At 65.3% G+C, this 57,671-nt stretch carries 37 protein-coding genes (1 of these 37 running past the window's edge); 25 read left to right on the plus strand and 12 right to left on the minus strand.

The annotated features are described in order from the left end of the window. Positions 1-363 precede the first annotated feature (363 nt). The 5 genes from FDY95_RS19260 (at position 364) to FDY95_RS19280 (ending at position 6,044) form a co-directional block, all read left to right on the plus strand. Entirely contained in the window at positions 364-1,644 is a 1,281-nt protein-coding gene (locus FDY95_RS19260) for a TIM barrel protein (protein ID WP_138080163.1), read from the plus strand. An 11-nt stretch (positions 1,645-1,655) separates the two neighbouring features. Beyond that, on the plus strand, positions 1,656-2,984 hold the full coding sequence (locus tag FDY95_RS19265) for an FGGY-family carbohydrate kinase (RefSeq protein WP_138080164.1): 1,329 nt from the start codon (positions 1,656-1,658) through the stop codon (positions 2,982-2,984). Positions 2,985-3,082: 98 nt separating this feature from the next. Then, positions 3,083-3,874 (plus strand): (Fe-S)-binding protein, encoded by a 792-nt coding sequence (locus FDY95_RS19270; protein ID WP_138080165.1) that lies wholly within the window; start codon positions 3,083-3,085, stop codon positions 3,872-3,874. A gap of 136 nt (positions 3,875-4,010) precedes the next feature. Beyond that, a complete protein-coding gene (locus FDY95_RS19275) occupies positions 4,011-5,378 on the plus strand; it encodes a lactate utilization protein B (RefSeq protein WP_138080166.1) in 1,368 nt (455 codons plus the stop codon). A gap of 102 nt (positions 5,379-5,480) precedes the next feature. Then, a complete protein-coding gene (locus tag FDY95_RS19280; RefSeq protein ID WP_138080167.1) occupies positions 5,481-6,044 on the plus strand; it encodes a LutC/YkgG family protein in 564 nt (187 codons plus the stop codon). 213 nt (positions 6,045-6,257) lie between these two features. Here FDY95_RS19280 and FDY95_RS19285 read toward each other — a convergent pair whose 3' ends face one another. From FDY95_RS19285 to FDY95_RS19340, 12 genes are all read right to left on the minus strand, one after another. Then, positions 6,258-7,046: an L-fucose dehydrogenase gene (locus FDY95_RS19285; protein WP_138080168.1), complete on the minus strand. Its 789-nt coding sequence runs from the start codon at positions 7,044-7,046 to the stop codon at positions 6,258-6,260. A gap of 106 nt (positions 7,047-7,152) precedes the next feature. Beyond that, entirely contained in the window at positions 7,153-7,983 is an 831-nt protein-coding gene (locus FDY95_RS19290) for an amidohydrolase family protein (RefSeq protein ID WP_138080169.1), read from the minus strand. Then, entirely contained in the window at positions 7,970-8,830 is an 861-nt protein-coding gene (locus FDY95_RS19295; protein WP_138080170.1) for a fumarylacetoacetate hydrolase family protein, read from the minus strand. Before FDY95_RS19295 ends, FDY95_RS19290 begins: the two co-directional genes overlap by 14 nt. A 202-nt stretch (positions 8,831-9,032) precedes the next feature. Then, a complete protein-coding gene (locus FDY95_RS19300; RefSeq protein WP_138080171.1) occupies positions 9,033-9,797 on the minus strand; it encodes an SDR family NAD(P)-dependent oxidoreductase in 765 nt (254 codons plus the stop codon). 180 nt (positions 9,798-9,977) lie between these two features. Further along, positions 9,978-11,408, minus strand: coding sequence for a glycoside hydrolase family 28 protein (locus tag FDY95_RS19305; protein ID WP_138080172.1), 1,431 nt, complete (start codon positions 11,406-11,408; stop codon positions 9,978-9,980). 397 nt (positions 11,409-11,805) lie between these two features. Further along, entirely contained in the window at positions 11,806-13,332 is a 1,527-nt protein-coding gene (locus FDY95_RS19310) for a sialate O-acetylesterase (protein WP_138080173.1), read from the minus strand. Positions 13,333-13,353: 21 nt separating this feature from the next. Next, positions 13,354-14,448: a glycoside hydrolase family protein gene (locus FDY95_RS19315; protein WP_138080174.1), complete on the minus strand. Its 1,095-nt coding sequence runs from the start codon at positions 14,446-14,448 to the stop codon at positions 13,354-13,356. Positions 14,449-14,622: 174 nt separating this feature from the next. Continuing rightward, entirely contained in the window at positions 14,623-17,517 is a 2,895-nt protein-coding gene (locus FDY95_RS19320) for a glycosyl hydrolase (RefSeq protein WP_138080175.1), read from the minus strand. A 299-nt stretch (positions 17,518-17,816) separates the two neighbouring features. Beyond that, positions 17,817-19,016, minus strand: coding sequence for a glycoside hydrolase family 88/105 protein (locus FDY95_RS19325; protein WP_138080176.1), 1,200 nt, complete (start codon positions 19,014-19,016; stop codon positions 17,817-17,819). Between the two features lie 140 nt (positions 19,017-19,156). After that, a complete protein-coding gene (locus FDY95_RS19330; protein WP_212744931.1) occupies positions 19,157-20,398 on the minus strand; it encodes an oligogalacturonate lyase family protein in 1,242 nt (413 codons plus the stop codon). Between the two features lie 40 nt (positions 20,399-20,438). Continuing rightward, the gene (locus FDY95_RS19335; RefSeq protein ID WP_138080177.1) at positions 20,439-21,233 is read right to left on the minus strand and encodes a polysaccharide deacetylase family protein; all 795 of its coding nucleotides are present in this window, start codon (positions 21,231-21,233) and stop codon (positions 20,439-20,441) included. A 230-nt stretch (positions 21,234-21,463) separates the two neighbouring features. After that, the gene (locus tag FDY95_RS19340) at positions 21,464-22,018 is read right to left on the minus strand and encodes an NUDIX hydrolase (RefSeq protein WP_138080178.1); all 555 of its coding nucleotides are present in this window, start codon (positions 22,016-22,018) and stop codon (positions 21,464-21,466) included. Positions 22,019-22,185: 167 nt separating this feature from the next. Here FDY95_RS19340 and FDY95_RS19345 point away from each other — a divergent pair, with 167 nt between their 5' ends. The 20 genes from FDY95_RS19345 to FDY95_RS19440 form a co-directional block, all read left to right on the plus strand. Next, a complete protein-coding gene (locus tag FDY95_RS19345; RefSeq protein ID WP_171025754.1) occupies positions 22,186-24,036 on the plus strand; it encodes a site-specific DNA-methyltransferase in 1,851 nt (616 codons plus the stop codon). 178 nt (positions 24,037-24,214) lie between these two features. Beyond that, on the plus strand, positions 24,215-25,852 hold the full coding sequence (locus FDY95_RS19350; RefSeq protein ID WP_138080180.1) for a pectate lyase family protein: 1,638 nt from the start codon (positions 24,215-24,217) through the stop codon (positions 25,850-25,852). A gap of 236 nt (positions 25,853-26,088) precedes the next feature. Further along, positions 26,089-27,543 carry a sialate O-acetylesterase gene (locus FDY95_RS19355; RefSeq protein ID WP_212744932.1) on the plus strand — a complete coding sequence of 485 codons (1,455 nt, stop codon included), beginning with the start codon at positions 26,089-26,091 and terminating at the stop codon, positions 27,541-27,543. A 186-nt stretch (positions 27,544-27,729) separates the two neighbouring features. Next, positions 27,730-28,623, plus strand: a complete 894-nt coding sequence (locus FDY95_RS19360; RefSeq protein WP_138080181.1) for a sugar phosphate isomerase/epimerase family protein — start codon at positions 27,730-27,732, stop codon at positions 28,621-28,623. 410 nt (positions 28,624-29,033) lie between these two features. Then, positions 29,034-29,726, plus strand: a complete 693-nt coding sequence (locus FDY95_RS19365) for a DUF3826 domain-containing protein (RefSeq protein ID WP_138080182.1) — start codon at positions 29,034-29,036, stop codon at positions 29,724-29,726. A gap of 52 nt (positions 29,727-29,778) precedes the next feature. Next, positions 29,779-32,997 carry a SusC/RagA family TonB-linked outer membrane protein gene (locus tag FDY95_RS19370; RefSeq protein WP_171025755.1) on the plus strand — a complete coding sequence of 1,073 codons (3,219 nt, stop codon included), beginning with the start codon at positions 29,779-29,781 and terminating at the stop codon, positions 32,995-32,997. 14 nt (positions 32,998-33,011) lie between these two features. Beyond that, a complete protein-coding gene (locus FDY95_RS19375; RefSeq protein ID WP_138080184.1) occupies positions 33,012-34,817 on the plus strand; it encodes a RagB/SusD family nutrient uptake outer membrane protein in 1,806 nt (601 codons plus the stop codon). A 167-nt stretch (positions 34,818-34,984) separates the two neighbouring features. Beyond that, on the plus strand, positions 34,985-36,001 hold the full coding sequence (locus FDY95_RS19380) for a zinc-binding alcohol dehydrogenase family protein (RefSeq protein WP_138080185.1): 1,017 nt from the start codon (positions 34,985-34,987) through the stop codon (positions 35,999-36,001). Between the two features lie 371 nt (positions 36,002-36,372). Further along, entirely contained in the window at positions 36,373-39,183 is a 2,811-nt protein-coding gene (locus tag FDY95_RS19385; protein WP_138080186.1) for a family 78 glycoside hydrolase catalytic domain, read from the plus strand. 144 nt (positions 39,184-39,327) lie between these two features. Continuing rightward, on the plus strand, positions 39,328-40,485 hold the full coding sequence (locus FDY95_RS19390) for a glycosylase (protein WP_138080187.1): 1,158 nt from the start codon (positions 39,328-39,330) through the stop codon (positions 40,483-40,485). Positions 40,486-40,666: 181 nt separating this feature from the next. Next, entirely contained in the window at positions 40,667-43,147 is a 2,481-nt protein-coding gene (gene galB, locus FDY95_RS19395; RefSeq protein WP_138080188.1) for a beta-galactosidase GalB, read from the plus strand. A 194-nt stretch (positions 43,148-43,341) separates the two neighbouring features. Further along, entirely contained in the window at positions 43,342-46,608 is a 3,267-nt protein-coding gene (locus FDY95_RS19400) for a glycoside hydrolase family 2 TIM barrel-domain containing protein (RefSeq protein ID WP_246074083.1), read from the plus strand. A 119-nt stretch (positions 46,609-46,727) separates the two neighbouring features. Further along, the gene (locus tag FDY95_RS19405; protein ID WP_138080190.1) at positions 46,728-47,924 is read left to right on the plus strand and encodes an ABC transporter substrate-binding protein; all 1,197 of its coding nucleotides are present in this window, start codon (positions 46,728-46,730) and stop codon (positions 47,922-47,924) included. 169 nt (positions 47,925-48,093) lie between these two features. Next, positions 48,094-49,251, plus strand: a complete 1,158-nt coding sequence (locus FDY95_RS19410) for a CaiB/BaiF CoA transferase family protein (protein ID WP_138080191.1) — start codon at positions 48,094-48,096, stop codon at positions 49,249-49,251. A 196-nt stretch (positions 49,252-49,447) separates the two neighbouring features. Continuing rightward, positions 49,448-50,611, plus strand: a complete 1,164-nt coding sequence (locus tag FDY95_RS19415) for a CaiB/BaiF CoA transferase family protein (RefSeq protein WP_138080192.1) — start codon at positions 49,448-49,450, stop codon at positions 50,609-50,611. Beyond that, positions 50,604-51,860 (plus strand): extracellular solute-binding protein, encoded by a 1,257-nt coding sequence (locus tag FDY95_RS19420; protein WP_138080193.1) that lies wholly within the window; start codon positions 50,604-50,606, stop codon positions 51,858-51,860. The genes FDY95_RS19415 and FDY95_RS19420 overlap by 8 nt, the downstream gene beginning before the upstream one ends. Further along, positions 51,853-52,971 (plus strand): Gfo/Idh/MocA family protein, encoded by a 1,119-nt coding sequence (locus FDY95_RS19425; protein ID WP_138080194.1) that lies wholly within the window; start codon positions 51,853-51,855, stop codon positions 52,969-52,971. Before FDY95_RS19420 ends, FDY95_RS19425 begins: the two co-directional genes overlap by 8 nt. A gap of 229 nt (positions 52,972-53,200) precedes the next feature. After that, a complete protein-coding gene (locus FDY95_RS19430) occupies positions 53,201-53,653 on the plus strand; it encodes a MaoC family dehydratase (protein ID WP_138080195.1) in 453 nt (150 codons plus the stop codon). 185 nt (positions 53,654-53,838) lie between these two features. Further along, positions 53,839-55,143, plus strand: a complete 1,305-nt coding sequence (fucP, locus tag FDY95_RS19435) for an L-fucose:H+ symporter permease (protein WP_138080196.1) — start codon at positions 53,839-53,841, stop codon at positions 55,141-55,143. Positions 55,144-55,326: 183 nt separating this feature from the next. Further along, a protein-coding gene (locus tag FDY95_RS19440; protein ID WP_171025756.1) for a glycosyl hydrolase crosses the window boundary here: on the plus strand, positions 55,327-57,671 show its 5' portion. Its footprint extends 1,171 nt past the window's final position; the window shows 2,345 of its 3,516 coding nt (coding positions 1-2,345); its start codon is at positions 55,327-55,329; its stop codon lies beyond the right edge, outside the window.

A 57,671-nucleotide genomic window follows, 5' to 3' on the forward strand; every position in this document is an offset into this window, starting at 1 on the left:
GGAGTATTTGTCCCATAGGGCCGTGCGGTAAGTAGCGTCAAAAGGTACACCACGACACCCTGGGACTATACAGCTAGACGGTCGCCGCAACGAGCAGGCGACTATTCCGCAGGAGGTTTCGGCTCAGCCGGTCCTGCTGACGACCTCGTTTAACGTCAGCAACGACGCAACCACCCCAGCGGCAAGTAAACTTGCCGCGTCCCCTCCTTCAAAAAGGAGGGGAGCTTCCGTTCTGACAAGGGCAGGAGAGTTCAGAACAGTTTCGGGCGAGGTCGAAACTACTTTGCTACTTCTAAGCCATGTCCCACCCGACGGAGCGGTGACTACTCACTCAGCCCCGCCCGCTAATCCCGCTGCGCGACGATGATTGACGCCCAACGCCTACACGATTTCAACCAGAGCAAGCAGGCTGAGCACGGCCTGCGCCTGGGCTACCTCACGGACCTGCTCAGCCGCCGCGGCATCGACGCCCAGGAGGTGATTCGGAAGCTGGTGCAGTTTCAGGTGGCCATTCCGAGCTGGGCGCTGGGCACGGGCGGCACGCGCTTCGGGCGCTTTCCGCTGGGCGGCGAGCCGCGCAATCTGGAGGAGAAAATCCAGGATATCGGCCTGCTTAACCAGCTCAACGGCTCCTCCAACTCGCTTTCCCTGCACATTCCCTGGGATATTCCCTCCGACGTGGCCGCCATCGAGCAGCGGCTGCGGGAGCAGCAACTGGTCATCGACTCGGTCAACTCCAACACCTTCCAGGACCAGAAGGAGCAGGCGTATTCGTACAAGTTCGGCTCGCTCTGCCACACCGAGCAGGGCGTGCGGGAGCAGGCCATTCAGCACAACATAGAGTGCGTGCGCTACGGCGAGCAGCTGGGCGCCAAAACCCACACCGTGTGGCTGGCCGACGGCTCGAACTTCCCCGGGCAGCAGCACTTCCGCCGGGCCTACCAACGGACGCAGGAGTCCTTGGCTGCCATCTACGAGGCCCTACCGTCGGACTGGACGATGCTCATCGAGTACAAGCCCTACGAGCCGAATTTCTACTCGATGATTATCCCCGACTGGGGTACCTCCTACTCCCTGTGCCAGCAGCTCGGTAAGCAGGCGCAGGTACTGGTCGATTTGGGTCACCACTTGCCCAATACCAACATCGAGCAGATCGTGGGCCGCCTGCTGCACTTCGGGCGGCTGGGCGGCTTCCACTTCAACGGCTCCATGTACGGCGACGACGACCTGACCACCGGCAGCATGAAGCCCTTCCAGCTGTTCCTCATCTTCAACGAGCTGGTGGACGGCGCCCAGGATTCGGCGGTGAACAACCCCGCCGTGGCCTACATGATTGATGCCAGCCACAACACCAAGGACCCGCTGGAAGACCTGCTGCAGTCCGTCGACAACATCTTGGGCGCCTACGCCAAGGCCCTGCTGGTAGACCGCACGGCGCTGGCCGAGCTGCAGCAGAACAACGACGTAGTGCGGGCCGAGGAGCTGCTACGCGACGCCTTCCTCACGGACGTGCGGCCGCTGGTGCAGGAAGCCTACCGGCAGGCCGGCGGCGCCCTCAACCCCGTTGCGGCCTACCGCACGGCGGCGGTGCGCGAGCAACTCATTCAGCAACGCGGCAAGCTCAGCCTCTCGACCGGCCTGTAACGCCAACTCGTATGAAAAAGACCATCTACGCCGTGTTCGACGTGGGCAAGACCAACAAGAAGGTCATCCTCTTCGACGAAGACCGGCAGATTATCGAGGAAAAGCAGCACGTGTGCGTGGACACCGTTGATGACGACGGGTTTCCGTGCGAGAGCCTGGCCCGGCTGACGCAGTGGGTGCAGGACCACTGGCACGCCCTGCTCACCAATTCGCGCTACTCCGTGAAGGGCGTGAACTTCACCTCCTACGGAGCCAGCTTCGTGCATTTGGGCGCCAACGGGCAGCCGGTGCTGCCGCTCTACAACTACCTCAAGCCCATGCCCGAGCAGTGGCTGGAGCGGTTCTACCAGGAGCTGGGCCAGTCGAAGGAGGACTTTGCGGCCGCCACCTGCTCGCCGCAGCTGGGCATGCTCAACTCGGGCCTGCAGCTGTACTGGCTGAAGTACGCCAAGCCCCAGCAGTTTTCGCGCATCCGCACCTCCCTGCATTTGCCGCAGTACCTCTCCTACCTCATCACCGGCGAGGCCTTCAGCGACTACACCTCCGTGGGCTGCCACACCGGCCTCTGGGACTACGGCAAGGGCCAGTACCACGACTGGGTGTACCGCGAAGGCATCGACGACAAGCTGGCCCCGCTGACCCAGGACTCGGTGGCCGGCGTGGTCGACGGCGTGCTGGTGGGCGTGGGGCTGCACGACTCGTCGGCGGCGGTGCTGCCCTACCTGCTGGAGTGCCAGGAGCCGTTTTTGCTCGTCTCGACGGGCACCTGGGCGGTGGTGCTGAACCCGTTCAACGACCAGCCGCTCACGCCCGAGCTGCTGCGCCGGGACTGCCTGAGCTTCCTCTCGCCCAAGGGCCGCATGACCAAAGCGGCCCGCTCGTTTTTCGGCCGGGAGCACGACTACCAGGTGCAGCGCATTGCCAACCACTTCCAGGTCCAGCCCGATTTCTACCACAGCTTCGTGCTGGCCCGCCCCTACGACCCGCAGGCCGCGCCGTTCCATCCGTGGTGCATGGCCGGCACCGGCCCGTTCCCCGACGAGCCGGTAACTGAGTGGGATTTGTCGGGCTTCAAGACGGCCGGCGAGGCCTACCACCAGCTCATTCACGGGCTGATGGACATTCTCACCGAGTCGATCAAGCTGGTGTATCAGGACGAGCGGATCATCTACGTCGACGGCGGTTTCGCCCGCAACCCGCTGTTTATGCAGGTGCTGGGCTGGAACTTCCCCCAGGCCGATATCCGCACGCTGGAAGTGCCCCAGGCCACCGCGCTGGGCGCCCTCACGCACCTGGAGCAGGGCGAAGCCTGGACCAAAACGCAGCTGTTGTTTACTTAATGAGTTGTCAGTTGCGGGTTGCCTGTTGTCAGTTCGTTCTGCCGAAACCGATAGAACGAACTGACAACTGACCACCCGCAACTAGCAACTGACCGCCCATGAAAGTAGGCTTGTTTATTCCGTGCTACATCGACCAGTTTTACCCGCAGGTGGGCATTGCGACCTACCAACTGCTGGAAAAGCTGGGCGTGAAAGCCGATTTTCCGCGGCAGCAGACCTGCTGCGGCCAGCCGATGGCCAACACCGGCTGCGAGCAGGACGCCAAGCCGGTGTACCGCCACTTCGTCGATACCTTCGCCGGGTACGACTACGTGGTGGCGCCCTCGGGCAGCTGCGTGTACCACGTGCGCAAGCACTACGACGTGGTGGAGCAGACCGGCGCGGTGCAGCACGTGCGCCAGGCCACGTACGACCTGTTTGACTTCATCACCTCGGTAATGGGCGTGACGGAGCTGCCGGGCCGCTTTCCGCACCAGGTAGGGCTGCACCTGAGCTGCCACGGGCAGCGCGGGTTGCATCAGGCCAACGAGTCGGAAATGACGCCGGTGCGCGAGGGGCAGCTCAGCCGCCTGCTGCGCTCGGTCGACGGACTGACCTTGACCGAGCTGAACCGCAACGACGAGTGCTGCGGCTTCGGCGGCACCTTCTGCATCACCGAGGAAGCCGTGTCGGCGCGCATGGGCCAGGACCGGGTGCAGGACCACGTGCTGAACGGCACCGAAGTGCTGACCGGCGGCGATATGTCCTGCCTGATGCACTTGGAAGGCATCGTGCGCCGCCGGCAGCTGCCGCTGCGGGTGATGCACGCGGCCGAAATCTTCAACGCGGCGCTGCAGCAGCCCAGCAAGCCGGTTTCGACTTACGTGCCCGGCGCGGTAGCCGCATTGTAGCACGTAGTGGTACTACGACTTTTGGAGTCGTAGTACCACTATCGTTGAACAACCACGGCATCTCCGCTTCGTCCCAACATCAGCAACGATAGTGGTACTACGACTTTGAGTCGTAGTACCACTGCGCCCCAAATCCATGAGTCACCCCCAACGAGCGGCCGCCTTTACCAGCGACGCGGAGCGCACCACCTGGCACGACGAAACGCTCTGGTTTGTACGCCAGAAGCGCGACAAGGCCGTGTATGGCATCCCCGAGTTTCAGCAGCTGCGGCAGCTGGCTTCCGACATCAAGGAGCACACCCTGAGCCGGCTCGATGAGTACCTGGAGCAGTTTGAGCAGAACGCCCGCGCCAACGGCGTGACGGTGCACTGGGCCGCCGACGCCGAAGAGCACAACCGCATCGTGCTCGACCTGATCCGCAAGGCCGGCGCCACCAGCCTCGTGAAGAGCAAATCCATGCTCACCGAGGAGTGCCACCTGAACCCGTACCTGGTCAAAAACGGTATTGCGGTGGTGGATACCGATTTGGGGGAGCGAATCGTGCAGCTGCGCGAGGAGGCGCCGAGCCATTTGGTGCTGCCGGCCATTCACCTGAAGAAGGAGGACGTGGGCGAGACGTTTCACCTGCACCTAGGCACGCCCAAGGGCGAGAAAGACCCGCAGGCCCTCACCGAGGCGGCCCGGCTGCACCTGCGCGAGAAGTTTCTGATCGGCGAGGTGGCCATTACGGGCGTCAACTTCGCCGTGGCCGAAACCGGGGCCGTGGTGGTGTGCACCAACGAGGGTAACGCCGACCTGGGCGTGAACCTGGCCCGCGTCCACATTGCCTGCATGGGCATGGAAAAGCTGATTCCGCGCACCGCCGATCTGGGCGTATTTACCCGCCTGCTGGCCCGCAGCGCCACCGGGCAGCCCGTCACCACCTACACCTCGCATTTCGCCCGGCCGGCCGAGGGGCGCGAGATGCACATTGTCATCGTCGACAACGGGCGCACCCGGCAGCTGGGCCGCCCCGACTTCCGCGCCTCGCTGAAGTGCATCCGCTGCGGGGCCTGCATGAACACCTGCCCGGTGTACCGGCGCAGCGGCGGCCACAGCTACGACTTCACCGTGCCCGGCCCCATCGGCGCCATTCTCTCGCCCAACATCGATATGCGCCAGCACAGCTCGCTGCCCTTCGCCAGCACGCTCTGCGGCTCCTGCACCGACGTGTGCCCGGTCAAAATCGATATCCACGCCCAGCTCTACAAGTGGCGGCAGATCATTGCCCAGGAAGGCGAGCTGCCGGCCGCCAAAAAGTTGGGCATGAAGCTCCTGAGCAGCGTGCTGGCCCGCCCCGGCATCTACCGCTTCGGCGGCAAAGTGGCCCGCGAAGGTCTGCGCTTCCTCCCCCACGGCCTCACCCACGCCGCCGCCTTCAACCCCTGGGCCAAAGCCCGCGAGCTGCCCGAACCGCCCAAGCAAAGCTTCCGCGACTGGTACGCACAGCAAGTGGTGAAATAGTGAGATGGTGATTGGTGAGTGACGTTCCGCTTGCGCCCCCTGCGCGGTTCGCACCACCACAACATCAAACTCACCATTTCACCATCTCACCATCTCACCGATATGTCCTCCCGCGAATCCATCCTGGCGGCCGTGCGCCGCAACCGTCCCGAGCCCACTCCCCTGCCCCCGGTGGCCGATTTCGGCGGCGAAGCGACGGTGGAGCAGTTCACCCACTGGCTGCACTTCATCGGCGGGCAGGTCATCCACATCGACCCCGCGCAGCCGCTCGAAGAGGTGGTGCGCCATCTTTACCCCGAGGCCGTGCGCGTGGCTTCCGACCTGCTGCCGGCCACCGTGCCCGTCGATGCACACACGCCCACCGCCGTGCTGGAGGCCGTGGACGTGGCCGTGCTGCGCGGGGAGCTGGGCGTAGCCGAAAACGGGGCCGTGTGGGTGCCCGAAGCCAATATGCTGCACCGCGCCCTGCCCATGATAGCCCAGCACCTGGCCCTGGTACTCGACCACGCAAGCATCGTGGCCACCATGCACCAGGCCTACGCCGCCGTGCAGCACACCGGCCATTACGGCGTGTTCATTGCCGGCCCCTCCAAGACGGCCGACATCGAGCAGTCGTTGGTTATCGGGGCGCACGGGGCGCGCAGCCTAGTGGTGCTGCTGCGGTAGCGGCGCCTGCCGATAAAGCACTTCATCCTGAGCCCAGCGAAGGACCTTGCTCAAACCTCGCACCGCCACTATCTACAAAGTGCTGATGTCCTATTAACGAAGGAGGCGCATCCAACAACGTAAAGTCGTTGGTGGATGCGCTTTTCAGTTGGTGCAGGGTCAGAGGAAGGTCCTTCGCTGGGCTCCGGATGACAGCCGATTTAACTCATTGTGTTAGGCGTTGGCCAGGGCCCTATCAAGGTGCACGTAGCCGCCGTCGACGTGGATGATCTGGCCGGTGGTGTGCGAGCTGCGGGCCGAGAGCAGGAAAGCTACCGCGTTGGCAATTTCCTCGGGCGTGGTCATGCGGTTTTCCAGCGGAATCTTGCTGGTGATTTCGCGCAGCTTTTCCTCGGGGTTGGGCAGGGTCTGAATCCAGGTTTCGTAGGCCGGCGTCCAGCTTTCGGCCACCACCACGGCATTGACGCGGATACCGTATTTCAGCAGCTCCACGGCCCACTCGCGGGTGAGGGCGTTGCGGGCGCCGTTGGCGGCGGCGTAGGCCGAAGTGTTGCCCTGCCCGGTTTCGGCCGTCTTGCTGGTGATGTTGACGATGCTGCCCTGGGCCTTTTTCAGCTCCGGCAGCGCGTGGTGGGCCAGCAGGTAGTAATGCACCACGTTGCGGTGCAGGGAGGCCATGAAGCCCGCGTAGTCGCCATGCTCCAGCCCCACCCCGTCGTTGACGCCGGCGTTGTTCACCAGCCCGTCGATGCGCCCGAACTGCTCGACGACCTGCCGCACGGCCCGGGCGCAAGCCTCGGGGTCAGCCAGCTCGGCGGCTACCTGCCCGGCCCGGCCGCCGGCCGCTTCCACGGCCGCTACGGCCTGGCGGTTATCGGCCTCATTGCGGCCGATGATGACGGGCACGGCGCCCTCGGCGGCCAGCACCCGCACGATACCCTCGCCGATGCCCTTGGCCCCGCCGCTGACGATAATGACTTTGTCCTGAAGCTCCAGATTCATGGTTGGTGGGTTGTAGAGACGCGACCCATCGCGTCTCGTCGTTGCTGATGTTGTTTGGGCTGCCCGACGCGGGTCGTTCAACGACGAGACGCGATGGGTCGCGTCTCTACAGCCGGTAGAACGCGGCCGCGTTTTCGCCCCAGAACCGGCGCTGCTCGTCGGCGGAGAAGCCGGCCAGGTACTGCTGAACCAGCTCTACCACCTGCCCGTACCGGCCGGCCACCAGGCACACCGGCCAGTCGGAGCCGAACATGACGCGCTGCGGGCCGAAGGCTTCGAACACCACGTCGAGGTAGGGCCGGAAGTCGGCGGGCTGCCAGCGGTGCCATTCGGCTTCGGTGATGAGGCCGGAGACTTTGCACCACACGTTGTCGTGGGCGGCCAGGGCCTGCAGGTCGCGCTGCCAGCCGTCGATGTCGCCGCGCTTAATGTAGGGCTTGGCAATGTGGTCGAGCACGAAGGGCTGCTGGGGGTGCGCGGCGGCCAGCGCGGCGGCGTGGCCCAGCTGGTCGGGGAAGATGAGCACGTCGTAGGTGAAACCGTGGGCACTCAGCGCCTTGATGCCGCGCTGAAACGGGGGCGTGAGCATCAGGGCGCGGTCGGCTTCGCCCTGCAGCACGTGGCGGAAGCCTTTCAGCTTCGCGAACTGGCTGTAGTAGGCCAGCCGCTCGGCCACGTCGGCGGCCCGCAGATCCACCCAGCCGACCACGCCGCGGATGAAGTCGTTGTCCGCCGCGTTGGTCAGCTGGAATGCGTTTTCGGCCTCCGTCTGGCCCGACTGCACCACCACGCAGCCGTCGAAGCCGTACTGCTCCAGCAGCGGCGCCAGATCGGCGGGCCCGAAGTCGCGCTGGATGACGGCCATGTCGTCGGTTATCCAGGCGTCGCGCTCGGGCTGGTACTGCCAGAAGTGCTGGTGGGCGTCAATCCTGGCCATACGCCTTCACGGTTTGGCGCGAAGTGCCCAGCCCGTCGATGCCCAGCTCCACCACGTCGTCGGGCTGCAGGTACACGGGCGGCTTCAGGCCCAGGCCCACGCCCGCCGGGGTGCCGGTGGAAATCACGTCGCCGGGCAGCAGGGTCATGAATTGCGAGATGTAGCTGATCAGGCGCGGGATGCGAAAGATGAACTCGGCGGTGGTGCCGTCCTGCATCTGCTGCCCGTTCACCGTCAGCCACAGGCGAAGGTTGTCCACGTCCCGGATTTCGTCGGGGGTGGCCAGCCAGGGGCCGATGGGCGCGAAGGTGTCGCAGCCCTTGCCCTTGTCCCAGGTGCCGCCGCGCTCAATCTGAAATTCGCGCTCCGACACGTCGTTGTGCAGGGCGTAGCCGGCCACGTAGCTGAGCGCGTCGGCCTCCTCCACGTACGAAGCCTTGCGGCCGATAACCACGGCCAGCTCCACTTCCCAGTCGGTTTTCACCGAGTTCCGCGGAATGACGATGTGGTCGTTCGGGCCGACCAGGGCGGTGGTCGACTTCATGAACAGAATCGGCTCGGCGGGCGTGGCGGCGCCGGTTTCGCGGGCGTGGTCGGCGTAGTTCAGCCCCACGCACACGATTTTGGAGGGCCGGGCCACGGGGGAGCCGAGGCGCACCGCGTCGGGCACGACGGGCAGGTGGCCGGGCTCCACGTTCCGGAGCAGCTCGGCCAGCTGCTCCAGGCCGCCGTGGGCGAAGAACTTCTCGTCGTAGTCGACAAAGTGAGCCGACACGTCGTAGCGCGTGCCGTCGATAATGACGCCGGGTTTTTCCTGGTCGGGCTGGCCGAAGCGGATGAGTTTCATGCAGTAGAGGATGTTTCAGGCCGTCATCCTGAGCAAGGCGAAGGACCTTCCTCCCACCCTGCACCAGCGGCTAAGTCCCAGGCAAGTTACCTGAGAAGTGAAAATGCGTTGTGGCCGCGTTCCAGCGGCGGTGCGGGGGATGAGGAAGGTCCTTCGCTTTGCTCAGGATGACGTTCTTTTCCTTCCACCACCGCGCTCAGAATCAATTATTCAGCTTGATGAAGCCCCCGTCGAGCGGGTAGTCGCAGCCGGTGACGAAGCCGGCTTCGTCGGAGCAGAGGTACAGGGCCAGGGCGGCTACTTCCTCGGGCTTGGCCATGCGGCCGATGGGCTGGCTTTTCGAGAGTTTCTCGAACATTTCCGCCTCCTGGCCGGGGTAGTTCTTGGCAATGAAGCCGTCGACGAAGGGCGTGTGCACGCGGGCCGGCGAGACGCTGTTGCAGCGGATGCTGTGGGCCATGTAGTCGCGGGCCACCGACATGGTCATGGCGAAGATGGCGCCCTTGCTCATGCTGTACGCCAAGCGGTCCGACAGGCCGACGTGGGAGGCAATGCTGGCCAGGTTCAGGATGACCCCGGCGCCCTGCTGCTTCATCAGCGGCACGGCCGCGTGCAGGCAGTTGTAGGCGCCCTTCACGTTCACCTGGTACACCCGGTCGAGGTCGGCTTCCGAGGTATTTTCCACGTTGCCGACGTGGGCAATGCCGGCGTTGTTGACCAGGATATCCACCCGGCCGATGGCATCGAACACGGCTTTCACCGGCGCCTGCTGGCTCACGTCGGCGGCATGGACCTGGGCCGTGCCGCCGGCCTGGCTGATTTCGTCGGCGGTGGCTTGGCCGGCGTCGGCGCTCAGCTCCAGGATGTGGACGGTGGCGCCCTGCCGGGCAAACAGCAGGCTGATGGCGCGGCCGATGCCCGAGCCACCGCCGGTAATGACGGCCGTCTTGCCGCTTAGGTTGAACATGGGAGGTGGTTTGTTGGGGGTTTGTTGGGGGCTTGTTAGAACGTCATGTCGAGCTTGTCGAGACATCTCGCTCGGGTGCTATTCTTCTCGTTGAACATGAGTTTACTATCTGGCATCAGCACGCGAGATGTCTCGACAAGCTCGACATGACGTTCTGGTTTGGTTGTGTAATAGCCCAGCTTAGTACTTCATATCCGCGCTGTTGGTCACGGCTACGGGTTCCTGGTCGTCGGCTTTGATGTCGAGTTTCTTGATGCTCCAGCCCTTGGCGTGGTCGATTTTGCCGGCCGTGGCACCCGTGATGGTGATGTTCTCCATCGTGAAGTTGTCGAGCACGGAGGTGGGCAGGCCCTCGGCCGAAATGGCTTCCTTGGCGCCGGTGGCGCGCAGGTTGCGGATGGTCACGTTGCGGAAGTGCGGGGTGCCCTGCTCGGGCGTCACCTTGGCCAGCATCTTCTTCCAGTGCTCGGGCAGGGTGGCCTCGGTGTAGCCTGCCGGCAAGGTGGAGTAGCTGTACGAGGGGTTCCAGTTCATCGTCATGATGATGGGCACGCGCACGGACTCCATTTCGATGTCCTCGACCAGGATATCCTCCACCGTGCCCCCGCGGTTGGTGGCCGACTTCAGACGGATGCCGTACTTGGTGCCCTTGGCCTTCAGGCCGCGGGCAATGACGTGGCGGATGCCGCCGGACGTCTCGGAGCCGCAGGTGAAGAGCCCGTCGCCGGCGCCGGCCACGCAGTTCTGGATCAGGATGTACTCGGCGGGGCGGTTGACGCGCAGACCGTCCCAGTCGCGGCCGGCTTTCAGGCAGAAGTTGTCGTCGTTGCAGTCGATGTCGCAGTTCTGCACCAGCACGTAGCTGCTGGAGTCGATGTCGATGCCGTCGGTGCTCGGGCCGTGGCCGCCCACGTTGTTGCGGATGACGAGGCCGTCGGCCGTCACGTTTTTGGAGTAGAGGATGTGCACCGTCCAGAAGCCGGCGCGCTGCAGGGTAATGCCCTTGAGCGTGACGTTCGAGGAGTTGGCCACGATGAGCGTGCGGGGGCGCTTGGCGTCGTAGTCGACAATCCAGCGCAGGCCCTTGGCATCGTACTCCTTGCGCATGGCCCAGTACTTGTCCCAGAACGGTTTGCCCTGCCCGTCGACGGTGCCTTCGCCGGTAATGGCTACGTTGTCCTGGTTGAGAACATTAATCAGCGCGGCGGGCCACACCATCTCGATGCCGGCCACGCGGGAGGGCATGTCGGGGTAATCCTTGAGGTCCTGGCTGCCGAGCAGGGTCACCCCCTTCGGCAGGTTCAGGGTCACGCCCTTTTTCAGGAAAATCGAGCCGGTGAGGTATTCACCGGGCGCGAAGGTGACCACGCCGCCCTTCTTGGCCGCCGCGTCGATGGCCTTCTGGATAGCCATGGTATTGAGCGTTTTGCCATCGGCCACGGCGCCGTACTTGGTCACCTGGAAGACGGCTTTGCCCGCGGGCTGGGTTTTGGCGCCGGTTTGCTTGACCCAGTCGGGGTCGGCAGCCGTCTTGGAAACCGGCGTGGCGGCGGGGGCAAAGCTACCGAGCCAGGCCAGCAGGGGCAGCAGAAGGTTCAGGAAGGAATGCATGGTCGGGAAGGAATTAGGACGGCGCACTGCGGGGGAGTTCTGGCCAGCGCCCCGAGAGCAGCAGGTGACGCTGCTGCTCCTGCTGCGGCTTAGGGCCGCGGGCAGCCAGCCAGAACGATTCCCTCGCCGGCAATTTGGGTGGAGGCCGGGCTGCCACCTTCCCGCACCCTCCTGCTATCGACGATTTACCGTTGCCCACCGGAGGGCAATGGTATGAATTTTCAGGGACGGCTGAAATCTATATCCTCACCCGGGCCCAGACGGGCGTGGTATCAATTTTAGCCCTCCCTGAAAATTCATACCATGCGTACGCCAAAGCAGTTATCCCGTCCTCAAAAGCCGACCGGAAAGCGGTCATGACAACGTCAGCAACGATTGCCCGCGCCGTAGCGCGGGCCTACAGCCGGCGCCATTGGTCGGTGCGAAAGGGCGAAGCGGGCAGGCCAGCGGCGTTGTAGAGGTTGGGGAAGGGCGTGGGCTTCCAAGCGAAGCGCACGGCCACGGGCTGCTTGACGTCGGGGCTCCACACCACCAGCTCCCGGCCTTCGATGCGGGCCTGGGCGGGACGGAAGACGCTGTCGGGGCCGGCAATGGTGAATTCGCGCAGGGGGCCGTTTTGGGCGACCAGGCCACCTTCGGCGTACTGGAAGCGCAGCCGGATCTGGCCGTTTTCCGGCTGCATGCTCGCGTAAATTGGGCCGGAGTACGGACGCTTTTTCTCGCCGTACTCGTGCGCCAAGGCCCACTGCGCGAGGCGGTGGCCGACGACCTGCTTGTTGCGCGGGTGAATGTCGAGGGAGTCGCCCGCGTCGGTGATGACGGCCATGCCGGTGTGCGGCACCGTTTGCATGGTCAGCAGCTGAGCCTCGCGCAGCTCGGGGCGGGCCGAGCGGTGCGGGGCAATCTGCACGAAGTAGAACGGCAGCTCGGGCCGGCCCCACTCCTGCCGCCAGCTGCTGATCAGCGCCGGAAACAGGCGGCGGTACTGGTAGCCACGCTCGGCGTTCGACTCGCCCTGGTACCAGATGACGCCGCGCAGCGTGAACGGCGCCAGCGGGTGAATCATGGCGTTGTAGTTCTTGTAGGGCGACTTGTTGCTCGTAGGTCCGACAGGCTCTTTCGGGGCGGTCAGGCGCAGCTGCGGGTTAGCGGCTTTCTGCTCCTTGTAGAGCTGCTGGGCGGCTTTGTAAGCGGCGTAGTCCTGGGGGTAGGTTTCGAGGCCATGCTGGTACCGCTCCACGATGGGGCGCAGGTCGGGGTCGGCGTCCAGCACTTCGCGGCGCGTCCAGGCTTCGGCGGGGGTGCCGCCCCAGGTGGCGTTAATCAGCCCGATGGGCACTTTGATCTGCTCGTACACCTCCTGGGCGAAGAAATAGGCCACGGCCGAAAACTCGCCCACCGTCGCGGGGCTGCACGGGGTCCACTGGCCGCCGGGCACGTCGCGCTGGGGCGTATCGGCCGTCTGGGTCGTCACCGTGAACATGCGGATCTGCGGGTAGCTGGCCCGGGGCTTCACCTCCGCTTCGTTGACGACGCCCGAGTACGAGCCGCTGCCCGGCCGCCTGCTGATCGGAAACACCATGTTGGACTGCCCGCCGCAAAGCCAGACTTCGCCCAGCAGCACGTCCTGCAGAGTCAGCGTGTTCTGGCCCTGAAACGTGAGCGTGTAGGGCCCGCCGGCCTTGGCGGTGGACACGCGCACCAGCCAGTTGCCCTGGGCGTCGGCCGTCACGCGCACCGGCTTCTTCGCCCAGCCGGCCGTTACGGTGACTTGCTCGCCGGGGTCGGCCCAACCCCAGAGGGCCACGGTGGTTTTCTGCTGGAGCACGAGGTGGTCGGCCAGCAGCCTAGGCAGGGTGATGGTGGCGCGGGCGGTGAGGCTCAGCAGCAGGGCGGCGGGCAGCAGGAAAAGGCGGTGGAGCATGGTAGACGCGGCGCGGATGGCTTAGGTAATCTTGAATACGAAGCTCGACGCGGTCATGAAACGGCCGCCCTGAGAGGCGCAGAACATATATTCCGGCTTCCCGTCGCGTAGCAGCAGCTGCGGGCGTTCCAGGCGGCCGTAGCGCTTGAGGTTTTTGGGCGCGGGCGGCTCCTGCACCCCGTACGCGCGGATAGGCAGGAAGGCCACTTTCGGGTAGCTCCACTGCCGGCCGTCATGCGAGTCGAGGTAGAGGCCGACTTCGTGGCTGTACACGCCCATGTCGCGGGCCAGCAGGTTGAATTTACCGTGCTGATGCCACACGAAGGCGTCCTCGAACTGCTTGTTCTGCTCGTTGTTGCCCAGGCGCGAAAAGTCGATGACCGGGTTGCCGGCAAACTTGACGTAGGGCCCTTCGAGCCGCTCGGCCACGGCCAGGCCGTACTTGCGGTTGCCGCGCACCACGGGGTCCTTGGAGGTCTGGTACTCGTTGGTATTCCACGATTTGTAGTACAACCAGCACTGCCCGTTGGGGTGCTTCACGAAGGCCGGGTTGGTGGTGCAGTGGTCGTCCCAGGCGCCCTCAGGGCCGGGCAGCAGCAGCGGGGCGTCGGGGCGCGTCCAGGGGCCTTCCAGCTTATCCGCCAGGGCCAGGCCGATGCGCTTGGTGTCGGTCTTGCCATTCGATGTGCCCATGAAAAACAGCGCGTACCGGCCGTCGACGTGCTGAATGTGGGGGTTGTGGCAGGTGGTGGCGTCCCAGAAGCCGGGGCCGCGCGGGGCCAGCACAACTTCTTGAAAAGCGAAGGGGCCTTCGGGGCGGTCGGCCACGGCCCGGCAGATTTCGCAGCTGTTGAGCCAGCCGCCCATGCCCTTGCTCTTCGGCCAGCGCGAAAAGAACAGGTGGACGCGCCCGTCGGGCCCGTAGATGGGGCTGTTGCACCACACGAAGTAGTCCTCCATTTCCAGCTGCCGCCCGACCGGTTTCAGGTGCTTGCTGAATTTGGCAAAGCTGCGTTTGGGCAGCAGCAGGGAGGGTTTTTCATCCCGGATGAAGACGGCCCAGGCCCGCGCAAACGGCGCCAGGGCCAGACCGGTGAGGAAGGTGCGGCGGTTCATGGTGGTGGACCTCCCCCCCTAACCCCCTCTCCTTGGGGAGAGGGGGAACTAGCTTTTAGCTTTAGCTAAAAACCACTGGTTTGGAAGTGAAGAAATTAGAGTTTAACAACTAAACTCCCCCCCTTTCCCGCTTGGTGCGCGGCATCTACGGAGAGGGGGCTAGGGGGTGAGGTTTCACTGCACCTTCTCCGCCCGCGTGCTGATGGGCGTCAGCGTCACCGGGCCGAGCAGGCCGGACTCCTTCGGCTCCCACTTGAGGGCCGTGAACAGGCCCTGCTCGTTGCGGTTTTCCTTGAGCTTAGCGGCCAGGTTCACGTTGTAGAAGTGGCGGTATTCGATGCCGCGCTTATCCAGGTCGATGATGCGGTTGGCCATGCCGTTGCTGACGAGCACGGTGAGCGTGTTGGAGGCTTTGAGCTGCTCCTTGGGAATGAACACCTGGTAGGTCGGGCCGATGAGCGTGCCCAGGTCCTGGCCGTTGAGCTGCACCCGGGCGCTCTGGGCCACCCGGCCCAGGTCGAGCAGCCAGCCGTCGGCGGCCGAGCCGGTGGGCGGGGCGAAAGTGGTCGTGTAGGAGGCCGTGCCCGAAAATGCTTTGGCCGCGTCGCTGAAGGTAGTCCAGGAAGTCAGCTCGCGGGTTTCGGCTTTGGCCGGCAGTGTGGGGCCGCCCGTCACGAAGCTCACGCTCCAGGGCCCCGCCAGCGGCTGCGCGGCGCCGGCGGGCTTGAGGTAGGCATAGCTCGGGGCACTGACCGGCGCTTCGTTGGTTTCCAGAATGCACGACTCGCCCGGGGCCAGCTGCAGGTACACTTCGGGCGTGCCCTGAGTGGAAGTGCGCAGGCCGGCCATGCCCAGCTTTTCGGTGAGCGGGTTGTAGAGGGCCACGGCTTTGGCGGCCGTGTGCAAGGGCACCCAGCCGTCCACGGCCTTGCCGCTCCAGTTGGTCACGAAGTAGTAGTGCCCCTTGGCGTGGCGGCGGCGGATAAACTCCAACCCGCTATCCACCATTGTTTCGCGGCGCACCCCGGCGGCGGCCAGCAACGGCTCCACCTCCGCCCCGACGAGCACCATGCCCTTGCCTACCACGGCCTTCTGCACGCCGTTAGTGGCCGGGCCGGGCTTGATCTGCCCGAGCAGCTTGCGGAAGGCGGCCCGGCGCGCGTCGAGGTTGCCCAGGCCATTGACATCAACTGGCAGCGCGCCCTGAAATACCACCGTGGCCCCGCCCTGGGCCAGCTTCACCAGCTGCTCCAGCGTGGGCAGGGGCATGATGCGGGCCGCCGGCACCACGATGGTGCGGTAGCTCGTGCCGCCGGTTTGCAAAGTGGCGCCGCTGCCTTTCAGCTGCTGCACCTGCCGGTCCGATATGAAGTCGAAGCCGTAGCCGCGCTTGAGCAATTCCTCGCCGGTCTGGCCCACGGGCATGCCCTTGAAGCCGTGCTCGATGCCGTCGTAGTGCTGCAGCAGGAGCTTGGCGCGGTCCACGTCGGCGGGGGCGGGCTGCTTGCCCCGCTGGGCGAAGGAGTCGTAGGTGGGCAGGTAGAGCAGCACGTCGTTGGCGGGCTGCCCGGCCTGCAAAAAAGACTGGCAGTGGGCGGCGTAGCGGTTGAGCTGCCCGAAGTCGGGCCAGAACGAGTTGTTCGGGTTGAAGTGCACCGCGGCGTAGAACAGCCAGCCCGGCCAGGCGGCGGCCTGCGGCGAGTAGTTGGTACCGTGGTAGAAGATGTGGTTCACGCCGCCGAGCAACATGCGGTCCACGGCCTTTTTCACGTCGCTCAGGGAAGAGAGGAAATGGTCGTTTTCCCAGGTGGCGGTTTCGGCCGAGGTCAGCGGTTTGCCCGTCACGTGGGCGGCTGAGGAGGCAAACTTGATGCGCAACAGGTCCTCCCCTTCCGTCTCGGGAATGTCCGTCACGGCGTAGAGGTCCAGGATGTTGGCCGGGGAGCCGTGGGCCTGGTTGCGGATGAGCGCGTCGTGGGTGCGGGCCCAGTCGCGCCAGGTGCGGGTGTAGTTTTCCAGCAGCAGCTCCGATACGGTTTCGCGGTAGTCGCTGAGCACGCGGCGGTTCTGCTCGTCGTCCGCGGCCTTGCCCAGCAGGGCGGGCAGGTGCTGGCGCAAATCGTAGCCGCGGCGCCGCTGAAACTCGGTGAGCAGCTGCGGGGTCCAGTTGGCCTCGCCCTGGGCGTCATCGACCTCGTAGGAGTCGTTGAAAAAGGCGCGCACGGCCTTCAGGTCGCGGCCCTTGAAGGCCTCGTCGAAGTGGCGCAGGTAGTTGTCGGTGGCGGTTTTGGAAAGGTGGTCGATAACGTCGCCCTCCCCGCCCGGGCCGGCGCGCTCCACCTGCTTGCCGTGCCAGCCCTGAAACAGGGCGTAGAGCGTCCAGTTGGCCCCGGCCGGCGCGGTCCAGCTCAGCTTGCCGTCGGCGCCCACCTTGCCGGTGAGGTCCACGGCCTGGCCCTTATCGGAATAAGCCATCAGCGTCTGCAGCGGCAAGGGCTTTTCGAAGCGCACCTGGTCGAAGGCGTGCAGCTGCAGATCGGGGTTTCGGGCCACCGGCTGGGCCATGGTTTTCACGTCCAGGGGCTGGCCCACGGCCCGCATGATGGGTTTCTGCAGGTAACTCACGGCCTCACTCAGCTGCCCGCCACCTTGCACCTCGTAGGTGCGGTAGGTCACGTACTTGCAGGCGTCTTCGGGCGTCACCCAAGGCCCGCCGAAGGGCCAGCCGGAGGCCTGCGCCACGTCGATGCCCAGGCCCAGGCGGTTGGCCTCGGTGAGCGTGTAGGTGAGCATGTCGACCCACTTGGGCGAGAGAAAGTCGATAAACTGGTTTTCGGCGCCCTTCACCCCGTAGATGGTGGTAATTTCCAGCCCGCCCAGCCCGGCCTGCTGGTACTGCGTCATCAGGCGCGTGAGGTCCTGCTGGTTCACGGCGCTGCCCTCCCACCACCAGCGCGTCCAGGGCTTGGTTTGCTGGGTAATGGCGGGCCACTTCGGCGCCTGGGCCCGGGCGGGCGTTTGGGCCAGCGCGGCGGCAAACAGCAGGGAAAGGGCAAGGGTCTTTTTCATGGGGGAAGGCGGGTTCGAGTATTAGGGCGCCAGCGTTGCGTCTAGCTTTCTGCCTGAGTGGAAGCGGCGTCAAGGCAGTTGGATTCAGGACCAGAATCGTACTCCTACTCCTGGCCGTCATGCTGAGCTTGTCGAAGCATCTCTACCGCTTCGTTAAATAGTATCTGACGAAGCGGTAGAGATGCTTCGCGGGGCTCAGCATAACGTGCTAATTCTGGCTGTTCAACGTCGGCACGCGAGATGTCTCGACAAGCTCGACATGACGTTCTATTTAATCGGCTCAACCAGCCGCTCCAACGTCAGCTCTTGGCCGCCGCGGGCGGGTTGTCGACGAGCTTATACAGCTCGGTGCCCGCCAGCAGGAAGCAGCCCAGGCCGTAGTCCTCGAAGTCGGGCCGGGAGTCGTAGGTGACGGGCTGCCCATCCTTGGGCTCTTTGCCGGTGCCCTGCACGTAGCCCAGGAAGCCGTCCTTGTGCACGCACTCGGTGGTCATGGCCGTCCAGGCTTTGGTGATGATGGGCAGGTACTGCTTGGCGTCGAGCAGGCCCTGGTTGATGCCCCAGGCCATGCCATAGACGAACAGGGCGGTGCCGGTCAGCTCCTTGCCGCCGAAGTGCGTCGGGTCGTGCAGGCTCACGTTCCAGTAGCCGTCCGGGCGCTGCAGCCGGGGCAGGGCTTGCACCATGCGCAAATACATCTGCTGGTACTCCTCGCGGTGCGGGGCGCCGGCGGGCAGGATACTGAGCGTGCGCACCATGGCCGCCACCACCCAGCCGTTGCCGCGGGCCCAGTAGCAGTCCTCGCCGTTAGGCTCCCGGTAGGGCGGCACGAAGTCCTTGTCGCGCCACCAGAGGTTGTCCTCGGGGTTGAAGAGGCCGTTGCCGCCGTGCCTGGTTTTGGCGTAGTCGTAGAGCTGAAACAGCTTCTCGAAGTACCGCTCCTCCTGGTAGAGCACACCCAGGCGGGCAAACACCGGCATGGCCATCTGCAGCGCGTCAATCCACCACCAGTCGTCCACCTGCTCGGTTTGCAGCATGCGGTCGATGCTGGCCTTGATGTCGCGCACGCGCTCGGGCTGCGGGTCGATGGCGTGCAGGGCGAGGTAGGTCTGCCCGCAGCACTGGTTGTCGGCGTTACGGGTTTCCACGCCGCGGTTCAGGCCCCACTGGTGCTTCTGGCCCCAGTCCACGGCGTAGTCGTAGTAGCGCTTCTGCTTATCCACGCCGTACAGGGCCATCAGCCCCTCGTAGTACACGGCGCGGGTCCAGATGTTGCTGGGCCGGGCTTTGTTGGTCACGATTTCCTTACCCGTATCCGGCCACTTCTGCATGAAGTAGCTATTGGTCAAAGTCAGCACTTTCAGGATGTCCTTTTTCCGGGGCAGCTTGGCCGCTTGCGGGGCCGCGGCGGCCCAGTCGGGCAGCAGCAGGCCGGCGCCGAGCAGGCCCAGCGTCTGGGCAAAGGTGCGGCGGGGTATCGGGGCGGAGAAGGAATGCATGGTGGTCGGAGGCTGTAGAGACGCACACTTGCGTCTCAATCGTTGGTGAGGTTGTTAAAACCGGCGCGGCGAAGGACGCTCGTAAAGCCGTTATTCGTGCTGACGCCGACGTTCTGACGCCGAGACGCAATGATGCGTCTCTACGAGGCGGTTTTGGCTATTTCGACGGCGTAGACCTGGCTCTGGCCCTCGAAGTTGGCCCGGAAGATCAGCCATTTGCCGTCGGGCGAGTAGTGCACGTTGGGCTCCAGGTGGTAGTTGTGCTTGGCCAAGTTCACCAGCTTTTCGGCCTTGAATTTGTCCCCATCGGGCCGGAACAGGTAAATCCACTGCCCGTTGGGCGAGTGCGCCACCGAGGTCGGGTAGCCCCCGTCGCCGGCGAAGGTTTTCTGGTCGGGGGCGGTGGTGTAGTGCACCGACCACTCGTCGCGGGTCAGCTCGTACTTCCGCTCCTTGCCCGATTTCAGGTCGGTGCCGGTGACGAAGAACGTGGCCCCGCGCGGCAGTTGGTGGTCAAACCAGATGGTCTTGCCGTCGGCCCCGAACCACTCATGGCCGGCAATTTCGCGCTCCATGGTGCGCTTGTGCACCAGCTTCACCTCCTTGGTCTTGGTATCGATGGTCCAGATGCGGTCCACCAGTTCCCAGGGCCCCTCGTGGCAGAACATAAGCAGGCGCGGGTCCGTCGGCGAAAACTGCACGTGGTTCAGCCAGGCCGTGTCAGTGAAGAGCTTGGTGAGCTGCCCGCCCTCAGCACTGACGGTGAAGAGCGTGCGCGGCAGCTTGGCCTCGTAGATGCGGCGGAAATAGTCCTTTTTCTCCGGGTACTGCCGCGAAATTTCCTTTTCCGCGTCGCTGCTCCAGGCCCCGCCCAGCTGCGTTTCGTCGGCGTTCAGGGTGGTGATGTTGGCCCGAAAATCGGCCGGAAACACGAACACCAGCCTAGTCTTGCGCGAGTCCACGTGGGTGGCGTACACCGAGTCGCCGGTCTGGTAAAACACCTCTCGCCGCTTCGGGGCCACGATTTCGCCCCCGACTTTGCGGAAGTAGCGTGTAAGCGGCTGCACCTGCCGGGTTTTCAGGTTCAGCATGCGCAGCTGCTTGCCCCGCTCGTCGGCGTGGTAAAACACCATCCAGTCGCCGTCCTTGCCCCCCGAAACGAAGGGCCGGTTGTGGAAGTAGAAGCTCTCGTTTGAGCCGTCGAGCGGGCTGAGGCGCACCACGCGGTGCCCCGTGTCCTGGTCGACCCATTCGGCGGCGGGCATGGGCGTCTGGCTGCCGGTGGCCAGGCGCTGCTGGGCCCGGGCGGGGGCGCCGGCCAGCAGCATTCCGCCGAGGACGGCCAGGGTGCCAAGGCGGCGAGGATTCAGGGCTGCAAACATGGATTCGGGCGGGTGTTGGGGTGGCAGTAAAGGAGCAGGATCAGTTGGCGGCGGGCTCGGGCGGCAGGTAGCGGGCCAGGTCGCGCAGGGCCACCACGCGGTAGTGGTGGTCCTTCAGGTAGCGCAGGTATTCCTCGAACAGGGCTGGTGGGGTCGTCACCCAGTCGTGGGCCGTGTCGGGCACGCCGTGCAGGGTCAGCACCACCACCTGGCCGCCCCGGGCCTGCGGCAGGGCCGCCAGGATGTCGGCCCGGTTGTCGGCGCCGGTGCTGAAGCTTGGGATGAGGCGCCGGTCGTCGCGGGCGGGGTCGTAGGCGCGCACGCGGCCTTGTTTGGCGCCGCCGGCGCGGGCCAGGGTGTAGCCGCGGGCCCGCAGCACCGCCAGGGCGGTGGGGTGCGTGTCGTAGCCGGGGTAAGCGAAGGAAGTAGGCCGCCGAATGCCGTAGCGGCGGCAGCGGCCCTCGATGGAGTCCAGCTCGGCGCCCAGCTCGGCCGCGGTCATTTTGTTGACGTGCCGGTGCGTGAGGGTGTGGCTGCCGATTTCAAAGCCCATTTTATCGAGCTGCCGAATCTGCGCCCAGCTCATGTACCGGGTTTTGTCGGCGAAGGGCGGGTCGCGAAACTCGCACACGAAGAAGGTGGCCCCGAAACCGTACTTGCGCAGCAGCGGGGCCACGTAGGTGGCGTGGCTGAGCACCGAGTCGTCGAAGGTGAGGACCACCAGCCGCTCGGGCACCCGCGGCGGGCCCTGGGCGGTGCCGGCCGTCAGCAGGCCGGCTGCCAGCCCCAGCGCGGCGGTGCGCAGACAAACCCGGACGGAAGCAGCGAAGCCCATACGCAACGGAAGGTAAACCTGCCCCAATAGAGCAAACTGCTGCGGCGAAACCCTCCTGTACTCTGCGGTGTGCCCACCGCAGAAGTGGGCGGTTACTAACCGGGCCAGCAATAGCAGGCTTAGCGCCGCCCAGCTGTGTCTGTGGATGGGAGAAGCCGCACGTCATGCTTGATCTGGCGTCCGCCTATTGTCAGCTTACCCGGCCAGCAGGCCATTGCCGCCCTGCGGGCTCAGCGGCTCAGCCGGCGCAGGGCCAGCAGGCACAGCGCCACCGAGCCCGCCACCCGCACCCGGCCGCCGAGCACCCACTGCTCCAGCTCGGCCAGCGGCACGGTCAGCACTTCGATGTTTTCCGTCGCGTCGAGGTGCTGGGCGGCCACGCGGCGGGCGTTGCGGGCAATGAAGAAGTGCAGCAGGTTGGTGTCCTTGGTGGGGTTGTCCGACACGTCGAGCACGTGCTCCAGCGCGTCGGCGGCGTAGCCGGTTTCTTCCAGCAGCTCGCGCCGGGCGGCGGCCACCGGGTCGGTTTCGCCGGGGTCGATGACGCCGCCGGGCAGCTCCACGAACACGTCGGCCGCGCCGTGCTTGTACTGGCGCACCATCACCACCTGCTCGTCGGCCGTAAGGCAGAAAATCAGTACCGCGTCGGGCCGCTCGCTCACAAAGTAGTCGTCCAGCTCCTCGCCCGAGGGCAGGCGCACCCGGTCGCGGCGCAGGCGGTACCAGCGGTGCTCGAATACCAGCTCGGAGCCAATTACTTGCCAGGGTTTGATGACAGCAGCCATAACAGCGAAACGGGCCTGATGAGCCGGCAAGTTACGCGCCGCCGGCGCGGGGCCGGATGCCGGCCCACCCGGCATTGGCGCAGATTGCCCGATATTGCGACCTGTTAGGGCCGCTCCGCGCGGTCTGCCCCCTTTCTGCCGGCGTTTCGCGCGCCGCTTTCTGCCCCGTGCCCGCCCGCTCCGCTCCCACCCCGCCGCCTTCCGCCGACGCCACCGCCGCCAACCGGCAGCAGCTGCGCCAGCTGTTTCCCGAAGCCTTCCGCGCGGGCCGGCTCGACGTGGACGTGCTGCGCCAGCTGCTGGGCGAAGCCCCCGCCGACGAGGAGCAGGAGCACTACGGCCTGAGCTGGCACGGCAAGCGCGCCGCCCGCCAGCAGGCCCTGCAGCCGCCCGCTGCCGCCCTGCACCCCGCCCCCGCCGATAGCCTCAGCTGGGACAGCACCCGGAACCTGGTGGTGGAGGGCGACAACCTCGACGTGCTCAAGCTCTTGCGCCAGCAGTACGAAGGCCAGGTCAAGCTGATTTACATCGACCCGCCCTACAATACCGGCAAGGATTTCGTCTACCGCGACAATTACCAGCGCAGCCGCCGCCGCCACCGCCAGCTCACCGGCCAGCCCGATACCGGCCCCGCCGTGCCCGCCGACGCGGCCGAAACCGCCGGCCGCCTGCACACCGACTGGCTGAACCTGATGTACCCGCGCCTGCACGCCGCCCGCCACCTGCTGCGCGACGACGGGGTGCTGTTCCTCTCCATCGACGACAACGAGCTGGAAAACGCCCTGCAGCTGCTCAACGAGCTGTACGGGGAGGAAAACCGCCTGGCCATCATCTGCCACAAGGCCCGCGCCTCGGTGTCGAACGACAAGATTATTTCGGCCAGCCACAACTTCATCCTGCTCTACGCCAAGGACCGCGCGCGCATCCACGCCCAGCGCGCCGCCTTCGGCCTGCCGCCCGATCTGGCGGGCTTCACCCACTACGACGTGCGCGGGGCCTACAAACTGGCGCCCGTCGATGGGCCAGGCGGGGCGGCCAAGGGCAATCCGCACTACACCTTTCTGGGCGTGACGGGCTACTTCCGCTTCGCCCCGGAGCGCATGCAGGCCATGTACGAGCAGGGCCTCATCATCAAGGCCGGCAACGGCCTGCAGCAGAAGCACTACCGCCACGACGCCGAGCGGGTGCGCAAAACCGACACCACCTGGTGGGACGATAAGTACTACACCGCCACGGCCACCGCCCGCCTCAAGGCCCTGATGGGCGCCGACGTGTTCGACGCGCCCAAGCCGGTGGAGCTGGTGGAGCGCATGCTGCAGCTCTGGGCCCGCGACCCGACCGATTTGGTGCTCGACTTCTTCGCCGGCTCGGGCACCACCGGCCACGCCGTGATGAGCCAGAACGCCCAAGACGGCGGCACCCGCCGCTTTATCCTGGTGCAGCTGCCCGAGCCGCTGGACCCGGCCAACAAGGACCAGTGCGACGCGGCGGCCTACTGCGAGCAGCTGGGCCGCCCCCGCACCATTGCCGAGCTGACCAAGGAGCGCCTGCGCCGCGCCGCCGCCCAGCTGCGCGCCGCCCACCCCGACACCCCGGCCGACCTGGGCTTCCGCGTGTACCGCCTGGCGGAGGGGCCCGCCGCCGCCCCGAAACCGCGCCAACGGCCGGCGCCGGTCAAGAAAACGACTGCCCCGCCGGCCACGGCCACGCTGCCCGAGCTGCTGGAGCACCTGGGCCTGCCGCTGAGCACCGCCGTGGAGCAGCGCGAGGTGGCTGGCTACGCCCTTTTCGCCCTCAACGGCGGGGCGCAGCTGGCCTGCCTGGCGCCGCGCCTGGCCCCGGCCGAGCTGGAAACGCTGGTCGGGCACCTGGCGGCCTGGCACGAGGAGCTGGCGCCCGGCCCTGGCACCCAGCTGCTGGTGCGCGCCGCCGCCTGCCGCTCGGCCGAAGCCCGGCGGCGCCTGGCTACCTGCCTGGAGCAGGCCGGTTTCGGGGCGCAGCAGCTGCGCTGGTTGTAGCGGGCTGGCCCGGGCGTGGCTGGTTCTCGGCGGTCCGATTCTACAATCTTGGCCCGCTTTGTCGCCATGCTTATAAGGCGGCCATGCTAAGATGCTACAGAGGGTCGAAAAAATGGTACACGGTGCCGGCCCGCGCCGTGCCGACCTTTAGCCCCGATCAAATCAGTCTTTCCCGCCCATGAAAACGCCCGTTGCTTTCCTTGCTTGTTTAGGCCTGACGTTGGCCGCCGCGCCGGTTGCCCTGGCGCAGTATCCTTCCATTCCGCCCGACATTCAGAAGGCCAGCGACGAGATGATGAAGGAAGCCCGTCGCCAGTCGGATATTGCCTGGAACAAGGCCTACCCCATCATTCAGAAGGAGCAGCGCGAGGGCAAGCCCTACATTCCGTGGGCGGCCCGCCCGATTGATCTGCCGCAGGCCGCCATTCCGGCCTTCCCGGGTGCTGAAGGCGGCGGAGCGTACTCGTTTGGTGGGCGCGGCGGCAAGGTCATTGTGGTGACCAGCCTGGAGGACAGCGGCCCTGGTACGCTGCGCGAGGCCTGCGAGCAGGGCGGGGCGCGCACGGTGGTATTCAACGTGGCCGGCATCATCCGGCTGAAGTCGCCGCTGATGATTCGGGCGCCCTACATCACCATTGCGGGCCAGTCGGCGCCCGGCGACGGGGTGTGCGTGGCCGGCGAGTCGGTGTGGATCAACACCCACGACGTGATTATCCGCTACATGCGCTTCCGCCGCGGCGAGACGAACGTGGGCCGCCGCGACGACGCCATCGGCGGCAACCCCATCGGCAACATCATGATTGACCACGTGTCAGCTTCGTGGGGGCTCGATGAGAACATGTCGATGTACCGCCACATGTACAACGACAGCACCGGCATTCCGGAGCAGAAGCTGGGCACGGTGAACATCACCATCCAGAACTCGATTTTCTCGGAGTCGCTGGATACCTGGAACCACGCCTTCGGCAGCACGCTGGGCGGGGAGAACTGCACCTTCATGCGCAACCTCTGGGCCGACAACGCGGGCCGCAACCCGTCGATTGGCTGGAACGGGGTGTTCAACTTCGCCAACAACGTGATGTTCAACTGGGTGCACCGCTCCACTGATGGCGGCGACTACCGGGCCCTGTACAACATCATCAACAACTACTACAAGCCCGGCCCCTCCACGCCCCAAGGCACCAACATCAGCCACCGCATCCTGAAGCCCGAATCGGGCCGCAGCAAGCTGAAGTACCAGGTGTACGGCCGCGCCTACGTGGCCGGCAACATCGTGGAGGGCAACGACAAGGTAACCAAGGACAACTGGGACGGCGGCGTGCAGGTGGAGGAGCTGCCCAACGCCGGTAAGTACATGGCTGATATGAAGGTAAACTCGCCGTTGCCCATGCCGCAAATCACCATCATGCCGGCCCAGAAAGCCTACGACTACGTGCTGGAAAACGCCGGCGCCACCCTGCCCAAGCGCGACGCCGTCGACGCCCGCGTGGTGGAGCAGGTGCGCACCGGCAAAATCAACGCGCTGCCGAACGTGAAGCTGCCCGAAACCCAGTTCAAGCACCGCCGCCTGCCCATCGACTCCTACAAGCAGGGCATTATCACCGACATCAGCCAGGTGGGCGGCTACCCCACCTACGCCGGCACGCCCTACCAGGACTCCGACAAGGACGGCATGCCCGACCAGTACGAGAAGAAAAACAAGCTCAACCCCAACGACGCCTCCGACGCCAGCCAGGTGCGCGGCAAGGACGGCTACACCAACATCGAGGAGTACCTCAACAGCCTGGTGTCCGTGAAAAACGTGAAGCCTTCGTAAGGCTGATACTGTTTCCGATGAACGTCATGTCGAGCTTGTCGAGTCATCTCGCGTGCTGACATCTGAGAGTAACCGTCATGCTGAGCGCAGTCGAAGCATCTCTACCGCTTCGTTGAACCAATGCAGGCGAAGCGGTAGAGATGCTTCGACAAGCTCAGCATGACGTTCTTTTTGCCTGACGTTCTTTTTCTCGCCGACCTTTCCTTCTGACCACGTTTTTCCTCCGCTCACCATACATGCGCCTCCGCCCACCCGCCCTGCTCCTGCCCTTCCTGGCCCTGACGGCCCCCGCCGCCCAGGCACGGGTGGTGCTGCCGCGGGTACTGGGTCACGGCATGGTGCTGCAGCGCGAAAAGCCGGTGCCCATCTGGGGCACGGCCGCGCCGGGCGAGGCGGTGACGGTGCAATTCGGCCAGCAGCAGCTGCGTACTACCGCAGCCGCCGACGGGAGCTGGCGGGTGAACTTGGCGCCGCTAAAAGCCAGTGCCGCCGGCGCAGAGCTGACCGTCAGCGGCACGAACGTCATCCGTTTAAAGGACGTGCTGGTGGGGGAAGTCTGGCTGTGCTCGGGGCAGTCGAACATGGAGTACACCATGCGCAAGAACAGCAAGGTGACCGTGCCGCCCCAGCCCGAGCCCAACCCGCTGACCGAGCTGGAGCGCGCCCACAACCCGCAGATTCGCATCTTCCTGGTGAACCGCAAGGAGCTGACGAAGCCCGACTCGCTGCACCGGGGCTGGAGCATCGCGCAGGATTCGGCGCTGCGCGCCTTCTCGGCGCCGGCGTACTTTTTCGCCCAGGAGCTGCAAACCAAGCTCGGCGTGCCGGTGGGCGTCATCAGCTCGGCCGTGCCCGGCAGCCGCATCGAGCCCTGGATCAGCGAAGCCGCCTTCCGGGCCGACTCGTACTACGCCCAGCCCGTGGGCGGCGACCCGGGCAAGTTCTACGAGCCGATGATCCGCCCGCTGGCCCCGTTTGCCTTGCGCGGCTTCTGCTGGTACCAGGGCGAGTCGAACTGCTTTCTGGCCGAAACCAGCTCGTACACCCACAAAATGCGCACGCTCATCGAGAGCTGGCGCGGGGCCTGGCAGGACGAGAATTTGCCGTTTTACTACGTGCAGCTGGCCCCGTTCAAGTACTCCGAGTCGAAGGAGCCCAAACAGCCGCTGACGCCCGAGACGCTGCCGCTGTTTTGGGAGGCGCAGGAGGCCGTGCTGGCGCAGGTGCCGCGCACCGGCCTCATCGTCACCACCGACCTGGTGACCAAGCTCGACGACATTCACCCGCCCTACAAGTGGCAGATCGGCCGGCGCCTGGCCTACCTGGCCCTGCACGACACCTACGGCCGCCGCGAAGTAGCCGCCCGCGGGCCGGTGTTTCGCAGCCTGAAAACCAAGGGCCAGACGGCCGAAATCAGCTTTCAGCCGCTGCAAGGGCGCCTCGTGAGCCAGGACGACCGGCCGCTGACCGGTTTCACGGTGGCCGGCGCCGACGGGCAGTTTGTGCCCGCCCAGGCCCGCATCAAGGGCAAGCGGGTGCTGGTGTCGGCGCCCGGCGTGGCGAGGCCGGTGGCGGTGCGCTTCGCCTGGCACGAAGCATCGCAACCCAACCTGTTTTCCAGCGCCGGACTGCCCGCCCGCCCCTTCCGCACCGACAAGCCCGCCGCCGCGCTCAGCCACGCGGCGCGGTAGCGGGCTGGTATCGTCCGGGCCGCCCGCGTTGTAGCGCGAACTTTCAGTTCGCGTAGCCTGCCCGGTTGTCATCAAACGATTCCCCCGCGAGTCGGCCAACGCGACGCGAACTGAAAGTTCGCGCTACGCGACGCGGCCGGCCGCCACATTCCCGCTCATTTCCCACATTCCGCACATCCGATAGTCATGCTTTCCCGCCGCGACTTTCTCTCCACCGCGCTGCTTGCCACCGGCTCTTTGCTGCTGCCCCGTCCGCTGGCGGCCTTCGGCAAGCCCAAAAAGCTCACCTACAAGATTGCCGTGGTGGACCTGATGATTCTGAAGCGGCAGAAGCTGGGCGCCCTGCAGCTCACCAAGGACATCGGGGCCGACGGCGTGGAGGTGGACATGGGCGGGCTCGGCAACCGTGACACCTTCGACAGCCAGCTGTCCAATCCCGAAATCCGCCAGCAGTTTCTCGATAAGGCCAAGGAGCTGAACCTGGAAATCTGCTCCCTGGCCATGACGGGCTTCTACGCCCAGTCCTTCGCCACGCGCCCCACCTATGAGCGCATGGTGCAGGACTGCATCGACACGATGAAGCTGATGAATGTGCGGGTGGGCTTTCTGCCCCTGGGCAACCAGGGCGACCTGGTGAAGAACCCCGAACTGCGCCCCGCCCTTGTGGAGCGGCTGAAGGTGGTGGGCCGGATGGCCGAAAAAGCCGGCGTGGTCATCGGCATCGAAACGGCGCTGGACGCGGCCGGCGAGGTGCGGCTGCTCCGGGACATCGGCTCGAAGCACATTCAGATTTACTTCAACTTCTCCAACGCGCTCAAGAACGGCCGCGACCTGCACCAGGAGCTGCGCACCCTGGGCCGCAAGCGCATCTGCCAGATTCACTGCACCGACGACGACGGCGTGTGGCTGCAGAACAATACCCGCCTCGACATGAAGCGCGTGAAGCAGACCCTGGCCGATATGGGCTGGCAGGGCTGGCTGGTGATTGAACGCTCGCGCGACGCCAACGACCCGCGCAACGTGAAGAAGAACTTCGGCGCCAACACGGCTTACATGAAGTCCATCTTTCAGGCTATATAATCAGCGCCACTTAACCGGTAGCGTCCCGGAACCATTACTCTAGCATCTTGGCTTTGGCATAACCGGTGAGTAAGTGCTTACCGGGTTCCAACTATCCGCCAATGCCAGCCCCCTACGCTACTGCTACCCGACTGTGCCTTACGCACCGAATTCCGACTACAAAATCCTGCTATTCAAGCAGTAAATACTCTCCTTCGGGCAGATAACCGGCGGTTTGCGACGGGGTGATGCTAACCTTGCAGACCCGCCGGTTTGAGCCGGCGCGGATGGCTTTTTTGACGGATGTTGGCCGCAAAACGGCAGCGCGTGCAGAGGCATGACAACATTGTACAATAAGTTGGTTAAAAGCTGTATTCCGACGGCCCAAACGGCTAGTAATTTGGTCCCACTACAGTAGTCACCCACTGCCTATGAATTCCTTGTTCAGAAGTTTGCTGCTTGCCGCCCTGCTGACCACCGGCTCCGCGGCCCTGGCGCAGGCCCCCGTTTCGCAGCCGACCGAGTCGAAGGACGCCGCCTACACCCGCACCATCACCGAGCGCGCCGACAAAATCGTGGCCAAGCTGGAGGGGCTGAAGCCCGCCAAGACCACCAAGGTGCGCGACATCATCGTGGGCCAGTACCGGGCGCTGAACGAGATTCACGAGGGCCGCAAAACCAAGCTGGCCGCCCTGAAAGCCCAGAACCCGGACGAGGCCACCAAAAAGGCCGCCACCGAGAAAATCGAGGCTGAAACCACGGCGGCGCTCGACAAGTTGCACCCCAAGTTCCTCGCCCAGCTCGGCCGCCAGCTCTCCGCCGCCCAGGTGGATCAGGTGAAGGACGGGCTGACCTACGGGGTGCTGCCCATCACGGTGCGGGCCTACAACGACATGCTACCCACGCTGACGGAGGCCCAGAAAGCCCAGATCCTGGCCTGGCTGACCGAGGCCCGCGAAAAGGCCATGGACGCCGGTACCTCCGAGCAGAAACACGCCTGGTTTGGCAAGTACAAAGGAAAAATCAACAATTACCTATCCGCCGCCGGCATCGACATGAAGCAGGCCGGTAAGGACTGGGATGCCCGGCGCCAGCGCGCCGCCGCCGACGCCCAGGGCCAGTAAGCGCCTCACCTCCCCCCGACACGCCCACTGCTTTCCCACACACCAACCTTATATGAAAAACCTTTACCCCAAGCTTCAGGCGCCTGGTAGCGCCCCGCGCCTGGCCGGCGCCCTGCTGAGCGGGCTGCTGGTTGGGGCTACGGCCGCCACCGCCGGCACGCCCACGACTCCACCCGCCGCGACGACCGATGCGCAGATCAACGTGAACATCACCGGCACGGTGCGCGACGCCAAGGGCGGCGTGGTGCCCGGCGCGAGCGTGGTGCTGAAAGGAACCACCACCGGTACGTCGACCGACGCGCAGGGCGTGTTCCGCATCAACGTGCCGACCGGCAACGAGACGCTGGTTATCAGCTCGGTGGGCTTTCAGAAGCAGGAAGTGGCGCTGAACGGGCGCACCACCCTCGACGTGACGCTGGCGGAGGAAACCTCCAAGCTGAATGAGGTAGTGGTCGTAGGTTACGGCACCCAGTCGCGCGTGAGCCTGACCGGCGCGGTAGCCACCGTCGACATGAAGGCCATCGAGGAGCTGCCGGTGGGCAGCCTCTCCACGGCCATTGCCGGCCAGAACCCCGGCGTGGGCGTGAGCGGCGGCACGGCCCGCCCGGGCGAAAAAGGCGCCATCACGGTGCGCCGGCCGCTGGTGCTGTCCAAGGACGGCGGCACGGAGCGGCCCCTGTTCGTCATCGACAACGTGGTGCGCACGGAGGAAGACTTCAACCTGCTCGACCAGTCGGAGGTAGAAGCCATTTCGATCTTGAAAGACGCCGCGGCGGCCATCTACGGGGCCCGCTCCAACCAGGGCGTGGTGGTGGTGGCCACCAAGCGCGGCAAAGCCGGCCCGCCGAAGTTCACCTACAGCGGCTCGGTGGGGGTATCCGACGCCGTGCGCCTGCCCACGATGATGAGCGGGCTGGAGCACGCCACCTACCTGAACGACTACAACTTCTACCGGAACCGCCCCGCCACCGACGCGTCCATCTACACGCCGGACGAGCTGGAGTATTTCGCCAACAACAACAACAACTGGCTGGAGCAGGCCTGGAAGCCCTCGACCACCACGCGCAACGCGCTGAACGTGAGCGGGGGCGGCGAGCGGGCCACGTACTTCGCCAGCGTGACGTACAACCGCCAGAACGGCAACTTCGACAACGTAAAATCGGACAAGTGGACCTTCCGGGCCAGCACCGACGTGAACGTGGCCAAGGGCCTGAAGGCCGGCCTGGCGTTGAGCGGCGACCTGTTTAAGCGCAAGACGTACTGGTTTAAGCAGGGCCAGGAAAGCGCCGACAACGACGCCCGCTCGCTGCTGCTGACGCCGGCGTTCCAGGCCTTCTACGTGAACGGCGTGCCCAACTACACCACGCCCGGGACGACCAACGTGAACACGCTGGATGCCACGAACTTCTTCGAGGTGCAGAAGTCGAACAACTACACCTCCCAGCGCAACACCGGCCTGAACCTGACGGCCAACGTCGACTACGAGCTGCCGTTCGTGAAGGGCCTGCGGGCGCGGGTGCTGTATGCGCGCACCCTCGACAACAACTTCGGCAAGAACTTCGGCACCAGCTACGTCGTCAACGAGTACAAGGGGCTGGGGGAACACCGCCACATTCCGGGCGGCGAATTTGTGCAGCAGCGCACCATTCCCAACGGCAACCAGATCTTCATCGTCCCGACCTACACGGACACCTACCAGCTCAACGGCTACCTGAACTACGACCAGCAGTTTGGCCGGCACCAGATTTCGGCCCTGGCCTTCTTCGAGCAGCAGGAGCTGCAGTACGACGAGGTCCGGTCTTCGAAGTCGACGGTGGTACCGGGCGGGCTCGACAACATGAACTTCACTATCGGCGAGGTGAACCTGACGGAAACCGCCCGCGAATCGGGGATTCTGTCGTACGCCGGCCGCATCAACTACAGCTTCGCCAACAAGTACTTCGCCGAGCTGGCCCTGCGCTACGACGGGTCCACCAACTTCGCCCCGGAATACCGCTGGGGACTGTTTCCCTCGCTGTCGGCGGGCTGGGTGATTTCCGAGGAAAACTTCTTCTTCCAGAGCAACGCCATCAACTTCCTGAAGGTGCGGGGCTCGGTGGGTTTGCTCGGCGGCGACGCCACCAAAGCCTACAACTGGCAGGAGAACTACAAGTTTGAGGTAGGCAAAGGCGCCGTGTTCGGGGGCAACACCGACCGCACCATCACCATCGCGCCCAACAACGCGCTGGCCAACCGCCGGGCCCGCTGGGACAACAACGAGAAGTACAACGCCGGCATCGACGCACGCTTCCTGGACAACCGCCTCTCGCTTAGCGTCGACGGCTTCCTGGACAAGCGCTACAACATGCTGACGCAGCTGAACTCGGCCGCTACGGTGGTGATTGGGGCGGCGCTGCCCTCCGAAAACTACTCGGCCGTGAACAGCTTCGGCACGGAAGTGTCGGTGGGCTACGCGGACAAAATCGGCTCCGACTTCACCTACCGCCTCAACTCGTTCTTCTCCTGGAGCGACACCCGCAACGTGAAAGTAGACGTGGAGCGGGGCAAAATCGGGCAGTGGGACGACCCGACCGGCAAGTCGCGCGACCAGGGCGTGGTGGGCTACGAGTACCTGGGCATGTTCCGCACCCAGGCCGACGTGGACGCGTGGCTGGCCGACAACCCCGGCTACACCCTGTTTAAAGATGTACCCAAGCCGGGGATGCTCTACTACCGCGACATCCGCGGCCCCAAGGATGCCTCCGGCAACTACACCGCCCCCGACGGCAAGATTGATGAGGAAGACCAGACCTTCCTGACCAAGAAAGCCAGCAACCTCTACAGCATCGGCCTGAACCCGAGCATCAGCTACAAGGGCCTGACCGTGCAGCTGACCATGGGCGTATCGTTTGGCGGCATGGACCTGGTGGAAAGCGCCGCCCGCAAAGCCGCCACGGCCACTTCCAACCGCCCCGCCTTCTGGGCTGACCACTGGACCGAGGCCACCCCGGATGCCAAGTATCCGGCGCCGTTCACCAGCAACAGCTATGACCGGGCCTCGGCGTTCTGGTTTAGAAGCTCGACGACGGCCAACATGCGCAACGCCACCATTTCCTACTCCCTGCCGACCGCGCTGGTGAACCGGGCCAGCCTCAGCAGCGTGAAGGTGTACTTCGTCGCGGTGAACCCCCTCAACTTCTACAATCCCTACGACTACAAAGTCTATAGCGGGAGCTTCGACGTGTACCCCACCCTCCGCACGTTGTCGCTGGGCCTGAATGTTGGCTTCTAATCTGCACTGAACTCATGAAACTTACGCGCATAACTGCCCTGCTCGCTTTTGCGGCCGCTTCGTTCACGGTGGCCGGCTGCAAAGACACGCTGGATAAGATGGACCTGACGGCAGCCAACGAGGAGTTGGTGTTTCAGAACGAAACCACGGCCTTCCTCTACCTGAGCTACATCTACGAGCAAAACCTGCCGAGCTGGTTCGGCCAGAGCAACCTGGGCATCGGGACGACCAACCCCAGCATCCTGTCGGAGGAAGTGGCCGGTGACAGCAAGTACTTGGCGGGCACCATCGCCCAAAATGATGTGCAGGATATCGGCATCGCCGTTGGCCCGAACACCAACTACGGCAAGATCCGCACCATCAACATGTTTATCCAGGGCATCGGCCGGTCGCCTATTCCGATGCAGCCCCGCAACCAGCTGAAGGGGGAAGCCCTGTTCTTCCGCGCCTACCGCTACTTCGACCTGGTGCGCGTGTACGGCGGGGTGCCGCTGGTGCTGACGCCGCTCGGCGCCGTGGGCGACGAGGCGCGGGCCGAGGCGTTCGTGCCCCGCAACTCCACCACCGAGTGCTTCAACCAGATTGCGACCGACCTGGACTCGGCTATTTCCTACCTGCCCGGCCGCTGGACGGGCAACAACACCTGGGGCCGCATTACGAAGGGCGCCGCCGCCGCCTTCAAGGCCCGGGTGCTGCTGTACGCCGCCAGCCCGCAGTTCAACCCCGGCGACGACGCGGCCAAGTGGGCGCGGGCCTTCGCCGCCAGCCAGCAGGCCCAAACCCTGCTGACGGCCAACGGCTTCCGCCTCAACGCCTCCTACGACCAGCTCTGGTTTGAGGAAGAAAACAACGTGGAGGCGGTACTGGTGACCAACTACAACACCACGGCCAACGGCACCCAGAACGCCAAAAACAACCAGTACGACAACGCCACCCGGCCGTCGTACACGGGCACCGGCGGGGGCTCCAACCGGCCGACCTGGGACCTGGTGAAAGCCTACCCGATGCTGGACGGCAAGAAGCCCGGCGAATCGACCAAGTACCCCTACAACCTGCAGCAGTTCTACAAAAACCGGGACCCGCGCTTCGACAAAACTATTGCCTACAACGGGGCTACCTGGCCGCTGAACGGCAACACCAACTACAAGCTCTGGACCTACCTGCGGGGCACCACCACCGTCGAGGCCACCAGCAACCCCACGCCCACCAGCTTCTACCTGCGCAAGGCTATCAACCCGACGACGCCCGCCAGCAACGTGATAAATGTGGGCACCAACTGGATTGAGATTCGCTACGCCGAGGTGTTGCTGAACCTGGCCGAAGCCGCCTGCGGCGTGGGCAACCTCACCGAGGCTTACACCCAGCTCAAGGCCATCCGGCAGCGGGCGGGCATCGAAGCCGGCGACGGCAACTACGGCCTGCAGGCGGGCATGAGCCGCGACCAGATGTTCGAGGCTATCCTCTACGAGCGGCAGATCGAGCTGGCCTTCGAAGGCAAGCGGTTCTGGGACCTGCGCCGCTGGAAAAAGATGGAAAGCACCCTCAACAACAAGCGTCGCGAGGGCCTGACCATCACCTTGAAAACCACGGGTGTGCCGGCCGACTTTGCCACCACCCGCGACAATCTGAACATCGACCAGGTGTACGCGAACTATTTCACCATTGCGACGCGCGTGTTGGATACGAATGGTAGCTTCCCCAGAGCCATCGATTGGCAGCCTTCCTACTACTTCTTCGCTATTCCGCAGCAGGCCATCGACAACAACCCGCAACTGGTGCAGAACAACACCTGGAACGGCGCCTTCAACCCGCTGCAGTAAGGCGGATGACCAAGCCGGCTCGCCGGAACGGTCGCCACCCCTAGCAACCAACGCAACCGCGGCTCAGGCCGGGTGGGTCCAGGAGGGCCGCCCGCTGCCTGAGCCGCAGTTTTGTAAACGGGCCGTTCCGCGGGCCTTTCCCGCCGCCATTCTTCTTTTTCCGACGCATGAATACTCTTGTCTGCCGCCGACCCGGCCAGCTGGCCTACGAGCAGCGCCCCGCCCCCGCCGTGCCGCCGGGCCACGCCCTGCTGCGCATTCGCCGTATCGGCATCTGCGGCACCGACCTACACGCCTACGAGGGCACGCAGCCCTTCTTCAGCTACCCGCGGGTGCTGGGCCACGAGCTGGCCGGCGAGCTGCTCGACGCCGACGGCGCCCCGGGCTTCCGCGCCGGCGAGGCCGTCACCTTCATTCCCTACTTCAGCTGCGGGCGCTGCGTGGCCTGCCGCCGCGGGCTACCCAACTGCTGCACCCAGATCAACGTGTGCGGGGTGCACATCGACGGGGGCATGACGGAGCTGCTGGCCGTGCCCACGGCCGCCCTGGTGCCCGGCCAGGACCTGAGCTACGACGAGCTGGCCCTGGTGGAGCCGCTGGCCATCGGCGCGCACGGCGTGCGCCGGGCCGGGGTGCAGCCGGGCGAGTTTGTGCTGGTGGTGGGCGCCGGGCCCATCGGGCTGGGCGTGATGGAGTTTGCCCGCATTGCCGGCGGCCGCGTCATTGCCCTCGACCTCAACCAGCAGCGGTTGGATTTCTGCCGCCAGAAGCTCGGCGTGGAGTACACCATCAACGCCGGTTCCGCCGACGTAGCCGAGCAGCTGCGCTCCATTACCAGCGGCGACATGCCCACGGTGGTTATCGACGCGACGGGCAGCCAGCGGGCCATCAACGGGGCTTTTTCCTACCTGGCCCACGGCGGACGCTTCGTGCTGGTGGGCCTGCAGAAGGGCGACATCAGCTTCGCGCACCCCGAGTTTCACAAGCGCGAGGCCACGTTGATGAGCAGCCGCAACGCCACCCGGGAAGATTTCGAGCACGTCATTGCCAGCATGAAAGCCGGGCTGGTGCAGCCGACTACCTACATCACGCACCGCGTGGCGTTTGGCGACGTGCAGCAGCAGTTTGCCGGCTGGCTCGACCCGGCCACGGGCGTCATCAAGGCCATGGTGGAGCTGAATTAGGGTCATTCTTTTGCGTCGTTCGACTGGATTTTAGCCCGCAGAGGGCGCAGAAGAAGCGCCGAGGACGCAGCGGCTTTTGTAGGAAGCTTGCATAGGGCCGTGGGCACCGGCAGCAGTCCGGGGCCGCCCGCCACGTAGCGCCAGAGCTGATTAAAGCTTTTTCATCGACCTGCACTGCGTCATTCTTGGCGGAATGCCCGGCTGCTGGCGGCTGCGCGCCTGTGCTAACATCCTACAACAACTTGCCAAATGCCGCCAAGGGCCGGGGGGCGGGGCGGTTACTTTTGTAAAGGCTCCGACTATGCCCGCACCGCGCACCCGCCCGGGCGCCCCCGGAGTCTTCGCCCCGCCTGCCTCCCACCCGCCTGCCCATGCGCTGTTTCCGCCCGCTCGTTGCCGCCTTGCGTACCCTGCCCCTGCTGGCCGGGCTGCTGCTGAGCGGGCTGGCGGCGGTGGCCGGGGCCCCGACGGTGAGCAACCTGCGCTGCGGCTACCGCCCCAATCCGCTGGGCGTGCAGCAAGCGGCCCCAAACCTGAGCTGGGAGCTGCAGGCCGACCACCGCAACGCCCGCCAAAGCGCCTACCGCCTGCTGGTGGCCGACGACGAAAAGCTGCTCCGCCGCAACCAGGGCAACGTCTGGGACTCGCAGAAAACCGCTTCGGCCGCCTCCATCCAGGTACCCTACGCCGGCCCGGCTCTGCAGGCCACCAAAACCTACTACTGGAAGGTGATGGTGTGGGACGACCAGCAGCAGGCCTCCGGCTGGAGCCAGCCCGCCCGTTGGCAGATGGGTTTGCTGACGGCCGCCGACTGGCGCGGGGCCCAGTGGATTGCCTACGAGAAGCTACCGGCCGAGCACGTGACGGTGCTGCCCGTCGACGGCAAAAAAGACAGCTACCAGGGCGGCAACGTGCTGCCGCTGCTGCGCAAGGATTTTACCATCAAGAAAAAGCTGCGGCGGGCCACGGCCTATGTCTGCGGGCTGGGGCAGTTTGAGCTGCACCTGAACGGGCAGAAAGTCGGGGACCATTTCCTCGACCCGGCCTGGACCAAGTTCGACCAGCACGCCCAGTACGTGACCTTCGACGTGACCGGGCAGCTGCGCAAGGGCAACAACGCGGTGGGCGTGATGCTCGGCAACGGCTTTTACTACGTGCCGCCGGTGAAGGGCCGCTTCCGCAAGCTCAAAGCCGCCTTCGGCCTGCCCAAGCTGCTCTGCCGCCTGCAGCTCGACTACCAGGACGGCACGCAGGACAACGTCATCAGCGACGCCAGCTGGCAGACCGCGCCGGGGCCGGTGACCTTCAGCAGCATCTACGGTGGCGAGGACTACGACGCCCGCCGGGAGCAGCCGGGCTGGGACGCGCCGCGCTTCAAGGCCACGGGCTGGAAGCCGGTGCTGCTGGTCGATGGTCCGGCGCGGCTGGATGCCCAGCAGGCCGAGCCGCTGCGGGTGCACGAGCAGTTCCAGCCCCGGCGCGTCAGCCAGCCCCAGCCGGGCCGGTTCGTGTACGATTTCGGGCAGAACGCCTCGGGCATCGTGGAGCTGCAAGTGCAGGGCCGCGCCGGCGACACGGTGCGCCTCGCCCCGGCCGAGCTGCTGAACGCAGGCGGGCTGGTGACCCAGAAAAACAGCGGCGGGCCCTACTACTTCACCTACGTGCTGCGCGGCTCGGGCGTGGAAACCTGGCGGCCCCGCTTCAGCTACTACGGCTTCCGCTACGCCCAGCTGGAAGGCGGCGTGCCCGCGGGCGAAACCAACCCCGCAAACCGCCCGGTGGTGCAGACCCTCACGATGCTGCACACCCGCAACGCGGCGCCCGAAGTGGGCGCCTTTAGCTGCTCCAACGAGCTGCTGAACCAGACCAACACGCTCATCGACTGGTCGGTGAAGAGCAACATGGCCAGCGTGTTTACCGACTGCCCCCACCGCGAAAAGCTGGGCTGGCAGGAGCAGAACCACTTGATGGGCAGCTCCATCCGCTACCGCTACGACATTGCCGCGCTCAGCCGCAAGGTCATCCAGGATCTGCAGGTGTCGCAGCTCGACAACGGGCTGGTGCCGGAAATTGCCCCCGAGTTCGTGAAGTTCGAGTGGGGCGGCGACATGTTCCGCGACTCGCCCGAGTGGGGCAGCAGCGCCATTCTGCTGCCCTGGTACGTGTACCAGTGGTACGGCGACCGGCAGGTGCTCGAAGGCAGCTACCCGATGATGCAGCGCTACGCGGCCTACCTCGCCACCAAGGCCAACGGCCACATCCTCACGCAGGGCCTCGGCGACTGGTACGACCTCGGCCCCAAACTGCCCGGCACCTCGCAGCTCACCCCGATGGGCGTGACGGGCACCGCCATCTACTACTACGACCTGACCACGCTGGCCGACATTGCCCGCCTGCTCGGCAAGGCCGATGATGCCGCGAAATACACCCAGTTGGCCGGCGAGGTGCGCACGGCCTTCAACGCGAAGTTCTTCAACCCCGAAACCAAGCAATATGCCACCGGCAGTCAGGCCGCCAACGCCGTGGCCGTGTACATGGGTTTGGTAGCGCCCGAGCATAAGGCCGCCGTCGTCGACAACCTGGTGCGCGACATCCAGAGTCGCCAGAACGCGCTGACGGCCGGCGACATCGGCTACCGCTACGTGCTGCGGGTGCTGGAAGACGCGGGCCGCTCCGACGTCATCTTCGCCATGAACAGCCGCTCCGACGTGCCCGGCTACGGCTACCAGCTGGCCCAGGGCGCCACCGCCCTCACCGAAAGCTGGGCCGCCCTGCCGACGGTATCGAACAACCACCTGATGCTCGGGCACCTGCAGGAATGGCTGTACGGCGCGCTGGCCGGCATCCGCCCCGCCCCGGGCGCGGTGGCCTTCAACCAAATCGACATCCGCCCCGAGCCGGTGGGCGACGTAACCTCAGCCCGGGCCACGCACCACTCGCCCTACGGCCTGATCGGCAGCGAATGGAAGAAAACCACCGCCGGCTTCGAGCTGACGGCCACCATTCCGGCCAATACCACGGCCACGGTGTACCTGCCCGCTGCTTCCGCCGCTGCCATCACCGAATCGGGCCAGCCGCTTACGCAGCACCCGGAGCTGCGGCTGCTGGGCGTGGAGGGCGGCCGGGCGCGCATTGCGGTGGGCTCGGGCACGTACCGCTTCCTGGTCCAACCGCTGGAATAGAACGTCATGCTGAGCTTGTCGAAGCATCTCTACCGCTTCGTCTGAGCTCATGCAACGACTTCGGTAGAGATGCTTGGCTGCGCCTTCCTTCGGTTCGACAAGCTCAGCATGACGCCCTTTATTGCTCTTCCTTCCTACTTGCGCATGAAACTGAAACTTGCCTGCCTGCTACTCTCCGGTCTGCTCGCCCAGATGGCGGCCCGTGCCCAAGCCCCGGCCAAGCCCAAAGAAGTATCGGCTGCGGTGATGCAGAAGGTGTACGAGGAGGTGAAAACGCCCTACAAGTACGGCCTGGTGCTCGTCACCGACGACAACCAGCGGAAGATGGACTGTCCCAGCGTGTTCCGCAAGGGCAACAAGTGGTACATGACCTACATCATCTACGACGGCCGGGGCTACGAAACCTGGCTGGCGCAGAGCAAGGACCTGCTGAAGTGGGAAACGAAGGGCAAAATCATGGCCTTCACCGACACTACCGACTGGGACACCAACCAAAAGGCCGGCTACGTGGCCCTACAGGACTACAAATGGGGCGGCTCGTACGAGTGGCAGCAATACCAAGGCAAGTACTGGATGTCGTACTTCGGCGGCCGGAGCCGGGGCTACGAGAAGGGCCTACTCTCCATCGGCATAGCATCCACCGATAAGGACCCGACGACGGTACACCCCTGGCAGCGCCTGCCCCAGCCGGTGCTTCGGCCCGACGACAAGGACGTACGCTGGTGGGAAAACCACACCATCTACAAAAGCTCCATCATCTGGGATAAAAGCAAGCTCACCGGCCACCCCTTCGTGATGTACTACAACGCCAACGGCGACTCGCTCGACGCCAAGCGCGGGGCCGAGCGCATCGGCATGGCCGTGTCGGATGACATGGTGCACTGGTCGCGCTACCTGAAGAACCCGGTGCTGAACCACCACAAGGGCATCACCGGCGACGCCTACCTGCAGAAGCTGGACGGTATCGATAAGGACCTGTGGGTGATGTTCTACTTCGGCGCCTTTTACCCCGGCGTGAAGGGCGCGGTGAACCGCTTCGCCTGCTCTTACGACCTGGTGAACTGGACCGACTGGAGCGGCCAGAACCTGGTAGAGCCCTCCGAGCCCTACGACGAGCTGTTTGCCCACAAGTCCTTCGTGGTGAAACACAAAGGCGTGGTATACCACTACTACTGCGCCGTGAACAAGCCCGACCAGCGCGGCATTGCCGTGGCCACGTCCAAGGATTTGGGCAAGAGCAAGGTGACGTTCATCGCCCCGCCCGAGAAGAAGAAAAAGGAGGCCAAGGCCTCCACGAACTAGCCGCCCGAACGCCAAACCAGAACGTCATCCAGAGCATTCTGCGCATCAAGCAGAGTCGAAGAATCTCGCTGGATAGTATTCTTCTCGTTGAGCTTACTATCTGGCATCAGCACGCGAGATGTCTCGACAAGCTCGACATGACGCTCTAACGAATCGGACGATCCGCCAAAACCCAAACCGCATGCGCCCATTCCTCCCCTTTCTGCTGCTCCTGTTGCTCAGCGTCGCCCGCCCCGCGGATGCGGCCCAGCCGCCGGTGCGCGGGGTGGAGAACTTCAACAAGGGCTGGAAGTTCTTCCTCGGCGACGAGGCCCAGGCCAAGGAAGCTGGCTTCAACGACGCCGGCTGGCGCAGCCTGGCCCTGCCCCACGACTGGAGCATCGAAGGCAAGTTCGACGCGCTGAACCCGGCCAAGCCCGAGGGCGGCGGGCTGCCGACGGGCATCGGCTGGTACCGCAAGTCGTTCAGCACCAAGGCCGGCAAAGGCCAGCGCGTCTACATCGAGTTTGACGGGGTGTACCAGCAAAGCGAGGTGTGGCTGAACGGGCAGCTGCTCGGCAAGCGGCCCAACGGCTACATTTCCTTCCGCTACGAGCTGACCCGGCACCTGCGGCCCAACGGCCAGGCCAACGTGCTGGCCGTGCGCGTCGACAACTCGGCCCAGCCCAACTCGCGCTGGTACTCCGGCTCGGGCATCTACCGCAACGTGCGCCTGGTAACGACCTCCGCCGTGGCCGTGGACCACTGGGGCACCTTCGTGACCACGCCTAAGGTCATGGCCGAGGCAGCTACGGTGCAGTTGCAGACGACCATCCGCAACGCGGGCGGCAAGGGCACCAAGCCCGTGCGGGTGGAAACGCTGCTGCTGGATGCGCAGGGCAAGACGGTAGCCCGGCAGGCCACCGACAACGTAAAGCTGACCGATTCGACCACCGTGCTGACGCAGACGCTGAACCTGCCGAAGCCGCAGCTGTGGTCGGTGCAGCGGCCCTACCTGTACCGGGTGCAGACGCGCATCAGCCAGGGCAAAACGGCCGTTGACGAGTACACCACGCCGCTGGGGGTACGCACTTTTGAGTTCAACGCGCAGACGGGCTTCTCGTTGAACGGGCAGCCGCTGAAGATTCTGGGCGTCAATCAGCACCACGACCTCGGCGCGCTGGGCGCGGCTTTCAACGTGCGGGCGGCCGAGCGGCAGCTCGAAATCCTGCAACGGATGGGCTGCAACGCCATCCGCATGTCGCACAACCCGCCCGCGCCGGAGCTGCTGGACCTCTGCGACCGGATGGGCCTGCTCGTCATGGACGAGGCCTTCGACATGTGGCAGAAGAAAAAGAACGGCAAGGACTACCACCTGGACTTCAAAGAGTGGCACCGCCGCGACCTGCAGGACATGGTGCGCCGCGACCGGAACCACCCCAGCATCATCGTCTGGAGCATCGGCAACGAAATCCGGGAGCAGTTCGACAGCACCGGCGTGCGGCTCACCAGGGAGCTGGTAGCCACCGTGAAGCGGCTGGATAAGACGCGGCCCGTGACGTCGGCGCTGACCGAGCAGGAGCCGGAAAAGAACTTTATCAGCCAGGCCGGCGTGCTCGATATCCTGAGCTTCAACTACAAGCACGAAGGCTACCCCAAGCTGCCCCGGAGCTTCCCCGGCAAGCCCTTCCTGGCCACCGAAATTGCCGCCGCCTTCGAGACGCGCGGCCATTACGACCTGCCCTCCGACAGCGTGCGGGTGTGGCCCCTCGACGGCAAAACCAAACTCACCACCGGCAACGCGGACTTCACCGCCTCGTCGTACGACAACGCCCGGCCCTACTGGGGCTCCACGCACGAGCCGGCCTGGCTGGCCGTCAAGCGCAGCCCGTTCATGGCCGGCACTTTCGTGTGGTCGGGCTTCGACTACCTGGGCGAGCCGCTGCCCTACCCCTGGCCGGCGCGCAGCTCCTACTTCGGCCTGATCGACCTCGCGGGCTTCCCCAAGGATGCCTATTACCTCTACCAGAGCGAGTGGACCACCCAGCCCGTGCTGCACCTGCTGCCGCACTGGAACTGGCGCCCCGGCCAGCCGGTGGACGTGTGGACCTACTTCAGCCAAGCCGACGAAGTGGAACTGCTGCTCAACGGCAAGTCACTGGGCGTAAAGAAGAAGGGCGCCGACCAGCTGCACGTGATGTGGCGCGTGCCCTTCGCGGCTGGTACCCTGCAGGCCGTGTCGCGCAAGAGCGGCAAAACCGTGCTGACGCGCACGATTAAAACTGCCGGCCCGGCCGCCAAAATCGAGCTGACCGCCGACCGCAGCGCCCTGCGCGCCGACGGCCTGGACCTCTCGTTCGTGACCGTGCGCGTGCTCGACGCCCAAGGCAATCTGGTGCCCGACGCGGCTCAGCAGGTGAAGTTCGACCTCGGCGGCCCCGCCACCCTGGCCGGCGTCGACAACGGCTACCAGGCCAGCCTGGAGCCCTTCAAGGCGACGGAGCGCAAAGCCTACAACGGGCAGTGCCTGGCCATCGTGCAGACCACCGAGCAGGCCGGCACCATCACCCTGAAGGCCACGGCCGAGGGCTTGCAGCCGGCCAGCATCAGCCTGAAAAGCGGCGCCACCAGCTCCGCTTCCACCAAGAATAACCCCGCTACTTCGGTAGCCGCAGGTAACTAAGTACCAGCATGAGTCAGCAAAACTACCCCCTATTCAGCAGCCGAGAAATTCGTCTGGCTCCCCCTCTCCCCCATGCTGCGCATCAAGCAGGGGAAGGGGGCCGGGGGGTGAGGCGCACCGTCTGGGCGGCCCTCCTGGGGCTATGCTCACTCACTGCCCAGGCCCAGGAAGCCAGCGTATATTTCTTCCCCGGCGTGTCGCACCCGCCGCAGGTGTACCAGGGGCCCGAGGCCGACGGCTGGCAGATTCCGCAGATTACCGAGCTGAACCGCGACCGGGCCCGCGCCACGGCCTATTCCTTCGCCTCCGAAGCCGCCGCGCTGGAAGGCAACCGCGAGAAATCGGGCCGGCTGCTGTCACTCAACGGCCCCTGGGACTTCAGCTTCGCGCCGAAGCCGGCCGATGCGCCCAAAGACTTTCAGCGCAGCCGCGTGCAGGGCTGGAAGCAGCTCACCGTGCCCTCGAACTGGGAGATGAACGGCTACGACCTGCCCATCTATAAGTCGGCCAAGTACCCCTTCCGGCCCGTCGATCCGCCCTTCGTGCCCCAGGACTACAACGGCGTGGGCTCGTACCAGCGCAGCTTCTCGGTGCCAGCCGACTGGAAGAGCATGAACGTGACCCTGCACTTCGGCGGGGTCAGCTCGGCCTTCAAGGTGTGGGTGAACGGCAAGTTCCTGGGCTACGGCGAGGACAGCTGCCTGCCCTCGGAGTTCAACGTGACGCCCTACCTGCAGGCCGGCGAAAACGTCGTTTCGGTGCAGGTGATGCGCTGGTCGGATGGCAGCTATCTGGAAGACCAGGACCACTGGCGCCTCAGCGGCATCTACCGGGAAGTGCTGCTGCTGGCCGAGCCGAAAATGCGCCTGGCCGACTTCCACTGGCAGGCCAAGCTCGACAAGCAGTACCAGGACGCGGTGCTCAGCGTCCGCCCGCGCCTGGAAAACTTCACCGGCGACAACGACCTGAAGGGCTACGAAGTCCGGGCCCAGCTCTACGATAAAGCCGGTAAACCGGTGCTGGCCCAGCCGCTGCAGCGCACCGCCGAAAGCATCATCAACGAGCCATACCCGCGCCTCGACAACGCCAAGTTCGGGCTGCTGGAAACCAAGATTCCGGCGCCGCTGAAGTGGAGCGACGAGGCGCCTAACCTGTACACGCTGGTATTGACGCTGACCGATAAATCGGGTGCGGTGCTGGAAAGTAAGAGCTGCAAGGTGGGCTTCCGCAGCGTGGAGTTTGATAAGCAGACGGGCAAGCTGCTCATCAACGGCAAGCTGACCTACCTGTACGGCGTCAACCGCCACGACCATCATCCGACCAAGGGCATGGCCGTGAGCAGGGAGGACATCCGCAAGGACGTGCTGACGCTCAAGCAGTTCAATTTCAACTGCATCCGCACCTCGCACTACCCCAACGACCCGTATTTCTACGACCTCTGCGACGAGTATGGCATCCTGGTCATGGATGAGGCCAACCTGGAAACCCACGGCCTCGGCGCCAAGCTCAGCAACGACCCGGCCTGGACCGCCGCCTACCAGGAGCGCAGCATGCGCATGGCCCTGCGCGACAAAAACCACCCCTCGGTGGTGTTCTGGAGCCTCGGCAACGAATCGGGCCGGGGGCCCAACCACGCTGCCATGGCCGCCTGGCTGCACGACTTCGACATCACCCGCCCGCTGCACTACGAGCCGGCCCAGGGCGACCCGCACCTCGACGGCTACATCAGCCCCTCCGACCCCGGCTACCCCAAAAACCACGCCTACCGCATCCAGGTCCCCCGCGACCAGGCCTACGTGGACATGGTCAGCCGCATGTACCCCGGCATCTTCACCGCCGAGCTGCTGGCCAATCAGCCCAACGGCGACAACCGCCCCATCTTCTTCTGCGAGTACGCCCACTCGATGGGCAACGCCACCGGCAATATCAAGGAGTTCTGGGACGCCTGGCGCGCCACCAAGCGCATCATCGGCGGCTGCATCTGGGAGTACCGCGACCAGGGCCTGCTCAAGCGCGACTCGGTGGGCACGGCTTACTACGCCTACGGCGGCGACTTCCAGGAGAAGTACTACGACGACTTCACCATCAAGGGCATAGCCGACTCCGAAGGCAATCCGAAAGCGGCCCTCTACGAGTGCAAGCGCGTGAATCAGCCGCTGGAAACCACGCTGGCCGACGCCGGCCAGGCGCTGGTGAAGGTGCAGAACCGCCACGCGTCGAAGTCGGCCGCCGACTACCTGCTGACCTTGACCCTGCGCGAAGACGGCCGCGTGGTGGCTACCAAGCCGCTGCCCCGCCTGCGCCTGGCCGCCCAGCGCGACACCGTCATCAACCTGCAGCCCTACTTGCCCAAGCTGAAAGTCGGCGCGGAGTACCTGGCCACGGTTTCGTTCACCTTGCCGGAGGCTACCGGGTGGGCGCCGAAAGGCCACGAAGTAGCCGCTAACCAGCTAGCCTTGACCGGCCTGGCCCAGCCGCAGAAGCCCGCCAAAAGCTTCCCCGCCGTGGCCGTGCGCGACGAGGCCAAGAGCTACGTCATCAGCGGCAAGGGCTTCACCGTCAGCATCGACAAAACAACGGGCGCGCTGACCAGCTACCAGCAGAACGGCGCCGAGCAGCTGGCCGCCCCGCTGCTGCCCCACTTCACCCGCCCGCTCACCGACAACGACCGGCGCGGCTGGAAGGCCCCGAAGAAACTCAAGCCCTGGTTTGAGGCCCAGCCCAAGCTCGAAAGTCTGACCCTCGACAAATCCACTACCGGCCAGGCCAGCCTCACCAGCACCTACGCCCTCATCGACGCCACCACCAAAGTGCGCGTGACTTACACCGTAAACGGCGACGGAGTGCTGAAAGTAGACTACGCCCTCACGCCCGCCGCCGGCCTGCCGAACCTGCCCCGCGTGGGTTTGCGGGGCGGCATCCGGCGCAGCTACGACCAGCTCAGCTACTACGGCCGCGGCCCCTGGGAAAACTACATCGACCGCCGCTACGGCATCGACGCGGGCATCTACAGCCACGCCTTGCCGGGCGCTGCTGATTCCTACGTGGTGCCCCAGGAATTCGGCACCCGCACCGATATCCGCTGGCTGCAGCTCTCCGACAAGCAGGGTCGCGGGCTGCTGGTAGTGGCCGATTCGCTGCTGAGCATGACCGCGCTGCCCTTCACCGAGCAGAATATCCAGTCGGCCCGCCACACCAACCGCCTCAAGGATGCCGGCTTTATTACCCTGAACCTCGACCTGGCCCAGATGGGCGTGGGCGGCAACACCAGCTGGGACGACCAGGCCGCCCCGCTGCCGCAGTACCAGCTGCCCGCCAAGCCCTACCGCTACAGCTTCTACCTGCTGCCGGTGGCTGGGAAGAAGAAGCCCGCCGACCTGGCCCGCCGCATCCGGTTTCCGACCTCAACCGCCCGCCAGACCACCACGCCGCCCGCTGGAGCAACCGGCTCCTTGCGCTGAGTTTCAAAATTCATTTCCTCCAATCCGCTGCATCCCGCGTCTGGCCCCCCGAAGAAATGCTTGATACGCATTTCCCTTTTCCGGAGAGGGGGCCGGGGGGTGAGGCGCAACGCTCCACCATGTCCGCCGAACACATTCACCTGAAAGGCATTACCTGGAACCACAGCCGCGGCTTCGTGCCGATGGCCGCCACCGCGCAGCGCTTTGCGGAGCTGCACCCGCACGTGAGCATCAGCTGGGAAAAGCGCAGCCTGCAGCAGTTCGCCGACGAGTCCATCCAGCAGCTGGCCGAGCGGTTCGACCTGCTGGTTATCGACCACCCCTGGGCCGGCTTCGCCGCCCGCACCGGCTCCATTCTGCCGCTGAATGAGCATCTACCCGCCGCCTTCCTGGCCGATCAGCAGGCCAATACCGTGGGCCACTCCTACGAAAGCTACGGTTTCAGCGGCCACCAGTGGGCCCTGCCCATCGACGCGGCCACGCCCGTAGCCGCCAGCCGCCCCGATCTGCTGGCCCGGCACGGCTTGTCTGTTCCGAAGACGTTCGAGGAGCTGCTGCAGCTGGCCGACCGGGGCCTGGTGGCCTTCGCGCTGATTCCCATCGACACGCTGATGAGCTTCTACATGTTCTGCTGCTCGCTGGGCGAAGACCCCTGCCAGCGCGAGGACGAGGTGGTGAGCGAAGCCGTGGGCGTGCAGGCCCTGCAAATGTTCCGGGAGCTGGCCCGCAAAGTCGACCCGGCCTGCTTCCAGCGCAACCCCATCCAGGTGTACGAGGCCATGACGCAGACCGATGAGCTGGCCTACTGCCCCTTCGCCTACGGCTACAGCAACTACGCCCGCCGCGGCTACGCCCGCCAGCTGCTGCACTTCCACGACCTGGTGGCCCTGCAGCCCGGCGGCACGCCCATGCGCAGCACCCTGGGCGGCACCGGCCTGGCTATTTCGGCCAAGTGCCAGCACGTGGAGGTGGCGGCCAAGTACGCCGAGTTCGTGGCCTCGCCCGGCTGCCAGCAGACGCTGTACTTCGACAACGGCGGGCAGCCCGGTCACCTTGCTGCCTGGCAGGCCGAGCACCCGAATCAGCAGAGCCACGACTACTTCCGCGCCACCCTGCCCACGCTGCAGCGCGCCTTTCTGCGCCCGCGCTACCACGGCCACATGTTCTTCCAGGACCACGCCGGCGAGCCGGTGCGCCAGTACCTGATGCACGGCGGGGACGAGCGGGCTTTGCTCCAGCAGCTCAACCAGCTGTACCGCGAGTCGCGGCAGATGCAAGCGGCAGAACCGCAAGCCGCAACGGCTGAACAACGCTAACCGAACGACTACCCCAGCCCGTCATGTCGAGCTTGTCGAGACATCTCGCGTGCTGACGTCCGGCAGTAATCAACCTGACGAAAGGAATTACTACCGGACCTCAGCACGCGAGATTCCTCGACTTCGCTCGGAATGACGGTCTGGAAGCCAAAGTCTAAATCAACATCCCATGTCACTTCCCCTGGAAGGTCTGCTCGTCATCGAGTTCAGCCAGTTTCTGGCCGCGCCCTCGGCGGGGCTGCGGCTGGCCGACCTCGGCGCGCGCGTCATCAAGATTGAGCGGCCGGGCGCGGGCGAGGCCGGCCGGCAGATTGCCATCAAGAACCTGTTCGTCGACGGCAGCAGCCTGGTGTTTCACACCATCAACCGCCACAAAGAATCCTACGCGGCCGACCTGAAGAATCCCGAGGACCTGGCCCGCGTGCGGCAGCTGCTGGCCCGGGCCGACATCATGACCCACAACTTCCGGCCGGGCATCATGGAGAAAATCGGCCTTGATTACGACTCGGTGCGCGCCCTGAACCCGCGCATCGTCTACGGCGTGGTGACGGGCTACGGCCCGACGGGGCCGTGGGCCACCAAGCCGGGGCAGGACTTGCTGGTGCAGTCGATGGCGGGGCTGACCTGGCTGAGCGGCACCGCCCAGGACGGCCCCACGCCCTTCGGCATTGCCGTGGCCGATATCATCTGCGGCTCGCACTTCGCGCAAGGGCTGCTGGCGGGGCTGCTGAAGCGCGGCAAGACGGGCCGGAGCGTGCTGGTGGAAGCCAGCCTGCTGGAATCGGTGCTGGACATGCAGTTTGAGCTGCTGACCACCCACCTCAACGACGGCGGGCAGCTGCCCCGGCGCGGCGCCGTGCGCGGCACCGCCCACCCCTACCTAAGCGCGCCCTACGGCATCTACCCCACCCAGGACGGGCACCTGGCCCTGGCTATGGGCAACCTGCCCCAGCTCGATGAAACGCTCGGCTGCGGCATTCTGGCGGCGTTTCCGGAGCCGGCGTCCTGGTTTGAGTTCCGCGACGCCATTGCCGACAAGCTCACCGCCGCCCTGCGCGAGAAGCCCACGCAAGAATGGCTAGCCACGCTGGAGCCGCTGGGCATCTGGTGCGCCGAGGTGCTGAACTACCAGCAGGCCACCAGCAGCCCCGGCTTCCAGGCCCTGGGCATGCAGCAGCAGGTGCTGCTGCCCGACGGCCAGGAGCTGGCCACCACCCGCTGCCCCATCCGCATCGACGGTGAGAAGCTGTACGCGGCCCAGGCCGCCCCGCGCCCAGGCCAGCACACCGCCGAAATCGACGCGGAATTTCAACTGAATAACCACTAACCTAAGCCACCAAAGAAAGAGCGTTAGACCAAAACCGCGCCCCAATCCGCCCGCGCCGCCGTGGCTCCCCCTCTCCTTTTTCATGTCGCGCATCAAGCGAGGTAGGGGGCCGGGGGGTGAGGCGTATATAGCGCGACGAAGCACGCGAGATGTCTCGACAAGCTCGACATGACGTTCTGATTCAATCGTTTTACCCATGAAACCGCTCGAAGACTACTTAGTGGTTGATTTCAGCCAGTTTCTCTCCGGCCCCTCGGCGGCCCTGCGCCTGGCCGATTTCGGGGCGCGGGTCATCAAGATTGAGCGGCCCGAAACCGGCGACATCTGCCGACACCTGTACACCTCCAACGTCATCATGAACGGGGAGTCGTCGGTGTTTCACGCCATCAACCGCAACAAGGAAAGCTTCGCCGCCGACCTCAAAAACGACGCCGACCGCGCCCAGGTGTGGGAGCTGGTGCGCCGCGCCGACGTGGTGATGCACAACTACCGCCCCGGCGTGATGGAGCGCCTGGGCTTCGACTACCAGAGCGTACGGGCGCAGAATCCCACGGTGGTTTACGGCGAAATTTCCGGCTACGGTCCCGACGGCCCCTGGCGCGACAAGCCCGGCCAGGACTTGCTCCTGCAGTCGGTTTCGGGCCTGACCTGGCTGAGCGGCAACGACGGCAGCGGCCCGGTACCGATGGGCCTCTCCATCGTGGACATGCTGGCCGGGGCGCACCTGGCCCAGGGGCTGCTGGCCTGCTTGGTGCGGCGCAGCCTGCGCGGCGAAGGCGGACTGGTGCAGGTGAGCATGCTCGAATCGGCCATCGACTTCCAGTTCGAGACGCTGACCACCTTCTTCAACGACGGCGGGCAGCTACCCCAACGGACCCGGCACAACAGCGCCCACGCCTACCTCGGCGCGCCCTACGGCATCTACCAGACCCAAAACGGCTACCTGGCCCTGGCCATGGGTTCCATCCCGAAGCTGGGCGAATTGCTCGGCTGCCCGGCGCTGCTGAATTACCCCGAGCCGAAACAGGCCTTCGACCAGCGCGACGAAATCAAAGCCACGCTGGCCGAGCACCTGCGCACCAATACCACCGAGGCCTGGCTGGCCGTGCTGGAGCCCGCCGATATCTGGTGCGCCAACGTGCTGCGCTGGGACGAGCTGCTTCGGCACGAGGGCTTCCGCGGCCTGGAAATGACGCAGACCGTGCGGCAGCTCGACGGCTACGAGTACCAGACCACCCGCTGCCCCATCCGCCTCGACGGGGAGCGGCTGACTTCGCCCGTCGGCTCGCCGAAGCTGGGCCAGGACAACGCCCGGCTGCAAGAGGAATTCATGACCAGCAACGCCCGCCAAGATGCCTGAGCAACAGCCTTTCCGCGTGGCCGTGCGCAAGTTCGCGCCCTTCGAAGCCCACATGCAGAAGCTCTGGGCGGCCTTCTGCGCCCACTCCGGCTGCACGCTGCCGGCCGAGTTCGTGGCCCTGGACCTGCACCCGCTGCACCAGAGCCTGCTGACCGATCAGGGCCTGGCAACCGGCGCCTGGGACCTGGCCCACATCAACACCGACTGGCTGCCCGAAGCCCAGGCCGCCAGCGCATTGCTGGACCTCGCGCCACTGATTCGGCAGAACCCGCCGGCCGATTTTCCGCAGGGCTGGAGCCCGTCGTTGCTGGGGATGCAGGAATACGGCGGCACCACGCTCGGCCTGCCCTTCCACGACGGCCCGGAGTGCCTGATTTACCGCAAGGACCTGTTCGACAGCCCGACGGAGCAGGCCGAGTTCCGGCAGCTGCACGGCCGGCCGCTGCAACCGCCTGCTACCTGGGAAGAGCTGCAGCAGGTGGCCCGCTTTTTTCACCGCCCCGAGCAGAACCTCTACGGCTTCGTGGCCGCCGGCTACCCCGACGGGCACAACACCGTTTTCGACTTCTGCCTGCACCTCTGGACCCGCGGCGGCCAGCTGCACGACGGGCAGGACCGGCTGCAAATCGACTCCGAGGCGGCGCGGGCGGGCCTGAGCTTCTACCGCCAGCTGCTGCGCGACACCAACGCCATTCACCCGCAGTCGATGCAGTACGAGTCGGTGCGGGCGGGGCAGGCCTTTGCCCGAGGCGAGGCGGCGCTGATGATCAACTGGTTTGGCTTCGCGGCCGTGTGCGAGGTGGACGACGCCTGCCCGGTGCGCGGCAAAGTCGACATCACCGCCGTGCCCAGGGGCGAAAACACCGTGGGCAGCTCCGCGTCGCTGAACGTGTACTGGCTATATGCAATAGGTTCTGGCAGCCGGCACCAGCAGCTGGCCTACGACTTCATCCGCTTCGCCCTCAGCCCGGAAAACGACAAGCAGCTCACGCTGGAAGGCGGTATCGGCTGCCGGCTCAGCACCTGGCACGACCCGGACATCAACGCCCGGGTGCCCTACTACCACAAGCTGGCGGAGCTGCACGAAAAGGCCGAAACGCTGCCGCAGAAAGCCAACTGGGCCCAGCTGGCCGCCGTCATCGACGAAGCAGTGCTGCGGGCCCTGAATACCGACGAGCCTGTAGCCGAGCTACTGGCCGCCGCGCAACTGAAAATCAACGCCCTGGACAACCCTCTGGATTATGTTTAGCATCGACGGCACCCCGATTCCCTACCAGCCGGTGCGGCCCGCCCGGCCCCTGCCCATCGTCATCGTCGGGGCTGGCGGCATCGTGGGCGACGCGCACCTGCCCGCCTACCGCAAGGCCGGCTTCGAAGTGGTGGGCATCACCAACCGCACCCGCGCTAGGGCCGAAAAACTGGCCGCCGAGTGGAACATTCCGCACGTCTACGACTCGGTGGCCGAAGCCGTGCAGCACGCCCCCGCCAACGCGGTGTACGACGTGACCATCATGCCCGAGCAGTTCGTGGCCACCCTGGAGCAGCTGCCCAACGGCGCGGCCGTGCTCATCCAGAAACCGATGGGCGACTATTTCTGGCAGAGCCAGGAAATCCTGGAAGTCTGCCGCCGCAAGCATCTGGTGGCCGCCATCAACTGCCAACTGCGCTTCGCACCCTACGTGGCCGCCGCCCGGCACATGCTCAGCCAGGGCCTCATCGGTGAGCTGTACAATCTGGAAGTGCGCGTAACTTTGGAGACGCCCTGGGAGCTGTTTCCGCACGTGATGGTGCACCCGCGCCTGGAAATCCAGTACCACAGCATCCACTACATCGACCTGATTCGCAGCTTCCTCGGGGAGCCCGGCCGCGTAATGGCCAAGACGCTCCGGCACCCGGCCAAGGTGCTGTCCTCCACGCGCTCCACCATTTTGTTCGACTACGGCGACACCTTGCACGCCGTCATCAACACCAACCACGACCACTCGTTCGGGCCGCACAACCAGGAAAGCTTCATCAAGTGGGAAGGCACGAAAGGCGCCATTAAAGCCCGCATGGGCCTGCTGATGGACTACCCCCACGGCGTGCCCGACAAGTTCGAGTACTGCCTGCTGCGCGAAAACGAAGCCCCGGCCTGGCACACCGTCGAGCTGGAAGGCTCCTGGTTCCCGGACGCCTTTATGGGCACGATGGGCAGTTTGATGCAGTTCAAAAACGGCGAAACCAGCGTGCTGCCCACCAGCGTGGAGGACGTCATCAAGACCATGGCCGTGGTGGAAGCCGCCTACGCATCGAGCGACGGGAAGCCCGGCGCCCCGGGCGCGGCGGCCGCCTCAGCTGCCACTACCAACGAAAAGCGGTAGAGAGCAGGACACTTGCCCGGCTTTCCTACCGCATCTTACACGCTCAATAACTCCTCAAAACCACTCAACAAAACCACTCAACGACTCCCCACACCGTCAGCCGGTAGCAATTAAAGCAGCCCGCGCCGCTTTGACTGCGCTGCGTCGTCAGGCTCCCCCTTCCTCGCTTGATGCGCGACATCCCAGGAGAGGGGGCCGGTCCCGGAAGGGTTTCGCGAGGCCACCACCTATGTACTTCAAATCCACCTTCTTCGAAGACTACACCCTCGGCGACAAGCGCGTGACGCTGGGCCGCACGCTCACCGAAACCGACTTCGTGGTCCACGCCGGGCACACCGGCGACTTTTTCCCCCACCACCTCGACGCGGAGTGGTGCAAGACGCAGCCCTTCGGCCAGCGCATTGCCCACGGCACGATGGTGTTCAGCATCGGTATCGGCCTGACGGCCTCGGAAATCAACCCGGAAGCCTTTTCCAAGGGCTACGACCGGCTGCGCTTCATCAAGCCCGTGTTCATCGGCAACACCATCCGCTCGGAAGTCACGATTTCGGAGAAGACGGAGGGCAAGAAGCCCGGCTACGGACAGGTAACTGAGCACGTGGAAATCTTCAACGAGCACGGCGAAGTGGTGCTGGCCTGCGACCATCTGCTGGTGGTGAAGCTGCGGCCACAACACGCCTAGTTGAACGTCATGTCGAGCGAAGTTGAGACATCTCGCGTGCTGATGGCGGATAGTAAGCCTTGTTCAATGAGCAGATTACTATCGAGCGAGATGTCTCGACTTCGCTCGACATGACGACCTGACGAGGGCCGGATGACAGCCCGCCAGAATCCCCCAACTACCCCACCCAAAACCCGCTCCGCCCGATGGCCCTTGCCCCTGCTCCCACCCCGCCGCCGGTAGTCACCGGCAGCCCCACCAGCGCCCGCGCCTACCTGCTTCCGTTCATCCTGGTGGTGGGCGTGTTCTTTCTCTGGGGCATGGCGCACAGCCTGGATTCCATCCTGATTCCGCACCTGCAGAAGGCCTGCCAGCTCAACAACCGGCAGTCGACGCTGGTGGACACGGCCGTGTTTCTGGCCTACTTCCTGATGGCCATTCCGGCCGGGATGCTGCTCAAACGCCTGGGTTACAAAACCACTATTATCCTAGGCCTGCTGGCCTTTGCGGGCGGGGCGTTCCTCTTCATCCCCGCCGCCGATGCCCGCTCCTACGGCATGTTCCTGACGGCCTTATTCATCATCGGCTGCGGGCTGACCACGCTGGAAACCGCCGCCAACCCCTACGCCGCCGTGCTCGGGCCGCCCGAGGGCAGCACCAGCCGGCTGAACCTGGCGGCCTCGTTCAACGGCCTGGCCGTGTTCGTGGCCCCGATTATCGGCGCCAACATGATTCTCTCGGGCACGGAGTACAGCAAGGCCCAGCTGGCGGCCATGCCCACGGCCGAGCGCATTGCCTACCTCAACCACGAAGCCGCCGCCGTGAAGCTGCCCTACCTGGTGCTGGGCGCGGTGCTGGTGGCCGTGGCGGTGCTGTTCTTTTTCAGCAAGCTGCCCGAGGTAAAGGCCGCCGAAGCTGAGCCCTCCCAGGGCGGCGGCTTTTTCGCCGTGCTGAAACACCGGCACCTGACCTGGGCCGTGGTGGCGCAGTTTTTCTACGTCGGGGCGCAGGTCTGCGTGACGAGCTTCTTTATCCGCATGGCCAAGCAGGGCGCGGGCGTCGATGAGAAAACCGCCGGCTACTACCTGGCCGTGTACGGGCTGCTGTTTATGATCGGGCGCTTCGCCGGCACGGCCCTACTCAAGTACGTGGCCTCGCAGCGGCTGCTCTCGATTTACGCCGTGGTAGCCGTGGCCCTGTGCGCGGTGGCCGTGTTCGGCGACGGGGCCTACGTCATCTACGCCCTGGGCGGCATCGGCTTTTTCATGAGCATCATGTTCCCCACCATCTTCGCCCTGGGCATTGCCGGCCTCGGCGACGACACCAAGCCCGGCTCGTCCTGGCTGGTCATGTCCATCGTGGGCGGGGCCATCCTGCCCTACCTAATGGGCACGCTCATCGATATGCGCGGCGACAATATCCAGATCGGCTACCTCATCCCGCTGGGCTGCTTCCTGGTGATTCTGCTCTTCGGTCAGTACGGCTACCGCATCAACCGCAAGCTGGTGTAAGTCAGTGCTGATCTACTGAACGTCATGCTTGATCTGGCGTCCGCGCAGTCGAAGCATCTCTACCGCTTCGACGGATAGTAAACTCCGCAGACAGGCCCATGAATCGAGTACAATGAAGCGGTAGAGATGCTTCGCGGGGCTCAGCATGACGTTCTGAATTCTCTCTTGCCCATTACCACCCCCATGCAAAACCGGCGCAACCTTCCCCTGTCCCTACTGCTCCTGACGCTGCCCGCCCTGAGCTGGCTGCCGTCGGTATCGGCCTGGGCGCAGGCGGCGCCGGCCACTGCGGCCACTACCGAGGCGGAGCTGCAGGCCGCCTTCCAGAACCCGCCCGAAGCGGCCCGGCCCTGGGTTATCTGGTACTGGATGAACGCGGCGGTGACGCCCGAGGGCCTCACCGCCGACCTGGAGGCCATGCAGCAGGCCGGTATCGGCGGGGCCTTTTTGATGCCCATCCGCGGTGCGGGTGACAAGCCGCTTATTGACCCGCCGGCCCAGCAACTCTCGCCGCGCTGGTGGCAGATGGTGCGCCACGCCATGACCGAGGCCGACCGCCTCGGCCTGAAGCTGGCCATGCACGTGAGCGACGGATTCGCCCTGGCCGGCGGCCCCTGGATTACGCCCGAGCTGGCCATGCAGAAGGTGGTTTCCAGCGAAACGCGCATCAGCGGCGGGCGCCGGCAAACTATCCAGCTGCCCCAGCCGGCGGCGGTGAAAGGCTACTACCGCGACATTGCCGTGTACGCCTACCCCACGCCCACCGGCGGCGGGGTGTCGACCTACACCGTGAAGCCCGCCGTGACCAGCAGCGCCGCCGAGGGCAAGCCCGAGCGGCTAACCGTGGCCGGCAACAAGGACGGCTTCAAGCTCACCGAGCCGGGCTGGATTCAGTACGCTTTCGAGCGGCCCTTCACCGCCCGCAGCCTGCGCATCCGCTCCAACGGCTATAACTACCAGGCCAACCGGCTCATCGTGGAAGTTAGCCAGGACGGGCAAACCTTCCGGCCCGTCCTGCGCCTGACGCCGCCGCGCAGCGGCTGGCAGGACAGCAGCGCCGTCACCCACGCGCTGCCGACCACCACGGCCCGTTTCTTCCGCTTCCGCTACGACCCCGCCGGCTCCGAGCCGGGCGGCGAAGACCTGGACGCGGCCAAGTGGAAACCCGCGCTGAAAGTCTCGGAAATCCGGCTGTCGGCGGAGGCGCGCATCAACCAGTACGAGGGCAAAAACGGGGAAGTCTGGCGCGTGAGTCCGCGCAACACCGCCCAGCAGTTGCCCGATTCGCTGTGCGTGCCGCTGGGCAAAGTCCTTAACCTTACCGATAAGCTCGGCCCCGACGGCCGTCTGAACTGGACGCCCCCGGCCGGGCGCTGGACGATTCTGCGCGTGGGTCACACCGCCACCGGCTACACCAACTACACCGGCGGCGGCGCATTGGGCCTGGAGTGCGACAAGTTCAACCCCGCGGCCGTGAAGCTGCAGTTCGACAGCTGGTTTGGCGAAGCCCTGCGCCAGGGCGGGCCGGAGCTGGCCGGGCGGGTGCTCACGACCCTGCACGTCGACAGCTGGGAGTGCGGCTCCCAGAACTGGTCGAGCAATTTCGCCGCCGAGTTCCGGCAGCGCCGGGGCTACGATTTGCTGCCCTACCTGCCGGTGCTGGCCGGGGTGCCCCTGCAGAGCGCCGAGGTGTCGGAGCGGGTGCTGTTCGATTTGCGCCAGACCATTGCCGAGCTGATCGGCGACAAGTTTTACGCCACGCTGGCCGCCGAAGCCCGGGCCAAGGGCGTGACCATTTCGGCCGAGGCGGTGGCGCCCACGATGGTCAGCGACGGGCTGCTGCACTACCAGTACGCCGACGCGCCGATGGGCGAGTTCTGGCTGCGCAGCCCCACCCACGACAAGCCCAACGACATGCTCGACGCCATTTCGGGCGCGCACATCTACGGCAAGAACATCGTGCAGGCGGAGGCTTTTACCGAGCTAAAAATGGCCTGGGACGAGCACCCGGCCATGCTGAAAACCGTGCAGGACCGCAACTACGCCCTGGGCGTCAACCGGCTGGTGTACCACGTTTTCGCCCACAACCCCTGGCTGGACCGGCAGCCGGGCATGACCCTGAACGGCGTGGGCCTCTACTTCCAGCGCGACCAGACCTGGTGGCGCCCCGGCCGCGCCTGGGTCGACTATGCCCGCCGCTGCCAGGCGCTGTTGCAGCTCGGCCGCCCGGTGGTCGACGTGGCGGTGTTCAACGGCGAGGAAACCCCGCGCCGCGCCCTGCTGCCCGAGCGCCTGACCCGCACGCTGCCCGGCATCGTGGGCGCGGCGAAGGTGCAGAGCGAGCAAAAGCGCCTGGCCAACGTCGGCTCCCCGATGCGTGAGATGCCCGAAAAGGTGTCGGCCACGGCGAATAGCTTCACGGCCGATATGCTGGTAGACCCGCTGCACGGCTACGCCTACGACTCGTTTAACCCCGACGCGCTGCTGCGCCTGACCCGGGTGCGCGACGGCCGCATTGAGCTGCCCGG

Origin of the sequence: Hymenobacter jeollabukensis, from assembly GCF_005771675.1 — a bacterium.
Taxonomy (GTDB): Bacteria; Bacteroidota; Bacteroidia; order Cytophagales; family Hymenobacteraceae; genus Solirubrum; species Solirubrum jeollabukense.

What these genes read in the sequence shown, in the direction of transcription:
- FDY95_RS19260 (WP_138080163.1), top strand. Translation starts at nt 364, where the DNA reads ATGATTGACGCCCAACGCCTACACGATTTCAACCAGAGCAAGCAGGCT.
- FDY95_RS19265 (WP_138080164.1), top strand. Translation starts at nt 1,656, where the DNA reads ATGAAAAAGACCATCTACGCCGTGTTCGACGTGGGCAAGACCAACAAG.
- FDY95_RS19270 (WP_138080165.1), top strand. Translation starts at nt 3,083, where the DNA reads ATGAAAGTAGGCTTGTTTATTCCGTGCTACATCGACCAGTTTTACCCG.
- FDY95_RS19275 (WP_138080166.1), top strand. Translation starts at nt 4,011, where the DNA reads ATGAGTCACCCCCAACGAGCGGCCGCCTTTACCAGCGACGCGGAGCGC.
- FDY95_RS19280 (WP_138080167.1), top strand. Translation starts at nt 5,481, where the DNA reads ATGTCCTCCCGCGAATCCATCCTGGCGGCCGTGCGCCGCAACCGTCCC.
- FDY95_RS19285 (WP_138080168.1), bottom strand. Translation starts at nt 7,046, where the DNA reads ATGAATCTGGAGCTTCAGGACAAAGTCATTATCGTCAGCGGCGGGGCC.
- FDY95_RS19290 (WP_138080169.1), bottom strand. Translation starts at nt 7,983, where the DNA reads ATGGCCAGGATTGACGCCCACCAGCACTTCTGGCAGTACCAGCCCGAG.
- FDY95_RS19295 (WP_138080170.1), bottom strand. Translation starts at nt 8,830, where the DNA reads ATGAAACTCATCCGCTTCGGCCAGCCCGACCAGGAAAAACCCGGCGTC.
- FDY95_RS19300 (WP_138080171.1), bottom strand. Translation starts at nt 9,797, where the DNA reads ATGTTCAACCTAAGCGGCAAGACGGCCGTCATTACCGGCGGTGGCTCG.
- FDY95_RS19305 (WP_138080172.1), bottom strand. Translation starts at nt 11,408, where the DNA reads ATGCATTCCTTCCTGAACCTTCTGCTGCCCCTGCTGGCCTGGCTCGGT.
- FDY95_RS19310 (WP_138080173.1), bottom strand. Translation starts at nt 13,332, where the DNA reads ATGCTCCACCGCCTTTTCCTGCTGCCCGCCGCCCTGCTGCTGAGCCTC.
- FDY95_RS19315 (WP_138080174.1), bottom strand. Translation starts at nt 14,448, where the DNA reads ATGAACCGCCGCACCTTCCTCACCGGTCTGGCCCTGGCGCCGTTTGCG.
- FDY95_RS19320 (WP_138080175.1), bottom strand. Translation starts at nt 17,517, where the DNA reads ATGAAAAAGACCCTTGCCCTTTCCCTGCTGTTTGCCGCCGCGCTGGCC.
- FDY95_RS19325 (WP_138080176.1), bottom strand. Translation starts at nt 19,016, where the DNA reads ATGCATTCCTTCTCCGCCCCGATACCCCGCCGCACCTTTGCCCAGACG.
- FDY95_RS19330 (WP_212744931.1), bottom strand. Translation starts at nt 20,398, where the DNA reads ATGTTTGCAGCCCTGAATCCTCGCCGCCTTGGCACCCTGGCCGTCCTC.
- FDY95_RS19335 (WP_138080177.1), bottom strand. Translation starts at nt 21,233, where the DNA reads ATGGGCTTCGCTGCTTCCGTCCGGGTTTGTCTGCGCACCGCCGCGCTG.
- FDY95_RS19340 (WP_138080178.1), bottom strand. Translation starts at nt 22,018, where the DNA reads ATGGCTGCTGTCATCAAACCCTGGCAAGTAATTGGCTCCGAGCTGGTA.
- FDY95_RS19350 (WP_138080180.1), top strand. Translation starts at nt 24,215, where the DNA reads ATGAAAACGCCCGTTGCTTTCCTTGCTTGTTTAGGCCTGACGTTGGCC.
- FDY95_RS19355 (WP_212744932.1), top strand. Translation starts at nt 26,089, where the DNA reads ATGCGCCTCCGCCCACCCGCCCTGCTCCTGCCCTTCCTGGCCCTGACG.
- FDY95_RS19360 (WP_138080181.1), top strand. Translation starts at nt 27,730, where the DNA reads ATGCTTTCCCGCCGCGACTTTCTCTCCACCGCGCTGCTTGCCACCGGC.
- FDY95_RS19365 (WP_138080182.1), top strand. Translation starts at nt 29,034, where the DNA reads ATGAATTCCTTGTTCAGAAGTTTGCTGCTTGCCGCCCTGCTGACCACC.
- FDY95_RS19370 (WP_171025755.1), top strand. Translation starts at nt 29,779, where the DNA reads ATGAAAAACCTTTACCCCAAGCTTCAGGCGCCTGGTAGCGCCCCGCGC.
- FDY95_RS19375 (WP_138080184.1), top strand. Translation starts at nt 33,012, where the DNA reads ATGAAACTTACGCGCATAACTGCCCTGCTCGCTTTTGCGGCCGCTTCG.
- FDY95_RS19380 (WP_138080185.1), top strand. Translation starts at nt 34,985, where the DNA reads ATGAATACTCTTGTCTGCCGCCGACCCGGCCAGCTGGCCTACGAGCAG.
- FDY95_RS19385 (WP_138080186.1), top strand. Translation starts at nt 36,373, where the DNA reads ATGCGCTGTTTCCGCCCGCTCGTTGCCGCCTTGCGTACCCTGCCCCTG.
- FDY95_RS19390 (WP_138080187.1), top strand. Translation starts at nt 39,328, where the DNA reads ATGAAACTGAAACTTGCCTGCCTGCTACTCTCCGGTCTGCTCGCCCAG.
- galB (WP_138080188.1), top strand. Translation starts at nt 40,667, where the DNA reads ATGCGCCCATTCCTCCCCTTTCTGCTGCTCCTGTTGCTCAGCGTCGCC.
- FDY95_RS19405 (WP_138080190.1), top strand. Translation starts at nt 46,728, where the DNA reads ATGTCCGCCGAACACATTCACCTGAAAGGCATTACCTGGAACCACAGC.
- FDY95_RS19410 (WP_138080191.1), top strand. Translation starts at nt 48,094, where the DNA reads ATGTCACTTCCCCTGGAAGGTCTGCTCGTCATCGAGTTCAGCCAGTTT.
- FDY95_RS19415 (WP_138080192.1), top strand. Translation starts at nt 49,448, where the DNA reads ATGAAACCGCTCGAAGACTACTTAGTGGTTGATTTCAGCCAGTTTCTC.
- FDY95_RS19420 (WP_138080193.1), top strand. Translation starts at nt 50,604, where the DNA reads ATGCCTGAGCAACAGCCTTTCCGCGTGGCCGTGCGCAAGTTCGCGCCC.
- FDY95_RS19425 (WP_138080194.1), top strand. Translation starts at nt 51,853, where the DNA reads ATGTTTAGCATCGACGGCACCCCGATTCCCTACCAGCCGGTGCGGCCC.
- FDY95_RS19430 (WP_138080195.1), top strand. Translation starts at nt 53,201, where the DNA reads ATGTACTTCAAATCCACCTTCTTCGAAGACTACACCCTCGGCGACAAG.
- fucP (WP_138080196.1), top strand. Translation starts at nt 53,839, where the DNA reads ATGGCCCTTGCCCCTGCTCCCACCCCGCCGCCGGTAGTCACCGGCAGC.